The sequence below is a fragment of the Nocardia sp. NPDC051990 genome, from assembly GCF_040680755.1.
GTDB lineage: Bacteria > Actinomycetota > Actinomycetes > Mycobacteriales > Mycobacteriaceae > Nocardia.
Map to the genome: position 1 here is coordinate 492,210 of NZ_JBFAXH010000001.1, position 57,516 is coordinate 549,725.

The 57,516-nt window shown below is 66.1% G+C and carries 54 protein-coding genes and 1 tRNA gene (2 of these 55 running past the window's edge); 17 read left to right on the forward strand and 38 right to left on the reverse strand.

Annotated elements, in window-relative coordinates:
- Positions 1–442: the 3' end of a peptide chain release factor 3 gene (locus AB0L63_RS02345; RefSeq protein WP_364493388.1), read on the forward strand. It extends 1,202 nt beyond the left edge of the window; only the last 442 of its 1,644 coding nucleotides appear in the window; its start codon lies beyond the left edge, outside the window; its stop codon occupies positions 440–442.
- Positions 443–514: 72 nt separating this feature from the next.
- Here the strand turns inward: AB0L63_RS02345 and AB0L63_RS02350 are convergent, their stop codons facing one another.
- Both AB0L63_RS02350 and AB0L63_RS02355 read right to left on the reverse strand, forming a co-directional pair.
- Positions 515–1,072, reverse strand: a complete 558-nt coding sequence (locus AB0L63_RS02350; protein WP_364493390.1) for a nuclear transport factor 2 family protein — start codon at positions 1,070–1,072, stop codon at positions 515–517.
- Positions 1,073–1,171: 99 nt separating this feature from the next.
- Positions 1,172–2,050, reverse strand: a complete 879-nt coding sequence (locus tag AB0L63_RS02355; protein WP_364493392.1) for an Abi-alpha family protein — start codon at positions 2,048–2,050, stop codon at positions 1,172–1,174.
- A gap of 331 nt (positions 2,051–2,381) precedes the next feature.
- Between AB0L63_RS02355 and AB0L63_RS02360 the strand changes: the two genes are divergently transcribed.
- Both AB0L63_RS02360 and AB0L63_RS02365 read left to right on the forward strand, forming a co-directional pair.
- The gene (locus AB0L63_RS02360; protein ID WP_364493394.1) at positions 2,382–3,704 is read left to right on the forward strand and encodes a hypothetical protein; all 1,323 of its coding nucleotides are present in this window, start codon (positions 2,382–2,384) and stop codon (positions 3,702–3,704) included.
- Positions 3,695–4,630: an Abi-alpha family protein gene (locus AB0L63_RS02365; RefSeq protein ID WP_364493396.1), complete on the forward strand. Its 936-nt coding sequence runs from the start codon at positions 3,695–3,697 to the stop codon at positions 4,628–4,630. Before AB0L63_RS02360 ends, AB0L63_RS02365 begins: the two co-directional genes overlap by 10 nt.
- 16 nt (positions 4,631–4,646) lie before the next feature.
- Here the strand turns inward: AB0L63_RS02365 and AB0L63_RS02370 are convergent, their stop codons facing one another.
- On the reverse strand, positions 4,647–6,509 hold the full coding sequence (locus AB0L63_RS02370) for an ABC-F family ATP-binding cassette domain-containing protein (protein ID WP_364493398.1): 1,863 nt from the start codon (positions 6,507–6,509) through the stop codon (positions 4,647–4,649).
- Positions 6,510–6,874: 365 nt separating this feature from the next.
- Between AB0L63_RS02370 and AB0L63_RS02375 the strand changes: the two genes are divergently transcribed.
- Positions 6,875–7,723 (forward strand): LLM class flavin-dependent oxidoreductase, encoded by an 849-nt coding sequence (locus AB0L63_RS02375; protein ID WP_364493400.1) that lies wholly within the window; start codon positions 6,875–6,877, stop codon positions 7,721–7,723.
- A gap of 12 nt (positions 7,724–7,735) precedes the next feature.
- On the opposite strand, the gene AB0L63_RS02380 is transcribed toward AB0L63_RS02375, so the two are convergent.
- A complete protein-coding gene (locus AB0L63_RS02380) occupies positions 7,736–8,671 on the reverse strand; it encodes a 4-(cytidine 5'-diphospho)-2-C-methyl-D-erythritol kinase (protein WP_364493402.1) in 936 nt (311 codons plus the stop codon).
- A gap of 200 nt (positions 8,672–8,871) precedes the next feature.
- On the opposite strand from AB0L63_RS02380, the gene AB0L63_RS02385 reads away from it, so the two are divergent.
- Both AB0L63_RS02385 and AB0L63_RS02390 read left to right on the forward strand, forming a co-directional pair.
- Positions 8,872–9,366: a TetR family transcriptional regulator gene (locus AB0L63_RS02385; RefSeq protein WP_364493404.1), complete on the forward strand. Its 495-nt coding sequence runs from the start codon at positions 8,872–8,874 to the stop codon at positions 9,364–9,366.
- 129 nt (positions 9,367–9,495) lie between these two features.
- The gene (locus AB0L63_RS02390; RefSeq protein WP_364493406.1) at positions 9,496–9,702 is read left to right on the forward strand and encodes a copper ion binding protein; all 207 of its coding nucleotides are present in this window, start codon (positions 9,496–9,498) and stop codon (positions 9,700–9,702) included.
- A gap of 497 nt (positions 9,703–10,199) precedes the next feature.
- Here AB0L63_RS02390 and rsmA read toward each other — a convergent pair whose 3' ends face one another.
- The 3 genes from rsmA to AB0L63_RS02405 form a co-directional block, all read right to left on the reverse strand.
- Positions 10,200–11,081, reverse strand: a complete 882-nt coding sequence (gene rsmA, locus AB0L63_RS02395; RefSeq protein WP_364493994.1) for a 16S rRNA (adenine(1518)-N(6)/adenine(1519)-N(6))-dimethyltransferase RsmA — start codon at positions 11,079–11,081, stop codon at positions 10,200–10,202.
- Between the two features lie 58 nt (positions 11,082–11,139).
- Positions 11,140–12,267 carry a transglycosylase family protein gene (locus AB0L63_RS02400; RefSeq protein WP_364493408.1) on the reverse strand — a complete coding sequence of 376 codons (1,128 nt, stop codon included), beginning with the start codon at positions 12,265–12,267 and terminating at the stop codon, positions 11,140–11,142.
- 216 nt (positions 12,268–12,483) lie between these two features.
- Entirely contained in the window at positions 12,484–13,311 is an 828-nt protein-coding gene (locus AB0L63_RS02405) for a TatD family hydrolase (RefSeq protein WP_364493410.1), read from the reverse strand.
- A 152-nt stretch (positions 13,312–13,463) separates the two neighbouring features.
- Here AB0L63_RS02405 and metG point away from each other — a divergent pair, with 152 nt between their 5' ends.
- Positions 13,464–15,023, forward strand: coding sequence for a methionine--tRNA ligase (metG, locus tag AB0L63_RS02410; RefSeq protein WP_364493412.1), 1,560 nt, complete (start codon positions 13,464–13,466; stop codon positions 15,021–15,023).
- 56 nt (positions 15,024–15,079) lie between these two features.
- On the opposite strand, the gene AB0L63_RS02415 is transcribed toward metG, so the two are convergent.
- Entirely contained in the window at positions 15,080–15,832 is a 753-nt protein-coding gene (locus AB0L63_RS02415; RefSeq protein ID WP_364493414.1) for an isocitrate lyase/phosphoenolpyruvate mutase family protein, read from the reverse strand.
- Between the two features lie 87 nt (positions 15,833–15,919).
- Positions 15,920–16,777, reverse strand: coding sequence for a 16S rRNA (cytidine(1402)-2'-O)-methyltransferase (gene rsmI, locus AB0L63_RS02420; RefSeq protein WP_364493416.1), 858 nt, complete (start codon positions 16,775–16,777; stop codon positions 15,920–15,922).
- A 304-nt stretch (positions 16,778–17,081) separates the two neighbouring features.
- On the opposite strand from rsmI, the gene AB0L63_RS02425 reads away from it, so the two are divergent.
- Positions 17,082–18,683, forward strand: a complete 1,602-nt coding sequence (locus AB0L63_RS02425) for a phospholipid carrier-dependent glycosyltransferase (protein WP_364493418.1) — start codon at positions 17,082–17,084, stop codon at positions 18,681–18,683.
- Between the two features lie 18 nt (positions 18,684–18,701).
- On the opposite strand, the gene AB0L63_RS02430 is transcribed toward AB0L63_RS02425, so the two are convergent.
- Together AB0L63_RS02430 and arcA are read right to left on the reverse strand one after the other, a co-directional pair.
- Positions 18,702–19,061 carry a GntR family transcriptional regulator gene (locus AB0L63_RS02430; RefSeq protein WP_364493420.1) on the reverse strand — a complete coding sequence of 120 codons (360 nt, stop codon included), beginning with the start codon at positions 19,059–19,061 and terminating at the stop codon, positions 18,702–18,704.
- 7 nt (positions 19,062–19,068) lie between these two features.
- Positions 19,069–20,367, reverse strand: coding sequence for an arginine deiminase (arcA, locus tag AB0L63_RS02435; RefSeq protein ID WP_364493422.1), 1,299 nt, complete (start codon positions 20,365–20,367; stop codon positions 19,069–19,071).
- Between the two features lie 110 nt (positions 20,368–20,477).
- Here arcA and soxR point away from each other — a divergent pair, with 110 nt between their 5' ends.
- Entirely contained in the window at positions 20,478–20,963 is a 486-nt protein-coding gene (soxR, locus tag AB0L63_RS02440; protein WP_364493424.1) for a redox-sensitive transcriptional activator SoxR, read from the forward strand.
- Here soxR and AB0L63_RS02445 read toward each other — a convergent pair.
- From AB0L63_RS02445 to AB0L63_RS02480, 8 genes are all read right to left on the reverse strand, one after another.
- Positions 20,932–21,798 carry an SDR family oxidoreductase gene (locus AB0L63_RS02445; RefSeq protein ID WP_364493426.1) on the reverse strand — a complete coding sequence of 289 codons (867 nt, stop codon included), beginning with the start codon at positions 21,796–21,798 and terminating at the stop codon, positions 20,932–20,934. The two genes, soxR and AB0L63_RS02445, sit on opposite strands and share 32 nt — an antisense overlap.
- Positions 21,799–21,868: 70 nt before the next feature.
- Positions 21,869–23,041: a glycosyltransferase gene (locus tag AB0L63_RS02450; RefSeq protein WP_364493428.1), complete on the reverse strand. Its 1,173-nt coding sequence runs from the start codon at positions 23,039–23,041 to the stop codon at positions 21,869–21,871.
- Positions 23,042–23,276: 235 nt separating this feature from the next.
- A complete protein-coding gene (locus AB0L63_RS02455; RefSeq protein ID WP_364493996.1) occupies positions 23,277–25,118 on the reverse strand; it encodes a sensor domain-containing phosphodiesterase in 1,842 nt (613 codons plus the stop codon).
- 43 nt (positions 25,119–25,161) lie between these two features.
- Positions 25,162–27,309: an Rv1355c family protein gene (locus AB0L63_RS02460; protein WP_364493430.1), complete on the reverse strand. Its 2,148-nt coding sequence runs from the start codon at positions 27,307–27,309 to the stop codon at positions 25,162–25,164.
- Complete coding sequence (locus AB0L63_RS02465; protein WP_364493432.1) at positions 27,306–28,070, reverse strand: hypothetical protein; 765 nt, start codon at positions 28,068–28,070, stop codon at positions 27,306–27,308. Before AB0L63_RS02465 ends, AB0L63_RS02460 begins: the two co-directional genes overlap by 4 nt.
- Positions 28,071–28,323: 253 nt before the next feature.
- Positions 28,324–28,758, reverse strand: coding sequence for an effector binding domain-containing protein (locus AB0L63_RS02470; protein WP_364493434.1), 435 nt, complete (start codon positions 28,756–28,758; stop codon positions 28,324–28,326).
- Complete coding sequence (locus AB0L63_RS02475; protein ID WP_364493436.1) at positions 28,755–29,198, reverse strand: GyrI-like domain-containing protein; 444 nt, start codon at positions 29,196–29,198, stop codon at positions 28,755–28,757. The genes AB0L63_RS02470 and AB0L63_RS02475 overlap by 4 nt, the downstream gene beginning before the upstream one ends.
- Positions 29,199–29,386: 188 nt before the next feature.
- Positions 29,387–29,701, reverse strand: coding sequence for a hypothetical protein (locus tag AB0L63_RS02480; RefSeq protein ID WP_364493438.1), 315 nt, complete (start codon positions 29,699–29,701; stop codon positions 29,387–29,389).
- Between the two features lie 200 nt (positions 29,702–29,901).
- Here AB0L63_RS02480 and AB0L63_RS02485 point away from each other — a divergent pair, with 200 nt between their 5' ends.
- On the forward strand, positions 29,902–30,624 hold the full coding sequence (locus tag AB0L63_RS02485; RefSeq protein ID WP_364493440.1) for a uracil-DNA glycosylase: 723 nt from the start codon (positions 29,902–29,904) through the stop codon (positions 30,622–30,624).
- Positions 30,625–30,642: 18 nt separating this feature from the next.
- On the opposite strand, the gene AB0L63_RS02490 is transcribed toward AB0L63_RS02485, so the two are convergent.
- Positions 30,643–31,347 (reverse strand): hypothetical protein, encoded by a 705-nt coding sequence (locus tag AB0L63_RS02490; RefSeq protein ID WP_364493442.1) that lies wholly within the window; start codon positions 31,345–31,347, stop codon positions 30,643–30,645.
- A 457-nt stretch (positions 31,348–31,804) separates the two neighbouring features.
- On the opposite strand from AB0L63_RS02490, the gene AB0L63_RS02495 reads away from it, so the two are divergent.
- Positions 31,805–33,055 (forward strand): KasA/KasB family beta-ketoacyl-ACP synthase, encoded by a 1,251-nt coding sequence (locus AB0L63_RS02495; RefSeq protein WP_364493999.1) that lies wholly within the window; start codon positions 31,805–31,807, stop codon positions 33,053–33,055.
- Here the strand turns inward: AB0L63_RS02495 and AB0L63_RS02500 are convergent.
- A complete protein-coding gene (locus AB0L63_RS02500) occupies positions 33,052–33,903 on the reverse strand; it encodes a GNAT family N-acetyltransferase (protein ID WP_364493444.1) in 852 nt (283 codons plus the stop codon). The two genes, AB0L63_RS02495 and AB0L63_RS02500, sit on opposite strands and share 4 nt — an antisense overlap.
- Positions 33,904–34,062: 159 nt before the next feature.
- On the opposite strand from AB0L63_RS02500, the gene AB0L63_RS02505 reads away from it, so the two are divergent.
- Both AB0L63_RS02505 and AB0L63_RS02510 read left to right on the forward strand, forming a co-directional pair.
- Positions 34,063–34,953, forward strand: a complete 891-nt coding sequence (locus tag AB0L63_RS02505; RefSeq protein ID WP_364493446.1) for an alpha/beta hydrolase — start codon at positions 34,063–34,065, stop codon at positions 34,951–34,953.
- A gap of 786 nt (positions 34,954–35,739) precedes the next feature.
- The gene (locus AB0L63_RS02510; protein ID WP_364493447.1) at positions 35,740–36,363 is read left to right on the forward strand and encodes an antibiotic biosynthesis monooxygenase; all 624 of its coding nucleotides are present in this window, start codon (positions 35,740–35,742) and stop codon (positions 36,361–36,363) included.
- Positions 36,364–36,413: 50 nt separating this feature from the next.
- Here the strand turns inward: AB0L63_RS02510 and AB0L63_RS02515 are convergent, their stop codons facing one another.
- The 3 genes from AB0L63_RS02515 to AB0L63_RS02525 all read right to left on the reverse strand — a co-directional run bounded on the left by AB0L63_RS02515 (position 36,414) and on the right by AB0L63_RS02525 (position 38,566).
- Entirely contained in the window at positions 36,414–36,848 is a 435-nt protein-coding gene (locus AB0L63_RS02515; RefSeq protein WP_364493449.1) for a hypothetical protein, read from the reverse strand.
- Positions 36,849–37,056: 208 nt separating this feature from the next.
- Positions 37,057–37,311, reverse strand: coding sequence for a ferredoxin (locus AB0L63_RS02520; protein ID WP_364493451.1), 255 nt, complete (start codon positions 37,309–37,311; stop codon positions 37,057–37,059).
- Between the two features lie 28 nt (positions 37,312–37,339).
- Complete coding sequence (locus AB0L63_RS02525) at positions 37,340–38,566, reverse strand: cytochrome P450 (RefSeq protein ID WP_364493453.1); 1,227 nt, start codon at positions 38,564–38,566, stop codon at positions 37,340–37,342.
- Between the two features lie 186 nt (positions 38,567–38,752).
- On the opposite strand from AB0L63_RS02525, the gene AB0L63_RS02530 reads away from it, so the two are divergent.
- Positions 38,753–41,893 (forward strand): BTAD domain-containing putative transcriptional regulator, encoded by a 3,141-nt coding sequence (locus AB0L63_RS02530; protein WP_364493455.1) that lies wholly within the window; start codon positions 38,753–38,755, stop codon positions 41,891–41,893.
- On the opposite strand, the gene AB0L63_RS02535 is transcribed toward AB0L63_RS02530, so the two are convergent.
- A complete protein-coding gene (locus tag AB0L63_RS02535; protein WP_364493457.1) occupies positions 41,877–42,626 on the reverse strand; it encodes an ABC transporter permease in 750 nt (249 codons plus the stop codon). The two genes, AB0L63_RS02530 and AB0L63_RS02535, sit on opposite strands and share 17 nt — an antisense overlap.
- Complete coding sequence (locus tag AB0L63_RS02540; RefSeq protein ID WP_364493459.1) at positions 42,623–43,564, reverse strand: ATP-binding cassette domain-containing protein; 942 nt, start codon at positions 43,562–43,564, stop codon at positions 42,623–42,625. Before AB0L63_RS02540 ends, AB0L63_RS02535 begins: the two co-directional genes overlap by 4 nt.
- Before the next feature lie 125 nt (positions 43,565–43,689).
- Between AB0L63_RS02540 and AB0L63_RS02545 the strand changes: the two genes are divergently transcribed.
- Complete coding sequence (locus tag AB0L63_RS02545) at positions 43,690–44,175, forward strand: hypothetical protein (RefSeq protein WP_364493461.1); 486 nt, start codon at positions 43,690–43,692, stop codon at positions 44,173–44,175.
- Positions 44,176–44,311: 136 nt separating this feature from the next.
- Here AB0L63_RS02545 and AB0L63_RS02550 read toward each other — a convergent pair whose 3' ends face one another.
- From AB0L63_RS02550 to hutU, 8 genes are all read right to left on the reverse strand, one after another.
- On the reverse strand, positions 44,312–45,643 hold the full coding sequence (locus AB0L63_RS02550) for a DUF6596 domain-containing protein (protein WP_364493463.1): 1,332 nt from the start codon (positions 45,641–45,643) through the stop codon (positions 44,312–44,314).
- 12 nt (positions 45,644–45,655) lie between these two features.
- On the reverse strand, positions 45,656–46,075 hold the full coding sequence (locus tag AB0L63_RS02555; protein ID WP_364493465.1) for a YciI family protein: 420 nt from the start codon (positions 46,073–46,075) through the stop codon (positions 45,656–45,658).
- A 181-nt stretch (positions 46,076–46,256) separates the two neighbouring features.
- Positions 46,257–46,973 (reverse strand): class I SAM-dependent methyltransferase, encoded by a 717-nt coding sequence (locus AB0L63_RS02560; RefSeq protein ID WP_364493467.1) that lies wholly within the window; start codon positions 46,971–46,973, stop codon positions 46,257–46,259.
- A 303-nt stretch (positions 46,974–47,276) separates the two neighbouring features.
- The gene (gene hutH, locus AB0L63_RS02565; protein ID WP_364493469.1) at positions 47,277–48,869 is read right to left on the reverse strand and encodes a histidine ammonia-lyase; all 1,593 of its coding nucleotides are present in this window, start codon (positions 48,867–48,869) and stop codon (positions 47,277–47,279) included.
- A 54-nt stretch (positions 48,870–48,923) separates the two neighbouring features.
- Positions 48,924–50,318, reverse strand: a complete 1,395-nt coding sequence (locus AB0L63_RS02570; RefSeq protein WP_364493471.1) for an amino acid permease — start codon at positions 50,316–50,318, stop codon at positions 48,924–48,926.
- 119 nt (positions 50,319–50,437) lie between these two features.
- Positions 50,438–51,394: a formimidoylglutamase gene (gene hutG, locus AB0L63_RS02575; protein WP_364493473.1), complete on the reverse strand. Its 957-nt coding sequence runs from the start codon at positions 51,392–51,394 to the stop codon at positions 50,438–50,440.
- Entirely contained in the window at positions 51,391–52,578 is a 1,188-nt protein-coding gene (gene hutI, locus AB0L63_RS02580; RefSeq protein ID WP_364493475.1) for an imidazolonepropionase, read from the reverse strand. The genes hutG and hutI overlap by 4 nt, the downstream gene beginning before the upstream one ends.
- Positions 52,579–52,584: 6 nt before the next feature.
- Positions 52,585–54,255, reverse strand: coding sequence for a urocanate hydratase (gene hutU / locus AB0L63_RS02585; RefSeq protein ID WP_364493477.1), 1,671 nt, complete (start codon positions 54,253–54,255; stop codon positions 52,585–52,587).
- 190 nt (positions 54,256–54,445) lie between these two features.
- On the opposite strand from hutU, the gene hutC reads away from it, so the two are divergent.
- Positions 54,446–55,207, forward strand: a complete 762-nt coding sequence (gene hutC, locus AB0L63_RS02590; protein WP_364493479.1) for a histidine utilization repressor — start codon at positions 54,446–54,448, stop codon at positions 55,205–55,207.
- A gap of 3 nt (positions 55,208–55,210) precedes the next feature.
- Here hutC and AB0L63_RS02595 read toward each other — a convergent pair whose 3' ends face one another.
- Positions 55,211–55,390 (reverse strand): hypothetical protein, encoded by a 180-nt coding sequence (locus tag AB0L63_RS02595; protein ID WP_364493481.1) that lies wholly within the window; start codon positions 55,388–55,390, stop codon positions 55,211–55,213.
- A gap of 74 nt (positions 55,391–55,464) precedes the next feature.
- Positions 55,465–56,262, reverse strand: a complete 798-nt coding sequence (locus AB0L63_RS02600; protein ID WP_364493483.1) for an IclR family transcriptional regulator — start codon at positions 56,260–56,262, stop codon at positions 55,465–55,467.
- Between the two features lie 109 nt (positions 56,263–56,371).
- On the opposite strand from AB0L63_RS02600, the gene AB0L63_RS02605 reads away from it, so the two are divergent.
- Positions 56,372–56,578: a hypothetical protein gene (locus tag AB0L63_RS02605; protein ID WP_364493485.1), complete on the forward strand. Its 207-nt coding sequence runs from the start codon at positions 56,372–56,374 to the stop codon at positions 56,576–56,578.
- Positions 56,579–56,616: 38 nt separating this feature from the next.
- Here the strand turns inward: AB0L63_RS02605 and AB0L63_RS02610 are convergent.
- Together AB0L63_RS02610 and glpR are read right to left on the reverse strand one after the other, a co-directional pair.
- Positions 56,617–56,689, reverse strand: a tRNA-Ala gene (locus AB0L63_RS02610).
- 93 nt (positions 56,690–56,782) lie between these two features.
- Positions 56,783–57,516, reverse strand: partial view of a gephyrin-like molybdotransferase receptor GlpR gene (gene glpR, locus AB0L63_RS02615; RefSeq protein ID WP_364493487.1) — the 3' portion only. Its footprint extends 370 nt past the window's final position; the window shows 734 of its 1,104 coding nt (coding positions 371–1,104); the start codon falls outside the window, past its right edge; the stop codon is at positions 56,783–56,785.

Genomic DNA, 57,516 nt, shown 5'->3' on the forward strand with positions numbered 1-57,516 from the left:
GGTGGAGTTCCCGCCGATCCCGTCCTTCGCACCGGAGCACTTCGCAGTGCTGCGGGCGCAGAGTGCGGGTAAGTACAAGCAGTTCCGCAAGGCCATCGACCAGCTCGATTCCGAAGGCGTGGTGCAGGTGCTGCGCAATGACGCGCGCGGTGACGCGGCACCGGTGCTCGCGGCGGTCGGTCCGATGCAGTTCGAGGTCGTCACCGCGCGGATGCTCGCGGAGTTCAGCGTCGAGACGCATCTGGAGCACCTGCCCTACACGCTGGCCCGGCGCACCGATGCGGAGTCGATGGCCGAACTCGATCGGCAGCGCGGGGTCGAGGTGTTCACCCGCTCCGATGGGGCGCTATTGGCGCTGTTCAGCGATAAGTGGCGGTTGCAGTACATCGAGAAGGAGCATCCGAAGCTCACGCTCGAGCCGCTGGTCGCCACGGCGGACTAGGGATCAGCCGCAGCGACCGTTCGCGACCCGATCGGCGAGGGACGCGGAGTCGCGGCGCTCGGGCCACCGCGCTCACCCGGCCTCGGGTTCCGCCGCCTCCGGGGCGGGCTCGCGCCGCAGCGGGGTGGTGGGGCCGGGTTCGCGTTCGACCGCCGCCATGCCGTCCTCCCGCGTGATCAGCCCCCAGCGACTCGACGTCAGCCGCAGGCTCGGCAGATCGCTGAGCGAGAGCACGACCTCATAGGTTCGTTCATATCCGGTATGCGCGATGCGCCACTGACCGTCCGTGCAGCGGACGTAACGATCGGTGTAGAACGCCGCGCCACGCAACAGCATGTTGTGCGCCGGTATCAGCACCGTGTCGGCGAGATACCAAGTGCCGGTGGCAGTGTCGCCTTCGACATCTATCTCCGGATGATCGCATCGGTGCTCGGTGATGACGTGCGGACCGAGGGTGTTGCGCATGAACGCCAGGAACGCGTCCCGCGACTCGAACTGCAGGTATTCGCTGTAGGTGGCGGTCGCCTCCGGGATCATGGTATCCGCAAATTCATCCCACGACTTGGTGTCGAGGGTGCGCAGATACCTGAACTTCAGGCGACTGATCGCTGACACAGCATCCTGGTCCATATCTCAACAATCCCATTCGAAGTCGCGGTGCTACAGAGATTGGGAGATTTGTATCAGATTGCTATCACTTCGCGCCGAATCAGCGGTCAACCGTACGAGTCAGTTCCCGATAGTGAAGCAGGTGTTGCAGAAATCGCTGCCGAATTCGGTCAGCCGCAGACTCTTGCGCACAATCTTGGGCGCACGTCCGGCCTTCTTCAGCGCGGCCTCGACCACCGGCTGCACCTCGAGCACCATATAGCGGCTCAACACCACCGGATCATCGGAAACCTGGGTCAGGCCGAGGCGGTTGAGGTTGATCAGATAGGTGCGCGCGCGGTCCGGATAACGGACACCGGCCTGTTCCGGAACCGAAGTCAGAGCACCGGTCACCAGTTCCGAGCCGATGCCGAGCGGACGGTTGGTACGCACATCCACCGTCGGCTGCGGACCGTTCAACGCCATGAACCGCAGAATGCGCGCCTCATCCGGAGCCAACTCGTCGAGGATCCGGTCATAGGCCGGGTGCACGTCCTCGGTGAAGTAGACATCGGCGGAGCGCGCGAGCAGCGCATCGCCGCGGCGACGCAATTCCGCACTGCTGGCCGAGCGCATCGGCGCGCCGATACCGATCGGCGCCTGCTGCGGCGCACCGTTGGAAGTCGGTACGTAGCTGACGATTTCGCGCACCGACCCCTCGGTGACACCGAGCGCGCTACGGGCGATGGAGCGCAACGCATTACCGGTGCGCTCGGCGATATCCGCCGACGACTCACCATCGAGCGCGGCCTGGGTGATCTCCTTGGTCACCTCATAGGTCGTCTCGACGGCCCACTGACTACCGCGCACCATGGTGCCCGCCGCGAGCCCCGCCGCTCGGAACACACCGCGAATCAGCCGCGCCTCGTTGCTGATCTGCCGCTGTTCGACATCCGAGCTGCGCTCCACCGCGCGGGAACCGGCCGGGGCCATGTCCTGTCCGGTCCTGTCGTCTGTCACTTCTACTCCGATGTATTGCCAAGTGAACGAATACGCCCACAGATTATTGCCAGCCAGCCTTCCAGGTATGCCCTACCGTGAGCCGAGTCGGCCGGCAAACCCGCCGACCCCTGCTATCCGACGCGTGATGGCCGCCATTGTCTCCGGCGTTGGTTGACACTACGACATTGCGGACACACAGTGTGACTGATGTCTCAGACAATCGGCTGTGGGTCGAGACACTCGCAGTGGACCGGCTGCTCCACCTCACAGTAGGGTCCGTCTGCCGACTGGGTGCTAGTTTGGGTTGCCGGTGAGGCGGCGGTCACCGGTGTATCGGCAGGAGGGTGTCGTGTTGGAGAGCGTTTTCGGGGTGCACCCGACAGTCCTCCTGGAGTTAGTGACTATCCCCCTCTTCACCGGCATCATCGGTTACATCACCAACTGGACCGGCATCCTGATGTTGTTCAAGCCGGTCGCCTTTCACGGTATTCATCTACCCGGATTGCGCGCGCTGTTCCCCTTCCTGCCCAAGCGAATTCAGGTGCTGCCGCTGCTGAGCTACGACGGCCGAATCGGCTGGCAGGGCATCGTGCCGTCGCGCGCGGACAAAATGGCGAGCATCGCGGTCGACAAGGGCCTGGCGAAACTCGGCAGCGTCGCCGACTTCTATCGGGAACTGGAACCGGACAAGCTCGCCGAACACCTCGCCAGTATTGCCGACGCACAGATCAGGGACATCGTCGAAGAAATCCTGCGCCGCGAACATCCGCAACTCTGGTACAACCTGCCGACCGGTGTGCGCGAGATGATTCATGCGCGAGTCCGCCAGCAGCTGCCCGATATTCTGCGCGAGCTGACCAATGAATTGGGCGCCAATATCGATCAACTGCTGGACGTCAAGCAGATGGTCATCCGCTATTTCCAGGCGCGTCCGCATCTGCTCAACACCCTTTTCCAGGTGCTGGGCGCCAAAGAACTGCGCTTCATGCAGAACTTCGGTTTCTACTTCGGCGCGCCGATGGGTGTAGTGCTGGTCGTGGTGCTGCATCTGACCGGGTGGTCGACGCTGGTTGTGCTGCCGATCGGCGGCGTCATCATCGGCTGGGTGGTCAACTGGATCGGCCTGAACATGATCTTCGCGCCCGCATACCCGAAGTGGTGGTGCCCGTGGCGGCAGGGTCTGCTCATCAAGCGCCAGCTCGAAATCACCGACGGCTACGCGGAATTGGTCTCCAGTCAGGTGATTACCGTCGCGAATATCGGTGACGAGCTGCTGAACGGCCCGCGCTCGGACCGGACTATGCAGATGCTCGAGGACACGCTGCGCCCGGCCGCGGACCGGGCGCTCGGACCAGCGCGACCGGCGGTGAAGTTCGTGCTCGGCAGCCGAGAGTACGATTCGCTACAGTCGACGCTGACCACCGAGGCCATATCCATCGCTCCAATCGCCTTCGCCGATCCGGACTTCAACGTCCAGCAGGGTAGGCAGATCAACGACTACATCGCCAAACAGATGGCGGCGCTATCGCCCCCCGACTTCGTGGATATGCTGCGATCGGCCATCAAACAGGACGAATGGCTCCTTTTTCTGCATGGCGGCGTGTTGGGGCTCTTCGCCGGATACGCTCACATCCTGATCTTCGGAACGGGAGTGGCGACAACATGGCTGTGACTGAAGCTGGCGGCGACGATCCGCGAGCCGCCGGGCGGGGCTCCGAGCGAACGGCCCAGTCCGAAGTGGCCGAAACCGCAACAACTCCCGAGTCGGAATCGGGCCAATCGACGCAGATCGCACGGCTGCCGGTCGGCGCGATCGAATCGGCCGCGCCGAAGCGGGAGCCCGGCTCGCTGCGCAAGACCGTGCGGGCGACGACCGGGGTCGCCCGGGTCGCGGTGAGCGCGGCGGCCGGAGTGACCGCGTGGGGCATCGACACCGCCCTCGGCGTCGGGGCCACTGTGGTGCGCGGCAGTATCGCCGGAAGTCCACCGCGTGCGGTGCTGGCCGAGGCCGAGGCCGAGGTACGCGACGCGGTACGGCGCGCGTTGGGTCTGCCCGCCACGCCCGAACAGCCCACGCCCGACGCCGTTCCCACGCTGCGCGAGCAGGGCGCGGCGCTGCTGCGGCTTTCGGCGAGTACGCAGGGCGAGCCCCAGGAAACCCACCCGGCCTTCGCGCACATGCTCGAGGAGTTGACCCCCGATGAGGCGCGCATCCTGCGCTTCCTGCACCTCGACGGCCCGCAGCCCTCGATCGATATCCGCGCCGGACGGCCACGCGGCATCGGTGTCGAGCGAATCATCTCCGGGCTCAACCTGATCGGCGAACATGCGGGCCTGCGGTTTCCCAACCGCATCCAGCAATATCTGCCCAATCTGCGCCGCCTCGGCCTGATCGAATTCGTCAAGGAACCGGTGGGCAACCCGAACCGCTACCAGCTCCTCGAAGCCCAATCCCCGGTCCGAGAAGTGTTGAAGCGCTCCGGTTTCGGTACCAAGGTCTACTACCGCAGCGTCGCGCTCACCGGCTTCGGCGCGGACTTCGTCCAAACCTGCCTGCCGGTTGTCGTCCAGGACGGGCGCGTCTCCGGCACCAGCTAGACCAGCGCCGCTCGGATCAGGCGCCGTCGGCCAGTTCCAGCCAGCGCTCCTCCACGGATTCCTTCTCAGCCAGGACCTGTTTCAGCTCGGCGCCCAGGGTGCTGAGTTTGTCCGGATCGGTGGCGGCGTCAGCCAGGGCGGTGTGCAGGCGCTGCTCGCGCTCGGTGAGTTTGTCGATGGTGCGCTCCAGTTTGGCCAACTCCTTACGGGCGGCGCGGTAGGCGGCGGAGTCGGTGGCTGGGGTTACGGCGGGCTTGGGCTCGGCGGATCGCGTTGTGGCGGAGCTCGATGCGGCGCGCTTCTTCAGATATTCATCTATACCGCCGGGTAGGTTGGTGAGCTTTCCGTCGCCGAACAGGGCCCAGGTGGAGTCGCAGACGCGCTCGATCAGATAGCGGTCGTGACTGATCACAACCAGAGTGCCCGCCCAGTTGTCGAGCAGGTCTTCCAGTTGTTGCAGGGTGTCGATGTCCAGGTCGTTGGTCGGCTCGTCGAGCAGCAGAACATTCGGTTCGGACATCAGGATGCGGGTCAGTTGTAGCCTGCGACGCTCGCCACCGGATAGGTCGCCGACCGGGGTACGCTGGCGGGCCGGGGTGAAACCGAGACGCTCGGCCAGCTGACCAGCGGATATTTCCTTGTCCCCCAGCATGATTCGCTGCGCGATCTGCTGTACCGCTTCCAGGACGCGCAGCTCGGTGGGCAGGTCGTCGAGTTCCTGACGCAGCCAACCGATCTGGACTGTCTGCCCCTGAATGCGTTTGCCTGCAGCGGGTTCGATGGCACCGGCCAGCGTGCGTAGGAGCGTCGTCTTGCCGGAGCCGTTCACGCCTACCAGGCCGACTCGCTCCCCCGGTGCCAGGCGCCAGGTCAAGTCGCGCACCAGCTCTCGGCCGTCCGGAGTGGTGAGGGTGGCATCCTCTAATTCGATGACGACGCGGCCCAGGCGCTTTCGCGCGAATGCGGCCAGCGAGACGCTGTCGCGCGGTGGCGGCACATCGGCGATCAGCGCCTCGGCCACCTCCACCCGATAGCGCGGCTTGGAGGTGCGGGCCTTCGCACCGCGCCGCAACCAGGCCAACTCCTTGCGCGCCAGATTCGCGCGCCTGGCCTCGGCGGCATCGGCCTGCCGCGCCCGCTCGGCACGTGCGAAAATCCAGTCGCCGTAACCACCTTCATAGCTCTCGACCTTGCCGCCGACGACCTCCCAGGTGTCGGTGGCCACGGTGTCGAGGAACCAGCGATCGTGGGTCACCACCACCAGGGCGCTGCGGCGTTCGAGCAGATGTCGGGCCAGCCACTGCACGCCCTCGACATCGAGATGGTTGGTCGGCTCGTCGAGCACGAGCAGATCCAGATCGCGAACCAGCGCGGCGGCCAGTGCGACGCGGCGGCGCTCGCCACCGGACAGATTGTCGACCGAGGTGTCCAAACCGAGGCCCTCGATGCCGATGCCCGCCATGACCGCACGGATGCGCGGATTCGAAGCCCATTCGTGTTCGGCTACGCCGTAGCCATCTCGGCGCTCCAGGGGCCCTCCGTGGTCACGCAAGCTATCGCCTCCGTGCCCGTCGCTCGCGCCAGCCGGCCGCGCATCATCGGCCAGTCCGGCCAGCACGACGGATCCGACGGTCGCGCCAGCGGGCAGCACGCCACGCTGGGTCACCACCGCCATCCGCAGCCCGCCGACTCGGCTCACCCGGCCACTGTCGGGCGGTTCGAGACCGGTCAGCACCTCCAACAGGGTGGTCTTGCCGCCACCGTTCAGGCCGACGACACCGATCCGCTCGCCCGCGTGAATGCCGAGCGAAACGTTGTCCAGGAGCGGTTTGATACCGAAACTCTTGGAGACCTGTTCGAGGTTGATCAGGTTGGACATGGATCCTTCCGGGGATGACAGCCGGCGGGGTGGGTGGGCTCGGCCCGCCTCTGGCGCGTATTTTGCCGGCCGTGCGAGCCTACTCACCTTCCCTCGCGGGCCAACGGTCGCGGTCCGGGACCTGTTTTGGACGTACCCGACGACGAGTTATCAATGTCCTTGGCGAAATCAGTGATCACTTGCCGGAGTCCTCGGCCGTTTGCACAACGAACGCCGTTCGTTTACAGTGAATTCACGAACGTCGTTCGTTACGAACAATGTTAGCGATAGCGCTCCCGAGGACAGCCGCAGAATGGGAGCCCCATCTCGAGATCGAGATAATCGGGGGCGGCACGGTTTCGATTTCCGCTTATCTGGAGGCTCTCATGCACGTCGGACTTGGTCTGCCCATTTCCGATCCCGCCGCCCTGCTCGACTGGGCCCGCCGCGCCGATGCGGGTCCGTTCTCCACTCTCGGTCTGCTCGACCGACTCGTCTACGACAATCCCGAACCACTGGTCGCGCTCGGCATGATCGCCGGTGCCACCAGCCGGATCAAGGTACAGACCGAGGTGCTCATCGCGCCGCTGCGCGAGCCGACGCTGCTCGCCAAACAGGCCGCCACCCTCGATCGCATGTCCGGTGGCCGGTTGGTGCTCGGCCTCGGCGTCGGCGGTCGCGCGGATGATCACATCGCCTCCGGCACCGAGCTGCGCTCCCGCGGCCGCCGCCTGGACAAACAGCTCGAGATCATGCGCCGCCTGTGGTCCGGCCGGCCGTACAACGCCGACTGCGGACCGATCGGTCCGGCACCGCTGCGTCCCGAGGGACCCGAGCTGCTCTTCGGCGGCTTCCAGCCCGCCGCCATCGATCGCGTCGGCCGTTGGGGCGGTGGCTTTCTCGCCGCCGCCGCACCGTCGTGGGCCGGTGGTCTGTTCGACACCGCCCGCCGCTCATGGAGCGAACACGGCCGCGACGGTGTGCCCCGCATTGTCGCTCAAGTCAATATCGCGCTGGGCGCACCCGGCGTCGTCGAAGACGCCCGCGCGTCGATGGGGGCCTATTACGAATTCAGCGGTCGTGCCGATTTCATGCTGGCCGGAATGCTCACCACGCCCGCCGAGATCCGCACGACCATCGGCCAATTCGAGGATCTCGGCGCCGATGAGGTCATGCTCTATTGCTACGGTCGCGACGCCGACCAAGTGGACCGCCTCGCCGACGTGATCGCATAACCCGGCGAAACGTCAGCGCTTGCCGGGTGCCTCACTGCTGATGACCCGCGCACCGGGTACCGGTCCGCTCGCGGTGCGCACGCTGCGGCACACACCCGCACCCGCGAGCTCGGCCGCGACCGCCACCGCGGCCTCCTCGCTGTCACAGAGAAATGCGCAGGTCGGGCCGGAGCCGGAAACCAGCCCGGCCAGCGCACCCGCACCGACGCCCGCGCGCAATGTCCGCCGCAACTCCGGCTGCAGCGACAGGGCCGCTGCCTGCAGATCGTTACCCAACAGGGGCGCAAGCTGTTTCGGATCACCGGAGGCCAGCGCCTGCATCAATTCCTGCGGCCCACCTAGCCGGGGCGGGTTGCCGATTTCGCGTAGCCGGTCTAGTTCGGCGAAGACGGCGGGGGTGGACAATCCGCCCTTGGCGAGCGCGAGCACCCAGTGAAAGGTATTGCGGGACAACACCGGAAGCAGCCGCTCGCCCCGACCGGTGCCGAGCGCCGTTCCGCCGTGCAGCGCGAACGGCACATCGCTGCCGAGTTCGGCTGCGACCGCGAATAATTCGTCGCGAATCAGCCCGACATCCCAGAGTTCGTTCAAACCGACCAGCGCCGCGGCGGCATCCGCACTGCCGCCCGCCATCCCGCCCGCCACCGGAATGCCCTTATTGATGGCGATTTCCACCAGCGGGGCGCGGCCGGCCAGATGTGCGATGCGTACGGCGGCCTTCCACACCAGATTGGTTCGATCGGTCGGCACATCGTCGGCGCCCTCGCCGCTGACCCGTACCGTCAACGAAGCGGCGGGGGCCAGTTCCAGATCATCGCTGAGCGAGAGGGCCTGGAACACCGTGGTCAGCTCGTGGTAGCCGTCCGCGCGCACATCACCGACGCCTAGGTGGAGGTTCACCTTGGACGGCGCGCGCACGACGACGGGACTTGGCACAACTGACAACACGGTGCTCAAGCCTATCCCGTGGGTACGACAGGTGCTCAGCTCGAGACGAGACATTCACCGCCCATGTGCCGGACGGTTACCGCAGGGCCCCGCCGGTGGCATCGATCCACTGCCCGTGACCCACCGCGAATCGTCGGAGGCGAGGAATGCGGTGATATCCCCGATAACACCGGATGTGGTCACACGTGCACCGACCGGGGATGCCCCCGTTCGTTCGATCCGGATGCCGCACTGGAAAGGCGCTGCGACTGTTCTGGGCACGCGGCTGCGAGGCGACTTCGATCGGCGATCCGACCGCGGCGATGGGAATCGGTACGCCGAGCCGGTATGCCGCATTCGGCGACAAGGCGACCTTGTTCAATGAGGTCGTGCAGGCCGTCGACGCGCGCTACGGCAGCTTCATCGCGCGCGCTCGCCGAGGAGCCGACCGCCGAGGCGACGGTGCGCCGCATTCTTTTGCCGCACGGCTGCGTGGTGATCAGCGCCGGACTCAACACCACCAGCCCGAGATCGCCGACCTGGCCCGCGCAACCGATGCGGCCATGGGCATGTCGCAGGCGGCCCGGGATGGCGCGAGTCTCGATCAACTGAAGCGGGTGGCCGAAATGGCGATGCACGGCTGGCCTTCCGCTACTGGAGGCTGGATCAGCAGACAAATTCGGCTGGGCGATCGGGAACTATCCGAACCTACGTAGCGACTAGTCGACGAACCCCTGGAACGACAGAGCGACTCGCACTTGCATTCAATACCCTCCGGGGGTATGTTCATTGGCGTCGGGGATACCCCCGCACCGTATGATCGAATGTGAGCGAAGGAGTCGGAGATGGCCACGAGCACCTACACCGTCACGGGGATGACCTGCGGACATTGCGTCAACTCGGTCAAAACGGAGATCGGCAAGATCGATGGAGTGACCAGCGTGGACGTCGACCTCGCCAGCGGTGCGGTCCGGGTGGACAGCACCGCACCGCTCACCAACGCCGACATCGTCGCCGCCGTGGACGAGGCGGGATACGAGGTCGCCGTCTGACGCAGGCCCGGCCGAGATTCGCCGCGGCCGGCGGCGGTCTCGTCGCACTGTTCGGTGTCGAGCCCGGTATCGGCGCTCTGATGGGCGATCCGACCAGCACGGCACCGAACTGGGGCGTAGGGGCATCCGGTTGTCTTGCGCGCCAGCAACCTTGCCTATCCGCACAGCCATCCGCAGGGCGAAATCGGCCGCATGCCAGCAGGTCCGGAGGTCGGCTTTCATGCCCGACCTCGAGTGCGGGCGCATTTCGGCGGTATCCAGACTTCTCCACGGCGATGTCGTGCATACCGCCGAGTTCACCGCGCGCGTCGAATCATTCACAGCGCCGTTCCCGGTGCGTGATGCCGGCGTGACGACCAACGAGGCAAAAGTTGGTTGTCCACAATCTCTTTCACCATGGCGACGCCTCAGCAAGCCAACCGCGTGGATGACGCGGTACGCGATCCCGCCTCGATCACAACAGAAACCGACCGGCCCGACGTACGCGCCATTGCCACTCACGCCTGGGCGGCGAGGCGGACGAAGGCTGCGGTGTCCAGGGTTTCGCCACGGGCGGTCGGGTCGATACCGGCCCCGACCAAGCGGCGTTCGGCTTCGGCCGGCGTACCGGCCCAGCTGCCGAGGGCGGCGCGGAGGGTTTTGCGGCGCTGCGCGAAGGCGGCGTCCACGACCTCGAAGACGCGCCGGCGGTGGGCCTCGTCCATCGACCACGGCGGTTCGGCATAGCGTTCGATGCGGACCAGGCCGGAGTCCACGCGTGGCACCGGCCAGAACACCTGGGTGCCCACCGCGCCCGCGCGGCGCACGGTGCCGAAGAAGCCCGCCTTGACGCTCGGCACACCGTAGATGCGACTGCCGGGTTCGGCGGCGAGGCGGTCCGCAACCTCAGCCTGCACCATCACCAATGAGGTTGCGATGCTGGGCAATTCGGCGAGCAGGTGCAGCAGTACCGGCACGGCGACGTTATAGGGCAGATTCGCCACCAGCGCCGACGGTACCGCGGGCAGGTTGTCCGCGCGGACGCGCAGCGCATCGGCTGCCACGACGGTCAAATTCCCGGCCAGCTCCGGCGCGCGATCGGCGACGGTCACCGGAAGGTGCTTCGCCAGTACGGGATCGATCTCGATGGCGATGACCGAATCCACCACATCGAGCAGCGCCAATGTCAACGAACCGAGCCCAGGCCCCACCTCGAGCACCGTATCTCCGCGACCCACCCCGGCCGCCGCGACAATCCGCCGCACCGTATTGGCATCGTGCACGAAATTCTGTCCGAGCTGCTTGGTCGGCCGCACGCCGAGTCGCTCGGCCAGCGCCCGCACCTCGGCGGGTCCGAGCAGCGCAGCACTCCCACGCGCGGAAATATCGGGTTCGGACACGTCCGACAAGGTATCAACCCAACCTGTCCGTGCCCGAGTGGCACAGTTGAATCGGCGATCAGCCGATACTCGAGCCGCCGATGCAGCCGGGCCAGGCGCCCCACCCCTGGAGGGCGCGGGTGACTTCGGCGATCGCGATCTGTTCTTCGCGGGTGGCCAGGTCGGGGCGCGGTGCGTATTTGAGACCGCCCTGGCGTTCCCAGGTGCCCTGGTCGAATTGGATGCCGCCGTAGTAGCCGTTGCCGGTGTTGATCGCCCAGTTACCGGTGGATTCGCAGCGGGCGAGCGCATCCCAGATATCGCCGTCACGCACCGGCGGCACCTCGGTGCCGGGCTTGGCGCCCTTGCGGACGGTCTTCGGCTGCGCCGTCACCAACACATTCGAGGCGATCGGCCGCCGACCGACCTCCTGGCCATTGACCATGGTGACCGCGAACGTCACGTCCTGTACACCGGGCTCACCCGGGCTCTCCACCACGGTCCGGCTCATATTCAGGGTCGGATCCTCGATCACATTCTCCGACGGATCCAGCGGCACCGTCTCGACCTTGTTCTCGATGCGTTTGCGGGTCACCACGATCCGCTGCCCGTCGGTGAGCGGCGTCGTTGCCGCGGGCTCGACGGTGTCCTCCTCGATCAGCGGAATGCCGGCGACGGCAAGAAATTCACCGACGGTCGGCGCGGCCAGTCGAACATCGACCGGATTGCCGATGCCGTCGAGCAGCGATACCGAACGCGGGCTGGCGATCTGCAGCGCGGCGCCCTCCAGCGGCAACTTCTCATTGCGGGCCGGGGAAACGAATACCTCGCCGGACAGGTGCAGTTGGTCGACCACATCACCCGCGGTCAGACCGGTCGACCACACCTTCTCGGCCTTGCCATCCAGCGATACCGCGACCTCACGCGCCCGGATGTAGGTGATGGTCGCGCCATCGGTAATCGTCGCGGCCAGCGCGGGCCGGACCTGGTCGCGGTCGTTCACAGAGAAACCCGCGGCCTTCAACACTCCGCTGACATTGCGCGACATGGTGGTCTGCGTCATCCGTTCGCCATCCACGACGACCGTCACCGTCTTGCGGTTCACGATCGCCATCGCGGCACCGACGATCAGCGTCACCAGCAGCGCCGCGACCGCTACGTACAGCAGCGGCGAGCGGGACTGGTTGATCCTCGTGAATGGAGACATGGTCACAGTACGATAACGAAGGGGTCGGGCGTCGACAACCGCAGACTTACCAGCGGCAGGTTTCAATATCACAAATCAATATCGACACCGCAGCTGAATCACAAAATGTACCGAGCGAAGTGACCTAGAACACATCAGCCATACAAGGTCGGGGAACCGACTTCTCGAGCAATGCCGCCAGAACTCCCGATGAGCTTGAACAGAAATGCAATCGGTTCAGATGCCGTAAATGCGGCGGGCGTTCGCGGTGGTTATTTCCGCGAGCGCCAACGGATCCTGTTCACGCAATTCCGCAAGGGCGCGCACAGTGAACGGCAGGCAATACGGTTCATTGGGCGCACCGCGGAACGGATGCGGAGTCAGATACGGCGCATCGGTCTCCACCAGAATCTGGCTGTCGGGCACCACCTTGGCGGCCTCCCGCAATTCATGGGCGTTCTTGAAACTCACCGTGCCGGAGAAGCTGAGGATGTACCCCTCGGCCACACACGACATCGCCATATTGGCGTCCGAGGAAAAGCAATGGAAGATCACGGTTTCCGGCGCGCCCTCGTCCAGCAGTACCGTCAGCAGATCGTGGTCGGCCTCGCGGTTGTGGATCATCAGCGGTTTGCGCAAGCGTTTGGCCAGGTCGATATGCCAGCGGAAGCCCTCGATCTGATCCTCGATATCGGCGCAGCCCTCGAGCTTGCCCGGCCAGTAGTAATCGAGTCCGGTCTCGCCGATCGCGACAACACGCGGATCGGCGGCCAACCGCTCCAGCTCGACCTTGGTCGAGTCATCCAGCACATTCGCCCGCGTCGGATGCAGCGCTACCGCGGCGAACACCCGGCGGTCCCAATTCGCGGCCCGCACGGCCCACTGCGCTGCGGCCAGATCATCGGCAACGGTGACCACGTGGCCGACCCCGACCGAGGCCGCGCGGTCCACGATCACCGCGGTCGACTCCGCGTCGGTAGCGCCGCAGGCATCCAGATGCGTATGCGCGTCCACCAGCGGCGCGAGCGGTTCCGGCAGCTCGGGCGCGGGCCGTTTGGCGCTCACGACTCCGCCTCGCCCGCCAGGCGCTGTAACATCGTTGCCTCGCTCATCGGCGAACTCCGGCAGACCAGAACGCGGGGCACGGGACGGCGGCCATCGCCGCGGGGGATATTCACGTGAGCGTCGGAATCCACGCGCATTAGAGTAGATGCACCATGAGCGAAGCTGACCGCCCCGCCTTCTACATCACAACGGCCATCGCATACCCGAACGGTGCGCCGCATATCGGGCATGCGTACGAGTACATCTCGGCCGACGCCCTCGCCCGCTTCAAGCGGCTCGACGGTTATGACGTCTTCTTCATGACCGGTACCGATGAGCACGGGCAGAAGATGCAGCAGACCGCGGTCGCCGAGGGCGTGCCGGTGGCCGAGCTCGCGGCGCGCAATTCGAATGTGTTCGAGGCGATGGACAAGACGCTCGACATCTCCTATGACCGCTTCATCCGCACCACCGATGACGACCACCAGGTGGCCAGCGTCGCGATCTGGGAGCGGATGCTCGCCAATGGCGATATCTACCTGGACAACTACTCGGGCTGGTACTCGGTGCGCGACGAAGCGTTCTATACCGAGGAAGAAACGACGCTGCTCGAGGACGGCACCCGGATCTCCACCGAAACGAGGACGCCCGTCACCTGGACCGAGGAGTCGAACTACTTCTTCCGGCTGTCCAACTACCAGGACAAGCTGCTCGCGCTCTATGACGAGCATCCCGAATTCATCGCGCCCGCAACGGCCCGCAATGAGATGGTGAGTTATGTGAAGGCGGGTCTGAAGGACCTGTCCATCTCGCGCACCACCTTCGACTGGGGTGTGCCGGTGCCCGGACATCCCGATCACGTGATGTACGTGTGGGTGGACGCGCTGACCAACTACATCACCGGCGTCGGCTTTCCGGATACCGAATCCGTTGCGTTCCAGCGGTTCTGGCCCGCCGACGTACACATCATCGGTAAGGACATCACCCGGTTCCACACCGTGTACTGGCCCGCGTTCCTGATGTCGGCCGGGATCGAATTGCCGAAACGAGTTTTCGTGCACGGGTTCCTGTACAACAAGGGCGAGAAGATGTCGAAGTCGGTCGGCAATGTGGTCGACCCGCTCGCGCTGGTCGACGAATACGGCGTCGACCCGGTGCGCTTCTTCCTGCTGCGCGAGATCTCCTACGGTCAGGATGGCAGCTACAGCCACGAGGCGATTGTCGGGCGGATCAATACCGATCTGGCCAATGAATTCGGAAATCTGGTGCAGCGCAGCCTGAAGCTGGTCGCCCGCGACTGCGGGGGCGTGGTGCCGACACCGGGCGAGCTCACCGAGGCCGATCGTGCACTGCTCGACCGCGCCAACGGTCTGCTGGAGCGCTGCCGCGCCGAATTCGAGGTGCAGCAAATGCATTTGGCGCTGGAGGCGATCTGGCTGACGCTCGGCGAGGCCAACCGCTACTTCTCCGCGGAGGCGCCGTGGGCGTTGGCAAAGACCGGCACCGAAGAGTCCCTGGCCCGCGAGGCGACCGTGCTGTACGTGACCATCGAACTGCTGCGCATCGTCGCGATTCTGGTGCAGCCGGTGCTGCCGGAATCCGCGAGCAAGATCCTGGATCTGCTCGCCCAGCAGAACCGTTCGTTCGCCGATATCGCGACCCCGCTGGTCCCCGGAACCGCACTGCCGGAGCCGGAAGCGGTATACCCGCGCTACGTGGAGCCGAAGAAGTAAACTCGAGCGCTACCGCCGGCGAGCGGTAGCGCTTCAGTGTGTTCGGCTCCAGCCCACTACTTCCAGCGATTCAGCAGCCTGTTGGCTTCCTCGGTCAGGGCCCACTGCAGGAATCGGCCGAAGGTGATGCGGGCGACGCCCTGATCGGCCAGTACCGCCTTCTCGGATACGCCAGGCTGCGCGACAGTGCTGATCGGCAGTGGCAATTCGCTGGTGAGACGGCGCATATCGGCGTCGGCATGCTGTCCGACCGGGAACAGCGAGTCGGCCCCCGCCGCGGCGGCCAACTTCAGGCGCTCGATGGCGCGGTCGACGCGATCACTGTCGTCACCGTCCTTGCGCTTGAACAGATCGGTGCGGGCATTGATGACCACATGCACACCGGCGGCATCAGCGAACTGACGCAGGCCGTGCACCAGATCGGCGTGCTCCTGGGCACCGCGCAACCGGCCGCCCTCGCTGTGCACCGTGTCCTCGATATTGAGGCCGATCGCGCCCGCCTCCAGCAGCCCCTCGATCAACTGCGCGGGCTCGAGTCCATAACCGGATTCGATATCGACGGAGACCGGAACATCGACCACATCGGTGATCTGCCGGACGCGAGTCAACAGTTCCGCGAATGTCATCCCCTCCTTATCGCTGCGTCCGACCGAATCGGCAACCGGATGACTACCCAGGGTCAGCGCCGAAAACCCGGCCGAGACAGCGATATTCGCCGACCACGCATCCCACACCGTCGGAAAGACACCGGGATCGCCCGGGACATGCAATTGGAGAAACGCCTTCGCCTTGCTTTCCAAAGAGGTCATGACACCGATCATCGTCTCGCTCGTGATCGATGGCACTATGACACTCCCCATCCGGGCGCCCGGGAGTGTCGGCGATGGCGAGTCGCGCTATGAACTGGCACCGCCATTGCGGCGCGCGGTCAGCACCGCGTCGTACAGTTCACGGCGAGAAACGCCGGTCTCGGCGGCCACCTGAGCACACGCGTCCTTGAGGCGAACACCTTCGGCGGTCAGCGATTCGACCTCGTCGACCATGTCGGCGGGATCGGTCGCGACGGGTCGGGCGCCCTCGACGACGACGGTGATTTCACCACGCGCCCCATCGACCGCCCAGGCGGCGAGTTCACCGAGATTGCCGCGCACGACCTCCTCGTAGGTCTTGGTCAGTTCCCGGCAGACCGCCGCCCGCCGGTCGGGCCCGAGCACCTCGACCGCATCAGCGAGGCAGTCGGCGAGCCGGTGTGGCGCCTCGAAGAACACGCAGGCGCGCGGCTCGGTAATCAGGGTGCGCAACCACTCTCGACGCTGGCCGGATTTGCGCGGCGCGAAGCCATCGAAGCAGAAGCGTTCCACCGGGAGCGCGGACAGTGCCAGGGCAGTGGTCACCGCCGACGGTCCCGGCAGGCAGGTGACCGGCAGCTGACGCTCGACACAGGCCACCACCATGCGATAGCCCGGATCGCTCACCGACGGCATACCGGCGTCGGTCACCAGCAGCACCGTGCTGCCGCGCTCGATCTCATCGAGCAGTGCCGGGATCTTCGCGGACTCCACGTGATCGTCGAACCGCAGGACCCGCCCGGTGATCTCCAGGTCCAGGGCCCTGGCGAGGGCGCGGGTACGCCGGGTGTCCTCGGCCGCGACGATATCGGCGGATCCGAGCGCCTGGCGTAGCCGCTGTGAGGCATCGCCGATCTCACCCATCGGCGTCGCCGCGAGCACCAATCGCCCCACGTTGTCCGCCACGCTCCTCCGCCTCCCCGGGCCTTTTGCCGGTCGTCAGTAGCTCGAGACTTGGTCACCGGACCGGCGGTCAGGCGCGCGACGAGTTCTGGGCATCCCCGGTGAGTTACCCAGGTCGGCGCGAAATCAGTCGCTACTTTGCTGGACGAAGATTCTCTCACCATAGGAAAACGAATCCCGCGCTGGGTGATCACGCCGACTCCGATACGCGGCAGACGCCGCCCGAACCGCTGCTCAGGGTGTGATTCATCCGGCGGCTCGCTCACCGGTGCAGGTCTCGGTGGCGCGCACAGCATACGATCGGGGCGTGACCCAGGTGACCGACCAGCGCGCGACCGTAGCCAGGGCCGTGCCCTCTTGGTCGAGCCCCGCGCCCCTGCGTCCATCGCCCGACTTCGGGCCGCTCGACACAATGCAGGGGTGGGTGGTCACCGCGGTACTCACCGCGATCGCGGCGTTGACGCGGTTCATCATGCTGGACTATCCGACCGACGCGTACACCCCGGTCTTCGACGAGAAGCATTACGCGCCACAAGCCTGGCAGATTCTCACCAGCGGCGGCATCGAGGACAATCCCGCCTACGGGCTGGTGGTGCATCCCCCGATCGGCAAACAGCTGATCGCGGTGGGCGAGTGGATGTTCGGCTACAACGGCTGGGGCTGGCGGTTCAGCGCGGCGCTGGCGGGCACGATCCTGGTGCTGCTGGTCATCCGGATCGTCCGCCGGATGGCGCGCTCCACCATGGTCGGCGCGATCGCGGGCATTCTGCTGATCGCCGACGGACTCACCTTCGTCTCCTCGCGCATCGGCATGCTCGATATCTTCATGGCGGTGCTGGTCACCGCCGCATTCGGCTGTCTGATCGTGGATCGCGACGAGGTCAGGGCCCGAATCGCCAAGGTCGGCTACGAGGGTCGAATCGATGCGAGCGAATGGGGTCCGCGGCTAGGAGTGCGCTGGTGGCGGTTCGGCGCCGGGGTGCTGCTCGGACTGTCTTGCGGTACAAAGTGGTCCGGCATGTACTTCATCCTCGCGTTCGGGATCATGAGCGTCTGTTTCGACGTCTCGGCGCGGCGCGCCTACGGTGTGCGGCGGCCCTGGGTCGGCGCGGCGGTGCGCGATGTCGGGCCCGCGCTGTATGCGCTGGTACTGATTCCGCTTGGGGTGTATCTGGCCAGCTATTGGGCCTGGTTCGCCAGCGAGAACGGCATCTTCCGCTATGCGGTCGGCAATCAGGTCGGCCGGGATGGGCCGTGGTCGTTCCTGCCGAATGCGCTGCGCTCGCTGTGGTACTACAGTGGCGAAACGCTGCGCTTCCACGAGGGTCTGACCAATTCGGCCGGTAACCATCACCCCTGGGAATCCAAGCCGTGGACCTGGCCGATGGGGCTGCGGCCGATGCTCTACTACTACGCCGACACCGGTGTCACCGGCTGCGGTCAGACCCAGTGCGTGAAGGCCGTGATGCTGATCGGCACTCCGGCGATCTGGTGGATCGCCTTCCCGGTGCTGGGCTGGATGCTGTGGCGCACGGTGGTCCGTCGCGACTGGCGCTACGCTGCGGTGCTCACCGGATACGGCGCCGGACTCATTCCCTGGTTCTTCACCCTCGATCGGCAGATGTACTACTTCTACGCCGTTCCACTGGCCCCGTTCCTGGTGATGGGGATCGCGCTGGTGTGCGGCGATGTGCTGGGCCCGGCCCGATCGGTCCGAATACCGCGAAGTCCGGCGGGCACCTATCTGCCCGCGGTGCCCAGCGAACGGCGCAGCCTCGGACTGCTTGCGGTCTGCATCTACCTCGGGCTGGTGATCGCCAATTTCATCTGGCTCTGGCCGATTCTGACCGCGCTACCGATTACCCCCGGCAACTGGCACGACCATCTGTGGCTGCCCAGCTGGCGCTGACGTCGAGGCCCGCGCGGACTAGCTCTCCAGAGCCAACCTGACGTACCGCAGGGCCGCCTCGTCATCGAGACCGAGCCGTCGAATGGTGCCGACGTAATCGGTCGCGGCGCGCCCCGCCAGATCCTTGGTCGGGTCACCGGAGGACGCGATGAAAGATCCTTGCCTGCCCCGGGTTTCGACCACTCCATCGGCCTCGAGTTCCCGATAGGCCCGAGCGACGGTATTCGGCGCGAGCCCGAGCTGCGCGGCCAGTGCACGCACCGTCGGGATCTTCGTACCGGCCGCCAACTCTCCTGAGCGCACCTGCGCGATGACACCGAGCCGCAGCTGCTCGTAGGGCGGAATCGCCGAATCGTGGGTCACGGTAATGGTGAACATCGCACGCTCACAAGTCATCTCGGGACAGCGGGCAGGACATGCACCGCGGTCCGCCGCGGCCGGAACCCAATTCGGAGCCCGGGATGCGTAGCACCTCGATGTCGGCATTCTCGAGCCGCGTATTGGTCATATCGTTGCGCTCATAGGCAACGACCACGCCGGGCGCGAGCGCCAGGGTGTTATTGCCGTCGTCCCACTGCTCGCGTTCGGCGGTGACCACATCGAGCCCCGTATCGATGACCCGCAGCTTGCCGATGCCCATCGCGTCGGCGGCCGCGGGCAGGAACGGATCGGGGCCGCGCACACTCACCCGGCCCTGGTCGTCGCGCCCGCCGTAGTCGTCTTCGCGATGAATCGTGAACGCGCACAGCGAATCCCGGACCGCCGGATACATCACGACGGCATCGGTGTCGACCATGGTGCAGACGGTATCCAGGTGCATGGTCGCGCGCATCTGGGCGATCGGGACGACCAGCACGGTGTGGGCAAGATCGTCGTCGAACAGACTGCGCGCCAACGCTTCCGCGCCCGCGGGTGAGGTGCGGTCACCGACGCCTACCGCGACCACGCCCGGCGCGAGCAACAGCACATCACCGCCCTCGATCGGCGCGGTATGCGATTCGTAGGCCCGCCGCACGCCGAGGAAGCGCGGATGAAATGCGTAGATGAGATCGGTCAGCGAGGTCTCGCGCATCCGTGCGGGCAGTGCGAGCGAGGTGATCGCCACCCTCGGGCCGACCCAGAAGGAGGAATCCCTGGTGAACAGCAGATTCGGCAGCGGGTCGATGACGAAATCCGCACCGTGGTGCATGCGCCGCACCAGCGAGGTGTTGTCGCCGTCGAAGGGCAGTTCGTCGAAGGTCATCCCGGCCATGAGGATATCGGCCAGATCCTTGGCCCGGACGCCGCGCAGAAAGGCCGCGAGCTCGTCGGCCAGCGTATGTCCGAGTTTGCGCGCGTCGACGGCGCCAGAGATGCCCTGGATACGGGCCGCACCGCTGACCGACAGGGTTTCGGCGAGCAGATCGGCGAGCAGCAGCACCTCGACGCCGCGTTCGCGCAGCACACCGGAGAAGGTGTCGTGCTCCTGCTGGGCCCGCTCGACCCACGGAATGCTGTCGAAAAGCAGTTGATCGTTATTGCGCGGGGTCAACCGCCGCAATTCGTCACCGGGCCGGTGCAGCAGCACTGTGCGCAGGGTCCCGACCTCGGAGGTGACCGCCAGTCGACCACCCGGATCGCCGACACCAGCCAACCCGTCGTCCGCACCGTCATCGTGCCCGGCCCGCACCGCGTTTGCTCCCATGATCCGACCGTAGTTCGCCGAGGGCGTAAGAGCACGCAATTGGGTGTCTTGCGATTCCGACCCCAGCACACCCTAACCTGAAGTATTGTTCAGGTGAATGGAGGAGCGTGATGTCGACAACCGATTGGCGAGCGAAGGAGCTGACCCCCGGGCAGCTTTCCGAGCGTAGCGGAGTTGCAGTCTCCGCGTTGCACTTCTACGAACGCGAAGGTCTCATTTCGAGTCGTCGCACCAGTGGAAATCAACGCAGATACGCGCGCGAAACGCTGCGCCGCGTCGCCTTCATCCGCATCTCGCAGCGGGTCGGCATTCCGTTGAGCGAAATCCGCGCCGCACTGGACAAACTTCCCGAGGGTCGCACCCCCACCCGCCGCGACTGGGAGACTCTGTCCACCGCGTGGCGGGCCGACCTCGACGATCGCATCACCCAGCTCACTCGCCTGCGCGACAACCTGACGGGCTGCATCGGCTGCGGCTGCCTGTCGCTCGGCAGTTGCCGACTGGTCAATGAACACGACCGCCTCGGCGAACAGGGGCCGGGCGCCCGCGTGCTCGATGTGACGCTCAACTGCCCATCGAAGCCTGGAGCCTGCTGAACCGATCGCTGATGCGACGAATGACGAATTCGTAGGGGTAGGCGAATTTGCGGGCCCACCAATAGCCGAAGCGGATATCGAATGAGGTGTAGACGAGGAACCGATTGCGCTCGATACCGCGAAGGATCGCCGCCGCAACATCTTCCGGCGCTGCGGCATGTTTGGTGAACGCCTTGGTGAGTCGCTTGATCCTCGGATCGTCCTTGTCCACGCCGACCAGGTCGACGCTCTGCACCAGCGGTGTGTTCACCGCGCCGGGCACCACCAGATGCACCGAAATGTCGTGGCGCCGCAAGTCGAATCGCAACACCTCGGAGACACCGCGGATGCCGAATTTGCCCGCGCTGTAGGCGGCATGCCATGGCAGTGCGAGGATTCCGGCCGCCGAGGAGACATTGACCAGTGCCCCACCGCGTTTGGCCCGGACCATCGGCGGCACGAAGTTCTCGATCACATGGATGGGACCCATCAGGTTGACGTCCACCATCTTGCGCCAGTGGCGGTGCTCGAGATTCTCGACGGTGCCCCAGGTGGAGGTGCCCGCAATATTCATGACGATATCGAGGCTGCCGAGTTCTGCGTGCACGTCGGTGGCGAATGCGGTGACCGCGTCGTAGTCGGTGATATCCAGGGCGCGCGCGGCGAGCACGGTGCCGCCGGCCTCCCCGATGGTGCGGACCGTATCCGCCAAGCCCTCGGCATTGATATCGGTCAGCACCAGTTCGGCCCCGGCGGATGCGGACGCCAAGGCCGTCGCCCGGCCTATTCCGCTCGCTGCCCCGGTGACGAGCACCTTCGCGCCGCGCACTGTCTTCCCGCGCCCAAAACCAAGCACACCGGATCCCATCTCGAATAGCCCGAATCGGTTGCACGCAGGGTACGCGGCAACTGTGCCGTTGCGAGATTCATATGGTCGAAGCGGGGCGAGAAGTTCCGATCGGGACGGCGGATTGCCGCCCTAGCACTGCCAGCATTCCCGCGACCGCACGCGGCCAGGTGAACTGCTCCGCCCGACTTCGCGCCGCACGCCGACGACCGGCGGTCGGCATTGCGAGCACATCGGTGACGGCCTGGGCGAAGGCGGACGGGCGATCGGCGGCGACCGCACCGCATTCGGTGGTGACGATATCGGCGAGCGCCGAAGACCGGCTGACAACCACCGGCGTACCAGCGGCCAGAGCCTCGAGCGCGGCAAGGCCGAAGGTCTCATGCGGACCGGGAGCCAGCGAAACATCTGCGGTGGCAAGCAGTTTCGCTACCATCGCCCGGTCGGTGATGAATCCGGTGAAGTGCACCGCAGGCCGCCCTCCGGTCAGTGGCGGCAAGGATCGGGCCCGACGCTCCAGGGCCTCCCGCCGTGGCCCCTCCCCCGCCACGACCAGCCGGGCCTCGATGCCCGCCCTGTACAGCGCGCCGATGGCCTCGATGCTGCGATCCACCTGCTTCTCCACCGACAATCTGCCGCAGTGCACCAGCAGTGGATGCCCCGGCACGCCGAGGTCGGCGCGCAGGCGGTAGTCGCGGCGACGCGGGCTGAACAGCTCCAGATCCACGCCGAGCGGCACCAGTTCGATATTGGGCGCGTCGATGCGCAAGAACTCGGCACGGGCGAATTCCGTTGTGCAGACCACTATGTCGTAGTCGTCCGCGGTGCGCCGATTGGCGATATCGGCGCACCTGCGGGCCAGCGGGCCCGGCATGGCCTGGCCGAGCAGTCGGTCCAGGCGCTCGTGCGAGATCATGACGCTCGCCACGTCGCGGGCGCGCGCCCAGCGTCCGAACCCCCGCAGCGTCAGCCGATCCGACACCTCGAGCACGTCCGGGCGCAACCCGACCAGCACATCGGCAACCCGGTGCGGATCCGCTGCCCGATAGCCGCCGGTCCACGGTATCGCCAGCGCGGGCAGAGTGATCCGCACCGCACCGGTCGGCAGGATCTCCTCGGTCCGCCGCGGTCCCGGCACGATCAGCACCACCTCGTGCCCGGCGGCCACATACCCCTCGCCCAGGTGGTGCAATGCGGTGCGCAGCCCACCCGACCGCGGACCGTAGAAGTTCGCCAGTTGCACGATGCGCACATCGCCGATCGTGCAGCGAATCGGGTTCCCCGCGGAACCGGTGCGCCCAACACCGCATGAACACCCGTGAAAGACCCTGCTAACGGGTGCCGGGCTCACACCACACCCGGACGCTTCGGTGACTCGTCCGCCCGCCGCCAGCTCGACCCGCGCCGAACCCCGGGTGCGAGCACCATCGGCGACCAGCGTCGGCTCCCGGTCATCGCCGAGCGTTTCGATCAGCAACCAGGACCGGTCACGCCCGCGTGGTACCCCGGTCCGCCCGCGGCAGATCTAGATCCAACGGGATGCGCCCGACGGCCAGATGCGCCTCCACCTCATCGGCGGGCATCGGCCGCGCGATCAGAAATCCTTGCGCCCGATAGCAACCCAGTCCGACCAAGGTCCGCGCGGCAACCGACGTTTCGACGCCCTCCCCCACCACACCGAGCCCGAAGGACCCGGCCAACCCGATAATGGATTTCACGATCGCCAGATCGTCGGTGCTCGCCCCGAGGCGCTGCACGAAGCCGCGGTCGATCTTCACCGCGTCCACCGGAAGCGCCTTCAGATGTGACAGCGAGCTGTATCCGGTGCCGAAATCGTCGATGGCGATCTGCACGCCCATCCGCTTGAGTCCGCGCAGCGTGACCTGGGTGCGCGCCAGATCCTGGACAACCACGTGTTCGGTGATCTCCAGGCAGACCGAGCTGCCATCGATGCCGAACAGCCGCAGAATATCCTCGATCCGCTCCACGAAATCCAGGCTGACCAGCTGAACCGGCGAAACATTTATCCGTATCACCACATTCGCCGCCAGCCCCCGCCTGCGCCATTCGGCGAATTGCGCACAGGCCGATCGAATTACCCAGCGCCCCAGCTCACCCGCGAGGTTGGTGGCTTCGGCGACCGTGACGAACGCACCGGGCGGCAGCAACCCCCTGGTCGGATGCAACCAGCGCACCAGTGCCTCCAGCGCCACGACCCGGCCGGTGCGCAGATCGACCTCGGGCTGATAGTGCAGCAGCAGCGAGCCGTCGGAGACCGCGCCGCGCAGATTCAGCTCCACATCGTCCTGGAGTTCGAACTGCGCGCGCATGGCGTCGGTGAAGACCGCGACGCCATTGCCGCCACCGGATTTCGCCGACAACAGCGCGTGATCGGCTCGACGCAGCACATCCGCGACCGTGGTCTCCCCCGGAATACCCACCGCGACACCGACGCTGGCACCGCGACTGACCGATTCCCCGCCGACGGTGACCCGTCGTCCGATGAGCTGCTGGATCCGCGTTGCCTCCAACTCGGCGGCCACCGCGTCCATCGGTTTGGCGGGCACGATGACGAATTCGTCGCCGCCGAGTCGGGCGATCATGTCATTGGGATCGAGGTTCTCGCGCAATCGCGAGGAGAGCGTGCGAATGAAGTTGTCCCCCGCGGTATGTCCGAGAAAGTCGTTGAGCGCTTTGAGCCGGTCGAGATCGAGGAAGAAGGCGGCCACCGGGCCGGGACTGCCCTGTCTGAGTCGATCCTCCATATGTTCGAGCAGTGCCCGCCGGTTCGCCAAACCGGTCAGATCGTCGTGCAAGGCGATATAGCGCAATCGCTCCTCGGCCACCACACGTGCCTGCAACTGGGCGAACAGTGCGGCGATCGCCTTGAGCACATTCAGTTCCCGAGTACTCCAGTCGCGATCGCCCTGTTTGATGAATCCCAATACGCCGGTCGATTCGCCGCGCGATAACAGCGGCACCGCCGCCATGGCGACCTGCGGAATGCCCGACGAACGCCGGATCGTCTCCTGGTAGTCGGCGGATTGCTGGGACGGCCGCACGATAATCGGCTCGGTGGCGTGTTCCAATTCCCGGAACACCGAGTCGGCGTGCTCGAAATACACGATCTTCAGCGGGTCCGGATCCGGTATCTCAGCACGGTGCGGCCACTCCGCGATGAGCACGGTTGCCCGCTGCTCTCTATCGGTATGGCGTAGGTAGCTGAAATCGACATCGAAATGCTCGACCAATCGGGCCAGCACGCGTTCACTCGCCGCCACCATGGTCGTGGCGTCGACGCCCATCAACTCGGTGGCGACCTGAGTCACCAATGAGTCGAGCGTTCGCCGAGGCACCCTATCTCCGATCGCGCTAGCTGCGGTTACCCGCGCCCGGCACTGGAAGCCGCCTACTGCGGACCGTGGCCGCTGCCGCATAGCTCAGGCGAAGCACCAATGCCATGATCTCATGTTCAGGCACTCCCAGTAGGTCCAGGAAACGGCCCTGAAGTGACGCTAGTGTATCCGCGAAATCCGGGGAAATCCCTGTCAGCTCGTCGGGGTGCCGCGCATACAGAAATAACGGTGAGACCGGTTGCACCGCAAGACCGAGCCGTTGCGCCGCGATCCAGACCCGCTGCACAGCCGCGCCGCCGCGCGCGTAGTCGGCAAGTGATATCGACTCTGCGCCGGATCGACGCGGAAAAGTTACTGCGACCAACGCCGAACTCGACCGCACGCGGTCGCGGCTGTACTCGCCGAGCGCGGTACCGCCGGACCATTCGCGCAGTCGATCCATGACATCCGAGCGCTCGCCGATCCGGAGTTTGGCCTGTTCGTCTGCCGCCAATTCCATACTCCGGATATCGATCCCGGTGCGCGGATCCTCGCCGGGCCAGCGCAGTTCGCCGAACATCTCCTGGTGCAGGCGCGGGGTGAGGTAGCGGATGCGATCGGATTCGCCGAGCAGTTCGGCCGCGGCGCGGAGCTCGTCGGATCGGGTAATGGCATGAACCGCCGCATCGGTCGCGGCCGCATCCAGTGCGGGCAAGACGTGATCCGCCAGCGGTGTGCCCGCGCCGAGGTGTCGGTTCGTCTCGCGGGTCAGCGTGTCCGGATAGTCGCTCGCCAGTGCGGCATCGGTGCGGTTGCCGAGATGTAGCACCGCGGCGAATGCGGTCGAGTTGTCCTCGATGAATTCATGCGCGCCGAGTATGCCGTGCGCGGCGGCTGCGGCGCGGGCGTTGTAGAGCGCGGCGCCGATCGATACCGCGCTGGCTCGATGGCCGATATCCAGTGCCGACGAGCGGGTTCGGACGAGATCGATGCGTAGCTCATTGCCGTCGACCCGCAGGTACCACGGCTGGGTATTGCCGCCCGATGGCGCCCGCTGCGCGGCTTCGAGCACCTTATCGAGCGCGGACCCGGCCGGATCCGACGCACCTGATTCGGGCACCGGAAATTCGTCGGACACCTTCTCGCACCCGGGCTCCGGTTCGGCCAGTTCATCGAGACCACGCTCCAGATCGAAGCGGGTCCGGCCCGAGGACAGTTTCTGTCCGAGCCCGATCCGGCGCACCGCCGCCGCCACGATGGCCGCACCCAGTTGGACGTCACCGCCGAGTTGCGGCCAGGTCGTGACGGTTTCGTCGATCTCGACCAGACTCGCCGCCATCCGGGTGGAGAGCTCCCTGGGATCCAGAATCCGCATGACATGCGGTGCCTTGTCCTTGGTGGACAACCCACGCAGATCCGCGCCGACGGTCGCGCCGAGTAGACCGTGGAACGGCGGACGGTCCGGCTCCAGGTCATAGCGTTCGACATCGAGCAGGCCACGATCGCTGGTATCCATCACCAGCGGAATGCGCTGTCGGCGTGCGCCTTCCCGTACGGCGAACTTGATATCGAGGGAATCGCATTCCTCGACGACCAGCGACAATCCGTGCAGGAATGCGTCGACGGTGTTCTCGTCGACGCCCGCGGTGGCGACCTCGACCGGCAGATACGGATCGAGTTCGGCGATCCGGCGCGCGGTCACGACGGACTTGTTCACACCGATATCGAAGATCCCACCGGGTACCCGATTCAGATTCGACAGCTCGATATCGTCGAAATCGGCCAGGCGCAGCAGGCCGCAGGTGCTCTCCAGAGCCAGCGTGTAAGCGACCGCGTGCCCGACGCTCTGTCCGACCACCCCGACCGCGAGACCGGCGCAACGTTCCTGTTCGGCGCGAGTGAGCTTGTTCTGGTTGCGATCCAAACGAATTGCCCGAAACGTCTTTTCACCGGGCAACCCAACGAGTGTGCGCCGCCACGGGTAATAGACCCATCGGTCCGTCTCCGGCCCACCGAGATCTGACGGCGGCCGACGCATTTTGGCGAGTTCGGCGCGCAGCACATCACGCAGGTCGAGAATGCGGACCTGCGGCGATTTCCGTAATTGCCCGAGGATCCGCGCGTCGTCTGTGGCATTTTCGTCGAGAATCAGCGGGCGGTGGTCCGCGGTGAGGTCGCCGTTCATGCCTGCGCCAGTCCTCCGAGCCCAGGTTCACCCGAGAGAGCTCGACCATGCGGCGACAGCCAGGCATCGAGCGCCGCATGCTCGAGCACTGTCAACGAACTCTGCAACTTTGTGGCCAATGACCGATACGTCCGAACGTCCCACCACATCGGAATGGTCCGATAGCGGTCGTCCGGGTAGGGAACCGACGGTATCCGGTCAGCGACGTACCCACCACTCGACCGGTACAGACCGATATTTCCGGTGGCTGTGGTGACGAAACCGAACCTGGCATCGAGCAGTCGGACGGCGTGTACGACACAGCGGGAGACCGCAGCGGCCAGGGCGGCGCGATGCTCGGCCGCTCGTTCGACCCATACCGCCTTCACCTCGACCACACCTTCCGGTATCCGATCAGCAACCATCGCGCGCAACTCGGCGGCACCAGGTTGACCCGCCCAAGCGCGCAGTGCGTGCACTTCGCCGGCCTGGCGGTATGGACCCTGTGCCCGCAATCCCGCAACGAGCGCGCCGGACGGATCTACGGCGGCGAAGAACAAGGAAGTCGAGCGGCCGTCGGCAACGCTGTCGTACTCCAATGCGTGATCAACGCCGTAGTGCCGGTAAACCTGCAGCGCGCCACGCAGATAACGACGCCACAGATCGGGATGAGCCTGCGGAGTAGCGACATGGAAGACATATCCGGAATGCATGTCACGAAACCGCAACACCTCGGCATCGCGCGTGCCCCCCGGGCCGACTGCGATTGTTTCGACAGTCATGTTTCCTACTCCGTTTGCTACCGCACATCCGTACGGCGATCGAGCCGGCCTGACCGACTCGCCAGACGACTCGCCGATCGGATGAGATTGCCTAGGGCAGTATCCGTCATCCGACCAGAATTGACCAGATATCTGGTTAATCTTCCGAAAACTGATCGGGCACTCCGCAATTACCGCAGGTCAGAAGGATCGAACCAGCCATCTAACAAAATGTAGAGACCGGTCGGTACCGACACAGCAAACAAATGGCAATCTAAACAAGGATGGAGATGAACAGTTCGACCGACTCCGGCCCACGCCAGATCTCGATCTCCTCCCGGTAGGCTCGGGTGATCTCGGCGGAGGCCGTGGCATCGTCGACCTGGGCCCACACATCCTCGACCGGATCGTGGTAATCCCCGTTCGGCTCGAACCGCGCGTAGACACCCTTGGGCACCTTGACCAGCACGTCACCGACCGGAACCGCACTCGGATCCGGATACTCGAAACACACGATGGCGTTGTAGTTTCCGGCCGGATCCGGTACGTACACCGTGTACATCGGCTGGTCCGCGCCCACGCGGTCACGCAGCCGATCCTTGAGGAATTCGATCAGGTCGCTATTGCTGACCTTGAAGCTCGGACGGACCCGCGGCACCACCAGACCGCCGTAGATGGCCTCGCGGCGCACCACGATCGCGTATGTCATCGCGCATCGACCGCCAGGTAGAGATCGATCTTGTAGGCGTGCGGATAACACTCGAAATCACCGGTATAGGTGCGTTTGATCTGGTTGTGCTCCTCGGCGTAGGCGATCTGCGTCCACAGGTCGGTCATCACCTGGGGAAAGTTACCGACCGAGGAGAATCTGGCATAGCTGCCGCGCGGTAGTCGCGCCACCAGGTGACCGCGGGTGACCTCGTCGAAGGACGCGCACTCATAGCCGACGATCTGGGTGTTGTAGGTGCCGAGTTCACCGGAGTAGTCGGTGTAGGCGCTGGCCAGCTGACCACCGAGTTCCTGATGCAATACCGCCGCCCACGCGGCCTCGAGGTCGTGGTCACGCAGCTTTCCGAGCGCACGTTTCGGGCTGCGCACCGGCAGCCCGGCAACCCACGTTTCGTCTCGCTCGACGATTTCAAACTGCATGAAAAGACTCTTTCGAGGTGAACCCGGGGGTTGCCCGCATCCGGTCGGCCAGAAAGGCCATGCTATCAACTCACCCACGTGGTCCGGCTCACATGTCCGGGTCGTTACCCACGGCGCACCGTCGTCTCGAACTGGTCGTTCGACCTGTACGCAAACGGGTAGTTATCGATGCATAGTGGACATGACCGCTATCGCCGATCATGTGGCATCCCGACACGAACGGAGTTCAGATGACCACAGGCCCGATCCATGACGAATTGGATAGACACGCGGTGCAAGTCGCCGATCGGGTCATCCAGTGGCGACACCATCTGCACCGGCACCCCGAGTTGTGCAACCGGGAGTCGAATACGGCCGCATTCGTCGCCGATCATCTGCGCGCACGGAACCTGGACGAGGTGCGCACCGGTATCGCCGGACACGGCATCGTCGCCGTCCTGGGCGGCGACCGGACGATCGCATTGCGCGCCGAAATCGACGCACTGCCCGTGCACCGTCAGCATCGGTCACATCGAGGATGTGGGCCGGTTCGATATCATCGGGCAGACCGTGACAGGGGGTCGCGGGATGGCGATGAACCACAGTCCGCACTTCTATGCCGACGACGGACCGCTGGTCACCGGTGTGCGGTTGCACGCGCATGTCGCCTACGACCACCTGACCGGCCTGCTGACGCCGAAATGACCTGCGGCACCATGTGATCGTGTGCGGGAACATCACCGAACTCGATGCCGCGGTCGCGGATTGTTTCGCCTGCCCGCGGCTGGTCGCCTGGCGAGAGCGGGCGGCCAGGGAGAAGCGGGCCGCGTACCGTGACGAAACCTATTGGGGCCGGGCGGTTCCCGGCTACGGTCCGGATGACGCACGGCTGCTTGTCGTCGGTCTCGCCCCAGCCGCCCACGGCGGCAATAGGACCGGGCGCATGTTCACCGGCGACCGCAGTGGGGATTTCCTCTATGCCGCCATGTACAAGGTCGGACTGACCAATCAACCCACGGCGGTGCACCGCGACGACGGACTGCGGCTGATCGGCGCGCGTGTGACCGCACCGGTGCACTGCGCGCCGCCCAACAATAAGCCGACGCCCGACGAACGGGATCGCTGCAGCCACTGGCTGCGAACCGAATTGGGTCTGCTCACACCGACATTGCGCGCGGTGGTGGTACTCGGCGCGTTCGGCTGGCAGGCGCTGCTTCCGGTGCTCGCCGCATCGGGCTGGACGGTGCCGCGTCCGCGTCCCGAATTCGGGCACGGCGCCCACGTTGTGCTGACACGGACGGCCGATGATCGAGCGCCACTGCACCTGTTCGGCTGCTATCACGTCAGTCAGCAGAACACCTTCACCGGTCGGCTCACTCCGGAAATGCTCGAAGCGGTGCTGGCTGCCGCGGCGACCGCTGCGGGCCTTCCCCACAGTCGGAGCTGATCAATTCGGTTAGGCGTATCAGGACGGCGCGGTGATCTTGGCAATGACGGTGATGCCCTCGTGCGGTGCGAGGGTGACGAACTGTCGGTAGGTACGTACTGTCGCATCTGTTCGGAACTCCGTGATGACGACGTCGAAGCGACCGTCGAGCATCGGGGTGATCATGATGCAGTGCTGGGTGCCGAGCGGAATCGATGCGATGCCCGCATCGATCACCGCGACCGAGGACACCGCCGCATCCGGTGTAGTCAATGCGCGGGCGTCCGAGCCCGAGCGGGTTACGTAGTAGGCGTATTGGAAGGCCAGGATCACATCCGGGCCGGATTTGGTCGACCCGGTTCCGTTGCCGCGCACCAGCTGTTCGGTGCGCGTCGGCTCGCAGTTCGGGCCGCCGCCGAGCACCGGATCGCTGATCGTGGCCGTCGACTGCCGGGTATTGCTCGCCTCGGCCGTGTACACCAGCACCAACGCCACCGCCGCCAGCGTCACGAAGAACGCGGCACTGCCGACCAGCCAGGGCCGACGCGGCGGGCGTCGCTTCCGGCGATGTGGGCGCGTCGGGGGGAGGACACGTGGTGCGGGTCCGGGCGGGAGCATGCCCGGCCACAGCGGATCAGCGGCGCGGCTCCCGCGCATCCGGACATGCCGGGGGATGGCGGCCGGCGGGGTGGGTGAACTGAACGCGGCAGTATTGCCGCCGGACTCGGCTGTGTTCGACGACACCATGATCTCGCCACACCCCTTCACCGGTGCCGCTGGGGCGACCCCTTCAATACCGTTGTGCAATAACAAGATTGCATATCTGCCTCGGCAATGGCGACCGAATGGGCCGGAGAGAACCGGTCAGTGGGCCAGCACACTACGCCCGAATCGCCCACGGACGGGTTCGGTTCCAGCGACTTTGGAGGTTTTCCACAACCGCCGGGCCGAAGGTTCGTAACGACGGGCATACCGTGATCAATCCGCGCCGGTATGCTCTTCCGGAGACGATGTCCAGCGGAAATACCTGTTTAGCAATGCATTTCGGTGCATTCGGCGGCACAGTAGAACGCCTGCGACGATGCCGCGTGACAACGACGTCCGGCCGCCGTAGTCCATCGAACGCCTGTCCAGTTCAGATAAGGCATTCGCCAGGACACCGAGAACCGCGTTATCGGATAGAAAACCAGGAGTGACTCTCGTGCGAAACCTCTTTGCCGCCAATGGGCGATTCCCGAATGTCGTCGTGACGAGTCTGGCGGCGACCACCTCGATCGCGGGTGATGTCGACGCGACCTGGAAGGGACTCCTCAACGGCGAGAGCGGAATCGACGTGCTGGAGGACCCCTTCGTCGAGGAGTACGACCTCCCGGTCCGTATCGGTGGTCACCTGAAGGTTCGGCCCGAGACCCTGCTGACGCGAGTCGAACAGCGCCGGATGGCCTATGTCGAACAGCTCGCGATGGTTCTCGGGCGCGAGGTGTGGCGCAATGCGGGCAGTCCGGAGGTGGATCCCGAGCGGCTCGGTGTGGCGATCGGCACCGGAATCGGTGGCGCCGATGCGATCACCGATGCGAATATCAAGCTGAAAAGCGGTGGTTACCGCAAGATTTCGCCACTGGCCGTGCAGATGATCATGCCGAACGGCCCGTCGGCGGTCGTGGGTCTCGAATTGCAGGCCAAGGCCGGGGTGATCACGCCGGTCTCGGCCTGCTCGTCCGGGTCCGAGGCAATTGTCAACGCGTGGCGCATGATCGCGATGGGTGATGCCGATATGGTCGTCACCGGCGGCGTCGAGGGATACATCGATGTCCTCCCGATCGCGGCCTTCACCATGATGCGCGCGATGAGCACCCGCAACGACGATCCGAAGGGCGCCTCGCGTCCGTTCGACTCCGATCGCGACGGTTTCGTCTTCGGTGAGGCCGGTGCGCTGATGGTCCTCGAGACCGAGGAACATGCCAAGGCGCGCGGCGCGACGATCCACGCGCGCCTGCTCGGTGCCGGAATCACTTCCGACGGTTACCATTTGGTCGCTCCCGACCCCGACGGCGCCGGCGCGGCACGCGCGATGACCAAGGCCATCCAGATCGCGGGTCTGACCCCGAAGGACATCACCCACATCAACGCCCACGCGACCGCGACCCCGGTCGGCGACAGCGCAGAGGCGAACGCGATCAACAAAGCCGTCGGTAACCACGCCTCGGTCTATGCGCCGAAATCCGCACTCGGACATTCGATCGGCGCGGTGGGCGCGCTGGAATCGATTCTGACCGTGCTCAGCATCCGCGACGGCGTCGTGCCTCCGACGCTGAACCTGGACAACCAGGATCCCGACATTGATCTGGATGTGGTGCACGGCGAGGTGCGCAACCAGGAGATCGAGTACGCGATCAACAACTCGTTCGGTTTCGGCGGGCACAATGTCGCGCTCGCCTTCGGGCGGTACTAACGGACGAGAATGGCGCGCGGGTAGAGCAGCTGGAAACCGAGCTTCTGGACATTCTGCTGCGACTTCGAACCCGGCAGTGTGGTAACCACCGCGAGGTCACACCCCGCGGCCGCCGCGGCGGCGAGGCGCATCGATAGCAGTGCGCCCTGCACGCCGCGGCGGCGGAATTCGGGAAGGGTTGCCGCACCGCATAGTTGAGCGACACCGGCACTGAGGCGCAGGCTCGCGCCGCCAGCAGGCTTACCGTCGATCAGGGCGAGCGAGGCGACGAAACCGCTCGTCGCGGTGAGGTCCCGCTCGGCGTGTTCGATGGCCTCGCGCGCGAATTCCTCGTGCGAGGCGACGCCCTGGGTGTCCGGGGCGGCGAAACCGTCGACGACGACATTCACCCAGGTCTCGAATTCGTCGTGCCCGACATCATGGATCTCGATGCCCTCGGTCAACTGCGCCTGCCGCCCCGGCTCGAGCCGCAGGCCAAGCACATTCTCGAATCCGAACAGCACATAGCCGCGCCGCGTCAGGCGTTCGACCACGGCCGGATCGGCCAGTGTGGAGACCTCGAACTGAATCGGCGCTTCGCGCTCGGCGAAGGCTTGTTCGACCGCGTCCAGCTCGGCGTCGTCGAAGGCAGCATCATTCATGCCGACGCCGACCACCTTGTCGAGCGGGGAACCCGGGCCCGCCCACACCGCGAGGCCACTGCCGATGGGGCGCAACAGCACTCGCTGCTGTGGGTCCCGGCGCGCGGCAGCGCGAGCGCCTTCCTCGATCAGGGTGCGTTCGGCGTGCTCGACCCGCGCGGCAAGGTCCTGTCCGGCGAACAAGGCAGGGGCGAATTCAGTCGGCATATGACATTACTACCTTGTCGGTAGCACCGGATTCATCTGGTTTAACCGACAGCTATTCCAGATTCCAGTTCTGCCCCTCCGACTACAGACGGCGCTGCGCATCCGACCCCGGAAGGAGGTTCGGTGGACGTTTGGCGAACTATCGTGGGGATTATGCCTGTGACCGCCGGTACCGCTGCCGCCGAACCGCCAGCTATCCCCGGTGCGCGCCGGTCATTCGTGACAGCCCGCGATATCCGGTTCCACGTCACCGAATCCGGGCCGGCGGACGGTCGCCCGGTCGTGCTGCTGCACGGGTGGCCGCAGCACCATTACGCCTACCGGGATCTCCTCGCCGACCCGCCGGAAGGACTCCGGATCATCGCTCCCGACCTGCCCGGATACGGCTGGTCCGGTCCGCCGCCGCACCGATGGTCGAAGGAAGATGTCGCCGCCGATGTGCTTGCTCTCCTCGATGAGTTGGGCCTGGAACGCGTGCTGCTGGTCGGCCACGACTGGGGCGGTTATATCGGCTACCGCATGGTGCTGCGCGAACCCGACCGCTTCGACGGCTACCTGGTGCTGAATATGGCCCATCCATGGGTACCGCCGACGACGGTCATGCGACAGATTTGGCGCTTCCTCACCTATCAGCCGCTGGTCGCCACCGTGGGCGTACCACTGCAACAGCGCACCCGATTCGTCGAGTTGGTCATCAGAAGGGCGATTACCGATCGCAGCACAGTCGCCCCCGAGGTGATCCGCATCTTCGCCGACCGCTTCCGCGATCCGGTCTGCGCCCGCGCCGCCACCGACACCTACCGCACCTTCTGGCTGCGCGAAATTGCCGACGCCGCACGACATCCCGAACGCCGCCGCGCCACCATCCCGATCCGCGCCCTGTTCGGCATGAACGACCCCGCCGTCCACCCCTCGCTGGCCGCCGCCGAAACCGCCCGCACCGACGACTACAGCTTCGAACCGGTAACCGGCTGTGGCCATTTCGTCGTCGACGAACGCCCCGAACTGGTCCGCGCCCGTCTGATCGAACTGGCCGCAGACACGAAGTAGCCTGTGCCAGGGGCCTGCGGACTGTCTCGGTGCTCGCCCACGGCTCGTTTCGAACAACTGCCGCGTGCTCTCCGCCGATGCCGACGGGGGCGGTAGCCCGCAAACACCGAGCAGCGGCACGAAGCAAGTGAGTCGTCGGCCTGCTGCCACGGCGGAGCCGGATCGGCGACAGCGGCCGGATCAGCGAAAGTATGACACCGACATAGCTGGCTATATGCTGTTGAATCCAACCGAGTATCGCTCATCTGTGCCGAGGTGCGCCCGGACCTACCCTCGGTAGCATCGAAGTCGCCGCGATTACGGCCGGACCGGCGTCACCGATGATGCGGTCGAGGTCGTCGATGATTTCGCTGATCGCATCTCACGTCCGATCTGCCAGCGCGGATGTGGCCGGCTCCCTATCGAATTCGATACCGATCTTGTTCAGTTGCCGTATCGAGCAGATTTCGAACCAGGTTATCTGCGATCTCAGCGAGAGCGACTGTGCCGCTGTTTCATTCGTTACTCTCGGATTTTCGATGCAACGAACTGCTTGTCCCACAGGATAATTCCTCTCGCGGGACAGGGGTTCACTGTCACGGCCGCCGATCGCCCGGTATTCCTTCAGCACCCGAAGCACCCCTCTCCGGCTACCGCAAACTCTGCAGCCGCAGGGGTGGCGTCCAGCACTGAACATGCGTTGCGCGGAGTGTGCTGAGTTCCTATTGCCATGAGCGCCGCGGCAGAGCAATGTGAAGATACCGGTGGCGCCACCGGGGCGCTGCCCTGAACACCGAGGGAGAGATCGTGTTCGCACGTTCGACCACCATTCAGGCGCAACCCTCCGCGATCGACGCCGGGATTGCGCACGTACGCGACAAGGTAATGCCGGCCCTGGAGGATATACCCGGCTGCGTCGGGCTGTCATTGCTGGTCGATCGCCGGTCCGGCCGATGTATCGTCACGTCCTCATGGGAAACCGAGGATGCGATGCACGCCAGCATGGACCGGGTTCGCCCCATCAGAGATCAGGCAGCCGAAATATTCGGCGGTGGCCGTACCAAGGTCGAGCAGTGGGATATCGCCGTCCTACATCGAGACCACCGCGTACGGGAGGGTGCCTGCGCCCGCGCAATCTGGAGCAAGACTGACCCGAAGCGCCAGGACGCGGCAATCGAGACCTACAAATCCCAAGCCCTACCCGCCATGGAAGCCCTCGAGGGTTTCTGCAGCGCGAGCCTCTTGGTCGACCGCGCATCCGGTCGTGGCGTTTCCTGCGCCACTTTCGACACCGCCGAAGCCATGGAACACAACCGCGATGAGTCGACGGCCATGCGCGAGCGGATCACCCGCCAATCCGGTATGGAGGTGGTCGACATCTGCGAGTTCGAGTTGGCCCTGGCCCACCTCCGCGTCCCCGAATTGGTGTAAACCGCGTGGACCGGCTCCCGACCTGCTGCTCGGTCAGGAGCCGTTTCCCGTCAGTCGGCCGAAAGGCTGCTGAACAGCCCACCGATGCCGGCTCCGCTCGCGCCATCCACAGCGCAGCTTGCGCCTTCGGGCGCTTGATCGACTACATCCACCGCCGTCGGACCGATGGTGATGGCGGAGCCGTTCGAAATACCCCGCATCCAGAGCTTGTGCGTCCCGCTGGTCGTCGGCGTCCAGGTCGCAGTGGCGTCCTGACCGGCCTGGAGCGGCTGCTCGTTCCCGATCTGCGTGGCATTGCTCAGCGACGCGCCGTCCAGGAAGTAGTACGACGTAGTACCCGTTTGAATCTTCTCCCGCGGCACCGTGAGCGTGTACGCATTGTCGACACAGTGCACGGTCCCCGATACCGTCAGAAACGGCTCGTCGGCCGCCGCGAGCGACGCCATCGAAACCGACGACACGGCCAGCACCGCAATCGCGGCCACACAAGAACTCACACGGGCCACCTGCAAACGCTTCAAGCTCCACTCCTCGTCACTGAATTGTTGTGGCGGACGGCAATATCGGAGCCACAAGCTACACCGTTTCCCAGCGATCAAGCTCCGTATAGCGCCCGGAGGTCGCGTTTGTGCACTTTGCCGGATTCGTCGCGCGGCAGTGCTGTGACCCCACGTGGAGGTTCGACATCGGTGCTCAGTGCGCTGACAGATCGCGGTCGTCCTCCGTCACCGCCGTCGAGCGGACCGGTCGATCATCGAGCGCGAGTGCCCCGGACGGGCAAGCCTCCACGGCCTCCCGCGCTGCGGCGTGACTGTGCTGCGGTTGCGCGGCGAGCAACCGCACCCTGCCGTCGTCCTCGTCCTGATCGAAGACCTCCGACGCGGTAAGGGCGCACATGCCCGAGCTGATACAGCGCTCCCGATCCGCGGTGATACGCATTTTCGTCATCTCCTTTCGTGACGCTCGCCAGACGGTTCTACTGGGCCGATTCCGTCCAGGTGACCGGCAGTTCGTGGACGCCGTAGATGTTCATATCGGTCCGGAGTCTCACCTCGCCGGCGGGGATAGCCAGTTCGAGGGTCGGGAAGCGGCGCAGCAGTCCAGCGAAACCGGCGCGCATCTCGATGCGGGCCAGCTGCTGGCCGAGGCATTGGTGGATGCCGTGGCCGAAGGACAGGTGACCGCGGGCCTTGCGGTGGACGTCCAGAGCGTCTGGATTGTCGAAGCGCTGGGGGTCGCGGTTGGCGGCCAGCAGTGAGACGACGACGGTCGAGCCCTCGCGGATCGTTTCACCGCCGAGCTCGATGTCCTCCGTTGCGTAGCGATAGAAGATATCGGCGACGGACAGGTAGCGCATGAGTTCCTCGACGGCGTCGGGGAACAGATCCGGGTCGGCGCGCAGTAGCGCCAACTGCTCCGGATGCTCCAAGAGCGCGAAGGTGCCCAGGGCCAGCATGTTGGCGGTGGTCTCGTGCCCCGCCAGGAGCAGCAGGAACGCGATGCCCACCAGCTCCTCGATGCTGAGGTCGTCATCGCGGGCCAGGTCGGACAGCAGGTCGTCACCGGGCTCGGCGCGTTTGCGCGCGACCAGTTCGGCCAGGTACGTGGTCATCGCGCCGTACGCGGCCATCTTCTCGTCCAGCGATTGGTCCCTGACCAGGAACTGGGCCGAGTTGACCTGAAAGTTCTCCCGGTCCGGGTAGGGGACACCGAGCAGCTCGCAGATCACCAGCGAGGGCACCGGCAGCGCGAATTCCTTGACCAGGTCCACCGGTGGGGTCAGACATGCCAGGTGTTCCAGTTGCCGCTCGGCGATGTCGATGATGTGCTCTTCGAGCTGCTTCATGCGTCTGACGGTGAAGGCGCCGGTGAGCTTGCGTCGCAGCCGGGTGTGGTCCCGCGGGTCCATGGCGACGAACAAACCCGGCACCTGCGGGGAAGGTTCGGTGGGGACGGGCATGCCGGGAGTTTCGTATGCCGCGTGCACAATGCCGATGTCCTGGCGGGAGCTGAACCGGGTGTCGGCCATGAGCTTTCGGACCGCGTCGTAGCCGGTGACAAGCCAGCCTTCGTGCCCATCGGGGAAGACCATCGGACTGACCGGGCGAGCCGCGCGCAGCCGGGTGATGTCACGGGGCGGGTCGAAGGGGCCCGCATCGCGCTCCAAGGGGAGGCCGTGCGGGATGGGAGCCGTCTGACTCATCGGATTTCCTTTCCGTGGCGGTTGTTGCGACCACATTCGCCGACGGACCTGACATGCGGCTGTCACGGCGCTGTCACCGGCCGTGCCGGAGCCATGGTCTGTGACAGCGCCGGATGACGACGAAAGCCAGTACCGCGGCAACTTGCCGCGCCGCACCGCCAGATTGCCCGTGGCAAGATCGGCCGGGTGCAGATCGGGATACTTGGACCATTCGAGATTCGCTCGGGCGACGGTGTTTTCGCCGATGTGCCGGGCGCGCGGCTGCGCGGGCTGTTGATCGCCCTCGCACTCGAACCGGGTCACGCGGTCCCGAAGGCGACGCTCATCGACTGGATCTGGGGTGAACACCCGCCCGCCGACGCGGCGAATGCCTTGCAACGGTTGGTTTCCCGACTGCGGAAGGTGCTGCCGGAAGGATCGATCGAGGGGCAGACGGACGGCTACCGGTTGCGGGTGCAACCCGACGATGTCGACGCCGTGCGGTTCGAACGCCTCGTCGCCCAGGCACACAATGCCGAGGATCTACGAGGGGTACAGCGGCTGCGCGAGGCCCTCGCATTGTGGCGCGGTGCGGCCATGCAGGACGTCGGTCTGCAGGAGAGTGCGGCGTTCGACGCGGCGGTCACCCGGCTCGAAGGGCTACGCCTGACTGCCATGGAGGATCGGTTCGATACCGAGATCAGTCTCGGCCACGGTGCGGAGCTGGTCACGGAACTGACCGACTTGGTGGCCGCACATCCGGTGCGCGAACGGCTTGTCGCCGCGTTGATGCGTGCCCTCGTCGCAACCGGTCGCGATACCGAGGCGCTGCGCGTGTACGAGCGCACGAGACAGACCCTGGCCGACGAGTTGGGCGTCGACCCCTCAGCGGAGCTGTCCGCAGTGCACGTCGCGCTGCTGCGCGGCGAGTTGGGACGGCGGGAGGAGAACCGGAAGACCAACTTGCGTGCCGAGCTGACCAGTTTCATCGGCAAGGACTCCGATGTCGCCGCGGTCGGCGAACTCAACGCCGAACATCGGCTCACCACCCTGATCGGACCTGGCGGCTCGGGGAAGACCAGACTGGCCACGGAAACCGCGCGCACGCTGCTCGGCGACCTGCCGGACGGCGCCTGGCTGGTCGAACTCGCGGCCATCGCCGCCGACGGTGACGTCGCACAAGCGACGCTCGCCGCGCTCGGACTGCGGGATGCGCTGCTCGGCGAGGCATCGGACGCGGAGCCGACGGATCGGGTCATCGCCGCGATCCGCGAGCGGGCGATATTGCTGATTCTGGACAACTGCGAGCACCTGATCGAGCCCGCGGCGACATTCGCCCATCGGGTGCTCGGAGAGTGCCCGCGGCTGCGGATCCTCGCGACGAGCAGGGAGCCCCTCGGCATCACCGGCGAGGCGCTATGGCCGGTCGTGCCGCTGGCCTTGCCGCAGGGGGACGCCGACCCCGGCGAGATCGCGTCGTCTCCAGCTGTCCGACTGCTGCGGGACCGAGCCGGCGCGGTGCGCAAGGACCTCGCGACCGACGCCCACACATTGGCCACTTTGGCACGCGTCTGCCGGGCGCTGGACGGGATGCCACTGGCAATCGAACTCGCCGCGGCCAGGTTGCGCACGATGTCCCTCGATCAGCTCGCCAATCGGCTCGACGACCGGTTCCGCCTGCTGACCGGCGGCAGCCGTACCGCACTGCCGCGGCACCGGACGCTGCGCGCGGTGATCGACTGGAGCTGGGAGCTGCTCACCGACGCCGAACGGATGGTGCTGCGCAGGCTCTCGGTGTTCTCCGGTGGTGCGAGCCAAGAAGCGGCCGAACGAGTCTGCGCGGGTAATCAGGTCGAGGCGTGGGAGGTGCTCGAGTTGCTGACCGCGCTGACCGAGAAATCGCTCGTGGTCACCGCGGGCGACGGGGCGCCGCGCTACCGGATGCTCGGCACGATCAAGGAGTACGCCGAGCAGCGTCTCGCGGAGGCCGGGGAATCGGATCCGGCGCGGCGCGCGCATCTCGCGTACTTCACCGAACTCGCCGAAACCGCGGATCCGCATCTACGCCGGGCCGAGCAATTGGAATGGCTCGCCACGCTCGAGGCCGAGCACGACAATATCGCCGCCGCGATGCGCGGCGCGCTCGCGGCCGGCGAGGCGGACGGGGCGATGCGGCTCGCCGCTGCCGCTGGCTGGTACTGGTGGTTCGGCGGGCACAAGGCCGAGGGCAACGAGCTGATCATGGCGGCCACTGCCCTGCCCGGTGCGGTGGCCGACGAGATCCGGGGCGTGGTGTACGCATACGTCGTGCAGTTCGTGACCTCCGGGCCGCAGAGTGACCAGTACCAGGCGCAGGAGTGGATCCAGAAGGCTTACGAAATCAGCCAGCGCGTGCCGAGCCGGCACTGGGCGCTGAGGTTGGTCGCCCCGCTGGAGCGCATGTTGCACGGGCCGGAGGCGATCCTGCCGGCGTGGGAATCACTGCTGGTCGACGAGGAACCCTGGATACGCGCCCTGGGCCGGCTGCAGCTCGGCAAATTACGGATCCAGCTCGGCCACGACGGCCGGGATGCGGATACCTATCTCGAGACGGCGCTCACCGAGTTTCGCGCGCTCGGCGAACGGTGGGGGATCTCGTTCGCCCGGACCGAGCTGGCGAATCGAATCGCCGTGCGCGGCGAATTCGCCGCTGCGTGCGAGCACTACGAACAGGCGATCGCGGTCGTCACCGAGATCGGTGCCATCGACGACGTCGTGCCGCTGCGGTCGCGGCAGGCCCAGTTGTACTGGCTGATGGGCGATGCGGAGTCGAGCGCGGCGGCGATGACCGAGGCGCAGCGGTCCGCGGAACGGGTCGCCTGGCCGAGTGTGCTGGCCGAGCTGGCGCTGACGAAGGCGGAGCTCGCGCGCTGGAGTGGCAATGCCGAGCAGGCACGCCGGCAACTCGACGTCGCGACAGCGCTGCTGGGCGATGACGCCGAACGGGCAATCGGCCGCGCAGTGAAACAGAATCTGCTCGGCTATCTTGCCGAGGATCTCGACGAGGCCCGCGCACACCGCGTCGCGGCCCTGCAAGCGGCGTCCGAGGCGGGGCATGCACCCTTGATCGCCGAGGTGCTGGTCGGGACCGCGGATCTGGCGCTGCGTGCGAAACAGTACGAGCAAGCCGCGCGGCTGCTCGCGGCGAGCACCGGCGTGCTCGGTCTGCCCGATCGTGCCCAACCGGATGTGGCCAGGATCGAGCAGGCCACGCGAAGTCGCCTCGGTGAAGCGCGGTTCACCGAGGCGACGCGGGAGGGGGCACAGGCGAGCTGGCACGAGTTGGCCGCGGTCACGCTCGCTTGCTGAACGTGGCACGCGCCCACAGGTACCCGACGACAGCGATCCCGGCGCACCAGGCGATGGCGACGATCGCATCGCCGGTGTTCGGTGCGCCGTTGAGCAACCCGCGCAGGGTTTCGATGATCGGCGTGAAGGGCTGGTACTGCGCGAACTGCCGCAGGCCCGGCCCCATCTTCTCCGCCGGTACGATCGCGCTGCTGAAGAAGGGCAGCATGACCAGCGGTACGGAGGCCAGAGCCGCCGTTTCCGGAGACTTCGCGGCCAATCCCAGGGCGACCGTGAGCCAGCTGGCGGCGAAACCGAGCAGTACGACGATGCCGGCCACGCCGAGCCAGTCGAGGAAACTCGCCGACGGACTGAATCCCAGCAGGAATGCCACCCCGATGAGGGCCGCGATAGCGATCAGATTGGTCAGCACAGTGGCAATGACATGACCGCTCAGCACCGCGCCACGGGAGACGTCCATAACCTTGAACCGGTTGATGATCCCCTTCGTCATGTCGGAGTTCACCGACGTCGCGGTGGCCCCCAGCCCATAGCAGACCGCGAGCAGAATCAGTCCTGGCGTCGCGTAATCGATGTAGTCGACACCGACGTTGAAAGCGTCGCCGAACATGTACACGAACATCAACATGATGATGATCGGCATCAGCACCGCATTGAACACCGAGGTCGGGTTGCGGGCGATGTGTGTGAAGTTGCGGCGCAACATCACCATCGAATGGGATTTGGTGCTCATTTCGCTTCCACCTCCGTGGCGTGGCCCGTCAGGGCGAGGAAAACGTCGTCGAGATCGGGTGTGTGCACGGAGAACTCTTCGGCGCTGAGTGCATATTCATCGAGCCGATCCAGCAGAGCCCGCAGCGATGTCGTTCCGCCATCGCTTGGCACCCGCAGGGTCAGTGCCTCGTAGTCCGGCGTGGAGTCGGCGAAGAGACGCGCGGCCGCGTCGAGTCGGGCGACGTCGATGAACCGGAGCCGTACATGCGTCCCGGGGATCTGGCGCTTGAGCTCGTCGGGAGTGCCCTTGGCGACCAGGCGCCCCTGATCGAGCACCGCGATCCGGTCGGCGAGCTGATCGGCTTCCTCGAGGTACTGGGTGGTCAGGAAGATGGTCACGCCGTCGGCCACCAGGTCACGGATGATCGACCACATCATGCGACGGCTGCGCGGGTCCAGACCCGTGGTCGGCTCGTCCAGGAAGATGATCTGCGGATTTCCGACGAGCGTCATTGCCAGGTCGAGCTTCCGACGCATACCGCCGGAGTAGGTCGACGCGGGTTTGTGCGCCGCCTCGACCAGATCGAAGCGATCCAGCAGCTCGGTGACGGTCCGCTTGCCGTCTTTGCCGGAGACCCCATTGAGGTCCACCATCAGCTGCAGGTTCTCCTGCCCCGTCAGCAGCTCGTCCACCGCCGCGAACTGGCCGGTGACCCCGATCGCGGCACGCACCGCCTTGGCCTCGGTCGCGACGTCATGGCCGGCAACGCGTACCGACCCGCCGTCGGCTTTTATCAACGTGCTCAGCACATTTACCGTCGTCGTCTTGCCCGCTCCATTCGGACCGAGCAGGGAAAAGATCGTGCCCGCAGGAACATCCAGATCGATGCCGTCGAGCACAACCTTGTCCCCGTATGTCTTCCGCAGCCCTGACACCGCGATAGCCGAATTACTCATGCGACCACCATCGGCACCCGGCCTGTCACCCACCTGTCACGCCGCTGACACCGTGTTTCACCTGGTCGTTGCGGCATCAGGCTGGTGACAGGGTGATGTCAGGCCAGACGCCGAGAGTGGTTGCCATGGCGAACAACACGATGCCGACGACCCACCATCCATCCATTCAATTGCATTCCACCACAACAGATTCCAAGGAGCACACCACCGTGTCCATCGCCCTCACCGACCAGGACAAGACCACCCTGCGCACCGCCGCCTACGGCGCCATCTCACTGCTGACCGCCACCGGCTCGCCCCACAAGGCGGCCTCCGAAGGCACCATCGCCCTGTGCTCGGCGACCGGCCTGGTCGGGCATGTGCTCGCCTCCGCCAAGTCCAGGGATATCAAACTGAAGGGGAAGTCCGTAGCCGAACTCGCCGACCAGGTCCTGCCAGCCCTGACGGAAGCCATGAAGCTGCTCGACAAGCACGACGCGGCGGAAGCCGTCAACTTCCGCACCACCATCAACGTCGCCATCGAAGCAGCGACCCGCGCCCACAAAGGCGAACCCAGCCCCACCACAGCCGAGATGACCCGCAAAATCACCCAAGCCCTCGACGCCGCCTGATCGGAGGAATATAAGGCACAAATGATCCCCAGGTCGTTGACCTGGGGATTTTTCGTCGGACCGGTCGAGGTTGTCGTCGGCCTGCATTACTGTGCTTCCTCGCCCGCACCGGGATCTTCTCGGACTCCCGAACTGATCAACCATCCGGCTGTGCCGCAGGTAGGGCCGCACCGAAGATGACTCCCCCATAGGATGTCGCGCCTAGTTTCCTCGCCAGCAGGACGCGTTCACGTTCGTTGCCACACAGTCGCATCGCGAGTTCGAATTCGGCTCGCGCCTCGCCGCCGCGGCCGAGGCGGGTGAGCAGTTCGCCGCGAACGCTCGGCAATAGATGCGAATTCGCCAGGGCTGCTGAAGTTTTGAGTTCGTCGACTATGCGCAGGGCGGCAGCCGGTCCCTGTGCCATGGATACCGCGACCGCACGATTGAGCTCGACGACAGGGGATGGGGCGAGTCTGCCGAGGGCCTCATAGAGGAGCACGATGCGATCCCAGTCGGTGGTGTCCACGGATGAGGCGACGGCATGGCATTCGGCGATCGCGGCCTGCAGGCCGTAGGCGCCGAGGCCCCGGCCCGCCCGGGTGGCCTGGTCCAGGGCGGCGCGCCCACGGCGAATCGCCGAGCGGTCCCAGCGGTGGCGATTCTGGTGCTCGAGCAGAATCGGCTGCCCGTCGGCGTCGGTGCGGGCGGGGAAGCGTGCGGCGGTGAGCTCGAGCAGCGCCAGCAGCCCGTGTACCTCGGGTTCGGTCGAAATCAGCCGGGCCAGTACCCGGGCCAGCCGCTGCGCCTCACCGGCCAGATCGAATCGGATCAGATCGTCACCCGAGGTGGCCGACGATCCTTCGGTGAAGATCACATAGATGACGCTGAGCACCGAACCGAGGCGTTCACTGCGCTCCTGCGCGGACGGCACGGCGAACGGTACGCGAGCTGCCGCAAGGGTCTTCTTCGCCCGCGTGATCCGGGCCTGCACGGTGGCCGTTGGCGCTAGAAACGCCTTGGCGATCTCGTCGCTGGACAGGCCGCCGGCCACCCGCAGCGTGAGCGCGATCCGAGCCTCGCGCGACAGCAGCGGATGGCACGCGATGAAGATGAGCGCGAGCGTATCGTCGTCGATCTGATCGGGGTCCCACAGCGTCTCCGCACTCGCGGATTCCGCGGGCGGGCCACCGGCGGCGACCCCGCCCTCGCCCAGATCGCGGGCGAGGGCGGAGTACCGGTCATCGAGCGCGGCACGCCGGCGGAACGCGTCGATGGCCCGCCGCCGCCCGACGGTGAGCAGCCACCCGGCCGGATTGCGCGGCACACCATCCCGCGGCCAGTTCACCAGCGCCTCGGCCAATGCCTCCTGAGCGAGGTCCTCGGCCAGCGCGAAATCGCCGGTATAACGCGCGAGCGCCCCGACAATCCGCGCGGACTCGATCCGCCACACGGCGGCAACGGCCTCACGGCGAGTGGAATCGGCCATTCGCTCAGCGACTCACAGTTGTCCGGTGGCTTGGCGCCATGCCCGTTCCTTCTGAATCCATTCGTTGTCCTGCGGGAATTCGTCGATCGTGGTGACCCGCCGAATCTCGGTCTTGGATCCCGGCCCGAACGACGGGGCGCGCCTGGCCCATTCGATGGCCTCCTCCTTGGAGGCCACATTCAGAATGTAGAACCCGCCGAAGAGCTCCTTGGTCTCGCCGTAAGGCCCATCCGTGACCACCGGCGGCTCCGACGAATAGTCCACCACCACACCCTCTTCGGGCCCGGCCAGCCCTTCGGCCGCGACCAGCACGCCGGCCCGGATCATCTCGTCGTTGTACCGCCCGATGGTCTCGAGCACCTTCTCGAAGTCGACCTCCGCCATGGCCGCATTGCCCTCGTCGGTGGCCCGCCAGATCAGCATGTACTTCACAGTCATCCTCCTAGTTCCGGGTCGCCTTCCGACCCTCTCACCTGGAGGTCGAACGGAGAACACGACAGATCGACACGGCCCCGAAAAATGCCGTACCACCACACCGCGGATAGATGTCATCAATCGCCCACACCGCCTGCCATGCGGCACGCATTTGATCGCGCCGCCGGCAGCTCGGCGCTCAAACGTAACGTCCTTGCCCGCATCGGCGAGGTCCCAGATCTGCTCGGTTGCCGTCGTCCGCCCGCGAGGTTCGGGGTGGCAAGGCCTGGGTGACGCGCCACAGGCGGCGGGGCAGTTCGCCCTCTTCGAACGAGTGGACCTCGGTCAGATCCCATCCGTCGGCGACGGCATCGACCAGCGCGCGCGAAAAGAAGTGGACCGCGAACCCACCCTGTTCGTAGATGTCGTCACCGTGAAAGACGCCCGTCTGGTAATGCGCGTCGCCGACATGACGGACGGTGTAGATGAAGACGCCGCCGGGTCGTAGCACCCGCTTGATGTCGCCCGCCAAGGCGAGGATCTGCTCAGTGGACAGCGCCATGCACAACAGCATGTGCGCGAAAACGCCATCGAATGCGCTGTCGGGCAGCGGGATCGGCGTGCGCGCATCGTGTTCGAGTGTCCGCACCCGGTCATCGATACCCGCGATTGCGGCGGCGTGCCGAAGCTGGGCCAAGCCGACCGCGCTGAAGTCGGTGGCGGTGACCTGAAAGCCGGATCGGGCCAGATACAAGGCGTCACGTCCGTGGCCCGCGCCGAGTTCGAGGACATCGCGCACGGCAGCGGCGCGGAAACACTCGGCGGCATACACCGCAGCTCGGGAAGGCCGCTCACCGTACATGCCGGGCTGGGAGCGGTAGGTCTGTTCCCAGTGCTGGTGCTGATCGTGCCCCATCAGGACATACTCCATCACGGCGGGCAATCGGCGGCTTGTCGGGGTCAGGAGCGAAGCATCGAGATGGGCCGCCGCGAGGACGGCGGCCCGGTCAGGCCGCCGTCCAGGGCATCGCCGATCGACACTCCTAGCCCTGCCTAGCTCGCCAACGGCCCGCTCCCGCAGGCGCGACGGTCGGTGTGAACCAGCGTCTGCACCGATACGGGGCCCGTTCGGGGGTCACATCGAACGGTGGCTGCCATCGAATCCCACAGTGCACCATGAGGATTCAGGATGTCACTCGGCCGCGCGACCGACGTCGGCCTAGGCAAGGGGGCCTACCACGGATTCGGCGCTGGCCAGCAGTTCGCCGGAGGCGGCGAGCTGGACGACGGCCTCGATCTCCGGGGCCAGGTAACGGTCGGTGCCGGGGCCCTCGACCGACTCGCGGATGCGATCGCGGACGGCGGCAGTGGCCGCGGCGGGTTCCAAGGGGGCACGCAGGTCCAGCGCCCGGGCGGCGGTGAGGGCTTCGATGGCGAGGACGCGGGTCAGGCCGTCGATCGCGCGGCGCAGTTTGCGGGCCCCGGACCAGCCCATCGACACGTGGTCCTCCTGCATGGCCGAAGAGGGGATGGAATCCACGCTCGCGGGGGCGGCCAGGCGCTTGAGCTCGGAGACGATCGCGGCCTGCGTGTACTGCGCGATCATGTGGCCGCTGTCCACGCCCGGGTCGTCGGCCAGGAAGGGCGGCAGGCCGTGGTTGCGGGCCCGGTCCAGGAACCGGTCGGTGCGGCGTTCGCTGATGCTCGCCACGTCGGCGACCACGATGGCCAGGAAGTCCAGGACGTATGCGACGGGTGCACCGTGGAAGTTGCCGTTCGACTCCACCCGGCCGTCGAGGGTGACGGCGGGATTGTCGACGGCGCTGGCCAGCTCGTAGGACGCGATTCGCTCGGCATGGTCGAGGGTGTCGCGCGCTCCGCCCGCGACCTGCGGAGCACAACGCAGCGAGTAGGCGTCCTGCACGACCGTACAGTCGGGGGTCGCGTGGCTGGCGACAATGCCCGAACCGCCAAGCAGGCGAGTCATATTCGCGGCGGCCAGCGCTTGACCCGGCTGCGGGCGCAAGGCCTGCAGGTCCGCGGCGAACACCTTGTCGGTGCCGAGCAGACCCTCGACGCTCATGGACGCGGTCACATCGGCCAGCCGCAGCAGCCGCAGCAGGTCGTGGCAGGCCAGCACCAGCATGCCGAGCATGCCATCGGTGCCGTTGATCAGCGCCAGCCCCTCCTTCTCGGCGAGCACGACCGGCTCGATGCCAGCCTCGGCGAGCGCCTGCGCGGCCGGCATCAGGGTGCCGTGCGCGTCGCGGACCGAACCCTCACCCATCACCGCGAGCGCGACATGCGCCAGCGGCGCCAGGTCACCGGAACAGCCGAGGCTGCCGTATTCGTGCACCACGGGTGTGATGCCGGCCGAGAGCAGTGCGGCGTACGCCTGCGCGACCTCGGCCCGAACACCGGTCCGTCCGGTCGCAAGGGTGGACAGGCGCAGCAGCATGAGCGCACGAATCACCTCGCGCTCGACCTCGGGTCCCGAACCCGCCGCATGCGAGCGAACGAGACTGCGCTGCAACTGGGTTCGCAATTCCAGCGGAATGTGGCGGGTGGCCAGCGCGCCAAAACCGGTCGAGACTCCGTACACCGGCTTCGGGTCTGCCGCGAGCGCCTCGATCCGGGCGCGGCTCGCGGAGATCACGGTGAGCGCGTCCTCCGACAGCCGCACCGCGGCGCCGCCGCGCGCGACCCGCACCACGTCCTCCGGCGTGACGGCGCCGACTCCGACGACCACTTCGTTGTCGGTTCCTGCCGCATCGGCGTGCTGTTCGGACAGTCGGATGGTGTTCGAGCTCATCGTGTTGTGTTCCATTCCAATCGAGTGCCGGCGCCACGGCCGGGATTTCTGTGTTTATTCGGCGATCGCCGCGGCGGCGGCCGGGGTCGGCTCGGTGACGGCGCCACACCACCGCCGGAAAGCAGCGGCGAGCAGGACCAGCCAGACCGCCCCGACGATCAATGCCACGCGGGTGTCGGCGTCGAAGGCGAGCAGTACGATCACGAACACCAAGCCGGTGATGGCCGCGATCGGCAGATAGGGAAACATCGGGACCGGAAACTTCAGCGCGGCTACTTCCGCGGCGCTCATCCGTTTCCGGGCCGCTAACTGGGAGGCCAGGATCATCACCCAGACGAAGATCGTGGCGAAGGTGGCGATCGACGCGATGACCAGGAAGACCCGGTCGGGCATCAGGTAATTCAGCACCACGCCGACCAGCAGGGCCGACACCATGATGACGACGGTCATCCACGGGACGCCATTGCGAGAGACCTGCCGCATGATCGCGGGCGCCTGCCCGCGCTGCGCCAACCCGTACATCATGCGGCCCGCGCCGAAGATATTGCTGTTGATCGCCGACAGCGCAGCGGTGATGACCACGACGTTCAGTACCGTCGCCGCCGAGCTCAGGCCCAGGCCGTCGAAGATCTGCACGAACGGGCTGCCTTGATCACCGATGGAGTCCCACGGGGTCACGGCCATGATCACGGCCAGGGTGAGGACGTAGAACAGGATGATACGCACGGGGACGGTGTTGATCGCCCGCGGAATCGTCCGCTCGGGCTTCTCCGCCTCGCCCGCGGTGACGCCGATGATCTCGGTGCCGCCGAAGGCGAACATCACGATCGCGAAGCAGCTGAGGAAGCCACCGAATCCGGTCGCGAAGAATCCGCCGTCACCGTGCAGGTTGGCCAGGCCGGTGCTGGTGTCGTGCAGGCCGAAACCCCAGATCAGAACCGCGATTCCGCCCACAATCATGGCCACGATCGCGAGCACCTTGACGAGGCTGAACCAGAACTCGAGTTCACCGAACACCTTGACGCTGAGCAGGTTGATCGCGCCGATGAAGAAGATCACCGACAGCACCCAGATCCACCGTGGGACGTCCGGGAACCAGAAGCCCATGTAGACGCCGAACGCGGTGACGTCGGCGAGCAGGACGATGATCATCTCGAAGATGTAGGTCCACCCGGTCATGAAGCCGGCGAGCGGGCCGAGGTGTTCGCTCGCGTATTCACCGAACGAACCGGACACGGGGGCGCGGACCGCCATCTCGCCGAGTGCGCGCAGCACGATGAAGATCACGGCGCCGCCGATCAGGTAGGCCAGCAGCACCGACGGCCCGGCCCGCTTGATCGCATCGGCCGACCCGTAGAACAGGCCAGTCCCGATGGCCGAGCCGAGGGCGATGAAGCGGATGTGCCGTGCGGTGAGACCCCGGGTCAGGGTCGAGGTGATGTCGTTCACGGATCGTGACTTCCCGGTGTAGTCGAAAACAACAACCCGACAGGGATTGTGCATGGGCTCACATATGTATAGGGCTGTCTATACAACGTGTCAAGGGGTGTGCAGTTACACAGCGGCAACTACTGTAGTTCCCGACGTTGTGCCACGATTCGATGGATCAGCCGCGCGGCCGTCCGCGCGGTCCGGTTGTCGACATCCAAGTCCGGATTCAGCTCGGCCACATCCAGCACCGCGAGCTTGCCGCTGCTCGCCACCTCGTCACAGACCCGCTGAATCACCTCGACCGGCACGCCGAACGCGGCCGGAGCACTGACCCCCGGCGCGACCGCCGCGGGCAGCACATCCAGATCGATCGTCAAGTAGACGACATCGACCGCCGCCAGGAAATCCGCCACGAACTCTCGCACGCCGGCCAGATCCGCGATCGTGCAATCCTCATCGAGCCGGTAGCGAACACCCAGCGTCGCAGCGGTTTCGAACAAGGCCACGGTATTGCTGGGCTGCGAGATGCCGAGCACCGAATAGTTCAGCACCCGACCCGCCGCGGCCTCACCCTCGGCCATCTGCCGGAACGGTGTTCCGGAGCTGGGTATCTCGTCCCCGCGAAGATCGAAATGGGCATCCAGGTTGAGCACGCCCCAGCGCGCCCCGGCCCGGACCGCGGCCGACCGCGAGACACCGAGATAGCTGCCGTAGGCCACCTCGTGCCCGCCGCCGAGCACGGTCACCATATGGCCACGGTCCAGCAATGCGGTCACCGTCCGGCCGAGACGCTCCTGGCCGGACTCGAGGTCGCCGTCCTCGACTGCCATGTCACCGGCGTCCATGATCCGGGTCGGACCGGGTAACGCAAGCGACGCCAATGCCTGGCGCAAGGTGGCCGGACCCCGGGCAGCGCCGGTCCGCCCCTTGTTGCGGCGGACCCCCTCATCGCTGCGGAATCCGACCAGAACGCTTGCCCCGGGCGGGCTTTCGCGGACAAACGGCGTAATCGCGTTGTGCCAGCGCAGATGTGCCGCGCCCGGACCGTCGTCGCGTCCCGACCAGCCGGTCGGCGGATGGTCGACAGCAGTCATCGTCGGACACCGTCCTTCCAGATCTCGCGCACCAGCGCGACTCCCGGCCGATACGCCAGGTACAGGTGCGAGGGTGCGTCGAGTCCGATCAGGTCGGCACGCGCACCGACCCGGATATGCCCGATATCGTCGCGCTGCAATGCCTTGGCGCCGCCCGCCGTCGCCGACCACACCGCTTCGTCGGGACTCATGTGCATCTCGCGGACCGCCAGGGCGATACAGAACGGAATGCTCGTCGTGTAGCAGGTACCCGGGTTGCAGTCCGCGGCCAGCGCCACGGTCACACCGGAATCGATCAGGCCCCGCGCGTCGGGGTACTTGTTGCGCGTGGAGAAGTCGGCTCCCGGCAGGAGTGTCGCGACCGTTTCGCTCGCCGCGAGCGCCTCGATGTCCGCACGGGTCGTATAGGTGACATGGTCGACCGAGGCGGCGTTCAGTTCGGCGGCCAGCCGGACACCCTCGCCGTAGGTCAACTGGTTTCCGTGGACGCGCGGCGTGAGCCCCGCGCGGATACCGGCCTCGAGGACGGCACGCGACTGGTCGGCGTCGAATGCGCCCTCCTCGCAGAAGACGTCGATCCACTTGGCCCGCGACGCACAGGCCGGGATCATCTCGTCGACGACCAGCCGCACGTAGTCGTCGGTACGCCCGGCGAACTCCGGCGGCGTGACGTGGGCGGCCAGCAAGGTCGTTTCCGGCGTGTGCTCTGCCGCGACGTCGAGGCTGCGGCGCTCGTCGGCCACCGTCTGCCCGTAGCCGGACTTGGTCTCGATCGTCGTGGTCCCGGTGCGCAGCGCTTCGGCGACCAGTCGCGCGGTATTGGCGCTCAGCGCGGCGTCGGTCGCGGCCCGGGTCGCGGCGACGGTCGTGCGGATGCCGCCCGCGCTGTAGGCCGCGCCCGTCATGCGGGCCGCGAACTCCTCCGAGCGCTCGCCGCCGAACACCAGATGCGCGTGACTGTCGACAAATCCGGGCATGGCGGCGCGGCCCCCGAGGTCCACCCGTGTGCCCGCGCTCCCCTCCGGCACGCGCGTTCGCGGACCGACCCACTGCACGATTCCGTCGCCGATCACCACCGCGGCATCGCGAATCAGCCCGAGCTTCCCGTCACCGACCGCGGGGTCGTTGGTCACGAGAACGCCGATATTGTCGACGAGCGTCCACTGCCCGACCTCATTGTTCATCCGAATTCAGTTCTCCTGCATCGGGATTCGCACACCTCGGGTGGCGGCGACATCGGTTGCGTGCTGGTATCCGGCATCGACGTGGCGGATCACGCCCATAGCGGGATCGTTGGTCAGCACGCGTTCGAGCTTGCGCGCGGCCAGTTCGGTGCCGTCGGCGATACACACCTGCCCCGCGTGGATGGAACGGCCCATACCCACACCGCCACCGTGGTGAATCGACACCCACGACGCGCCGGACGCGGTGTTGACCAGGGCATTGAGCAACGGCCAGTCCGCGATGGCGTCGGAGCCGTCGGCCATCGCCTCGGTCTCACGGTATGGGGAGGCGACCGAACCGGAATCCAGGTGGTCGCGGCCGATCGCCACCGGAGCCGACAGCTCACCGGAGGCGACCATCTCGTTGAACTTCAGGCCCGCCTTGTGCCGTTCGCCGTAGCCGAGCCAGCAAATGCGAGCGGGCAGACCCTCGAAGTGCACCTTCTCACCGGCCATGGTAATCCACCGCTTCAGGTGTTCGTTCTCCGGAAACAGTTCCAGAATGGCCCGATCGGTAGCTTCGATGTCCTTCGGATCACCCGACAGCGCGGCCCAGCGGAACGGGCCAAGTCCCTCCTCGAAGAGCGGCCGAATGTAGGCGGGCACGAAACCCGGGAAGTCGAAGGCCCGGTCGTAGCCGCCTTTTCGGGCCTCGTCGCGTATCGAGTTGCCGTAGTCGAAAACCTCGGCGCCGGCGTCCAGGAAGCCGACCATCGCCTCGACATGCGCCGCCATCGACTTGCGGGCCTCGACGGTGAACCACTCCGGGTCCGCTTCGGCCCGACTCTGCCAGTCCGCGACATCGACGCCGAGCGGCAGGTAGGACAGCGGATCGTGCGCCGAGGTCTGGTCGGTCACGATGTCGATCGGCGCGCCCATCGCGAGCAGGCGCGGGAAGATCTCCGCGGCATTGCCGACCACGCCGATCGACAGCGGTTCGCGCGCGTCCCGCTTCTGCACGGCCAGTTCCAGGGCGGCCTCCAGGGTGTCGGCCTTGGTGTCGAGGTAGCCATGCGCGATGCGACGATCGATGCGGGTGACGTCGACATCGACGCAGAGCGCGACGCCGTCGTTCATGGTGACCGCCAGCGGCTGCGCGCCACCCATGCCGCCCACGCCGGCGGTCAGGGTGATGGTGCCGGCCAGGGTGCCGCCGAACCGCTTGCGGGCCACCGCACCGAAGGTCTCGTAGGTGCCCTGCAGGATGCCCTGGCTGCCGATGTAGATCCACGAGCCGGCGGTCATCTGGCCGTACATCATGAGGCCCTCGGCCTCCAGCTTGCGGAACTGCTCCCAGTTCGCCCAGTCGCCGACCAGGTTGGAGTTGGCCAGCAGCACCCGCGGCGCCCATTCGCTGGTGCGCATGACACCAACCGGCTTGCCGGACTGAACCAGCAGCGTCTCATCGTCTTTCAGCGTCTCGAGGGTCCGCACGATGGCGTCGTACGCCGCCCAGCTGCGGGCTGCGCGACCGGTTCCGCCGTAGACGACCAGGTCGTCGGGGCGCTCGGCGACCTCCGGGTCGAGGTTGTTCATCAGCATGCGCAGCGCGCCCTCCTGCTGCCAGCCGAGGCAGTTCAGTTCGGTGCCGCGTGGGGCGCGGACCGGGCGCGGGCCGGCATGGGAATCAGTCGTCATCGGAACTCCTGTCGACATACGGGACGTGACGCCAATGACACCCCGGATTAAAAGCCTGGACCAGCACAGGCGGGCAGAAATCTCGGATCTCGGACACTTGACGGTGTCTGCGCGGACCTGGAGCGCCGATACACTTGGTCGCGATCGGTGGGTTTGCACCAATGGGCAAGATCTGGAGCAGGTGACGAGTGTGGCGATTGACGAGGTCGATATCAGGTCGCTGTTCCGTGCCCGGGGCCAGGGATCGGGTCCCGCGTACCAGCGCATCAAGGATCTGATCTCCGAGCAGATCGTCTCGGGGCGGTGGCGCGAAGGCGAGCTGCTGCCGTCGGAGAATCAGCTGGTCAGCGCGCTGGGATTGTCACGAATGACGGTCAACCGGGCGCTGCGTGAGTTGAGTACCGACGGCCTGGTGGTCCGGATCATCGGTGTCGGCACCTTCGTGGCCGAAAGAAAGGTCAGCTCAGCGCTATTCGAGGTGCGCAATATCGCCGACGAGATCGAGCGGCGCGGCCACCGGCATCGCGCCGAGGTCATCTCGTTGTGCGAGCAGTCGGCCGATTCGGTGACCGCGCAGGAGCTCGAGCTGCCGGAGGACAGTCCCGTATTCCATTCGCGGCTGGTACATTTCGAGAACGATCTCGCCATTCAGCTCGAGGATCGGTTCGTGAATCCGGAGTTCGCGCCGCGGTATCTGGACCAGGATTTCACCGCAACGACGCCTAATACCTACCTGGTATCGGTCGCGCCGCTCGGCCGCGGCGAGCACGTGGTCGAAGCCGTGCTCCCCACCGCCGACGAGTGCGGGCTGCTCGGGCTCATCGAGTCCGAGCCCTGTCTGCTGATCCGCCGGCGCACCTGGTCCGAGGACCGGCTGGTCAGCTCCGCACGATTGTTACATCCGGGTTCCCGCTACCGGCTCGCGGGAACCTTCGACGCCCAGACCCAGTGAAGGTCACACCGCATCGACCAGGCTGCGGATCTGACGCATCGCGGCGACACCGGCTGGGGTCTCCAGAATCTCGGTGAGGGTCGAGCAGGCCCGCGAAATCCTTGTCGCATCGCGGGTTTCCCACCGCATGAGGGTCGCGGCAGGGTCCTCGGCACGCTCGGCCAGCAGGTCGAGGCACAGCACACGCAGCGATCCTTACAGGTCGTCGCGTAAAGCGAGGCGCGCCAACGAGCGATTGACTCACACGGCCGGGCCGCTCACGCCCGCGGCGGCGCATGACCCGCGATTCGCGAGGTCAACCGGTCCGCACCCCACCGCAACGCCTGCTCCACCACCTCCGGCTCGGGAAAGGTCAAGATGCGCCACGTCGTACTCAAGGCCGCGACCGGCCGACTGTTGTGATCGAACACCGCCGCCCCGACCGACCGCAGCCCCGGCGTCACCAACTCCACCTCATCGGCCCAGCCACGGACCCGGACTTCCTCCAACGCGCGCCGCAACTCGGTCAACGTGCGAGGTCCGCGCCCGGTTCTGGTGATGAAGTCCGAACGGCGCGAATACAATGCCTTCACCTGCGCATCCGGCAGCGTGGCGAGAATGGCGCGACCGTTCGCGGTCAAGTGCGCCGGCAACCGCACCCCGATATCGGTGATCAGCGAAACCTCGGCGGCCGGACCCGAACTCGGGCGTTCCTTGAGCAGATAGACCGTCTCGTTGCCATGCAGAATCCCCAGGTGCACGGCCTGCCCGAGCTGCCTGGCCAACTGGTGCAGGATCGGCTGCGCCAGCCGCTCGAGCGGTTCGTGACGCAGGAACGCCGACCCGATCTCGAACGAGGTCACACCGAGCCCATACGCCTGCTCACCCGGCACATACACCACGAATCCGCGGTCCACCAGCACCGCCAGAATGTGATACACCGACGACCGTGGCAACCCCAGATCCCGGGCCAGCACCGCGGCCCGCACCGGCCCCGGGCCCTCGGCCAGGCGAACCAGAATATCCAGCGCACGCCCAACCGCCGGAGACGCACTCGAACGCGACGACTGGTCCATTCGAGTCAACCTACAAAACCCTCCGGTCCAAACCCCGAACCGGGGCGAACCGCGCCGAGATCTCCGGGCCCGCATCGATCGCCACAATCGAGAAGGGAGAACTGGACCGATGAGCCACGCACGCTGGAAAAACCTCCGAGAACGCAAGCTGACCGAGGGCTACACCGAACCCGCCGATGTCACCAAGGCCCGCCGCGAAATCCGGCTCTCCATGGCACTGGCCCAAGCCGTCTACGACCGCCACACCGAACTCGGACTCACCCAAATCGACCTCGCCGAACGCGCTGGCCTGACCCAACTGGTCCCTCGGGCATGAAAAACCCCTCACCTGGCATGCAAGTGAGGGGCCTCTAGTGGAGCTAAGGGGAATCGAACCCCTGACCTTCTCGATGCGAACGAGACGCGCTACCAACTGCGCTATAGCCCCGTGCGGCTCCAGGGAACCGCGCTGTGACACTGTATCAGGCAGTGTGGGCAGACTCCGAATCGCGTGGTTGACCTGGGCGAATGCGGGCTCGGGTCAGGCGCCGGCGGCGCGGCGCATATCGCTGGTGCCGCGGCGGAGGGCGCGGGCGGTGGCGGGGTCGAAGTTTTCCAGGTGCTCGAACATGGGGTCTTCGTCGTCCACCTCGATGAGGGAGGAGCGGCGGCGGAGAGCACGGGCGGTGTCGCGGTCCATGACGCGCTGTTTGGCGCGCTGCTCGGCCTCGCGTTCGGCCTCGACGTGCTCGCCACGACTGCGGGCTAGGCGGGCGAGGCGACGGCGGCGGATTTCCTCCTCCATGCGGACCTGCTTGCGCAGGTACGCCAGGTAGGCCACCAGGACGAGCGCGGAGCCGCCGCAGCCCCACCAGAGCATGGGGCTCAGCGCCACCGAGAGTCCGCCGAAGGCGAAGGCGGCCAGCATGAGGCCGAGCACCGCGCGCTGCCGGAAGGTGTAGCGTGCCGCGCGCGCGATGGCGTCGGCCTCCGGATCGAATCCGCCGCGACCACGCCGGGTCGGCACGAAATCCGAGTCGTCGGAGTCGGATTCGTCGAAGCGAGCGGGCGCCGCCGTCCGGGCCTGGGGGATCCGGGCACCAGCCGGTTCGGTGTGCTCTACCGCCACCCGGTCATCATTGACGGTCGCACGTTGCTTCGCATCCGTTCGGGCCGTGGTGATTTCGGCATCGTCGGAATCGGCATCGCCGAGCTCGCCGACGGTGTCATCGAATTCGCCATCCGCGGTGGCGAATTCGTCGTCCGCATCGTCGA

What these genes read in the sequence shown, in the direction of transcription:
- AB0L63_RS02605 (WP_364493485.1), top strand. Translation starts at nt 56,372, where the DNA reads ATGAGCCACGCACGCTGGAAAAACCTCCGAGAACGCAAGCTGACCGAG.
- AB0L63_RS02375 (WP_364493400.1), top strand. Translation starts at nt 6,875, where the DNA reads ATGCACGTCGGACTTGGTCTGCCCATTTCCGATCCCGCCGCCCTGCTC.
- AB0L63_RS02535 (WP_364493457.1), bottom strand. Translation starts at nt 42,626, where the DNA reads ATGAGCACCAAATCCCATTCGATGGTGATGTTGCGCCGCAACTTCACA.
- AB0L63_RS02550 (WP_364493463.1), bottom strand. Translation starts at nt 45,643, where the DNA reads ATGGCCGATTCCACTCGCCGTGAGGCCGTTGCCGCCGTGTGGCGGATC.
- arcA (WP_364493422.1), bottom strand. Translation starts at nt 20,367, where the DNA reads ATGGGAGCAAACGCGGTGCGGGCCGGGCACGATGACGGTGCGGACGAC.
- hutU (WP_364493477.1), bottom strand. Translation starts at nt 54,255, where the DNA reads ATGACGACTGATTCCCATGCCGGCCCGCGCCCGGTCCGCGCCCCACGC.
- AB0L63_RS02390 (WP_364493406.1), top strand. Translation starts at nt 9,496, where the DNA reads ATGGCCACGAGCACCTACACCGTCACGGGGATGACCTGCGGACATTGC.
- AB0L63_RS02460 (WP_364493430.1), bottom strand. Translation starts at nt 27,309, where the DNA reads ATGAACGGCGACCTCACCGCGGACCACCGCCCGCTGATTCTCGACGAA.
- AB0L63_RS02415 (WP_364493414.1), bottom strand. Translation starts at nt 15,832, where the DNA reads ATGACCTCTTTGGAAAGCAAGGCGAAGGCGTTTCTCCAATTGCATGTC.
- AB0L63_RS02470 (WP_364493434.1), bottom strand. Translation starts at nt 28,758, where the DNA reads ATGACATACGCGATCGTGGTGCGCCGCGAGGCCATCTACGGCGGTCTG.
- AB0L63_RS02520 (WP_364493451.1), bottom strand. Translation starts at nt 37,311, where the DNA reads ATGACGAAAATGCGTATCACCGCGGATCGGGAGCGCTGTATCAGCTCG.
- AB0L63_RS02600 (WP_364493483.1), bottom strand. Translation starts at nt 56,262, where the DNA reads ATGGACCAGTCGTCGCGTTCGAGTGCGTCTCCGGCGGTTGGGCGTGCG.
- hutG (WP_364493473.1), bottom strand. Translation starts at nt 51,394, where the DNA reads ATGACTGCTGTCGACCATCCGCCGACCGGCTGGTCGGGACGCGACGAC.
- AB0L63_RS02430 (WP_364493420.1), bottom strand. Translation starts at nt 19,061, where the DNA reads ATGTTCACCATTACCGTGACCCACGATTCGGCGATTCCGCCCTACGAG.
- AB0L63_RS02560 (WP_364493467.1), bottom strand. Translation starts at nt 46,973, where the DNA reads ATGGGGCACGATCAGCACCAGCACTGGGAACAGACCTACCGCTCCCAG.
- AB0L63_RS02540 (WP_364493459.1), bottom strand. Translation starts at nt 43,564, where the DNA reads ATGAGTAATTCGGCTATCGCGGTGTCAGGGCTGCGGAAGACATACGGG.
- AB0L63_RS02480 (WP_364493438.1), bottom strand. Translation starts at nt 29,701, where the DNA reads ATGCTGACGGTGCACGGGCAGTGCGTCGATTTCGGCGCGCAATGCGAT.
- metG (WP_364493412.1), top strand. Translation starts at nt 13,464, where the DNA reads ATGAGCGAAGCTGACCGCCCCGCCTTCTACATCACAACGGCCATCGCA.
- AB0L63_RS02465 (WP_364493432.1), bottom strand. Translation starts at nt 28,070, where the DNA reads ATGACTGTCGAAACAATCGCAGTCGGCCCGGGGGGCACGCGCGATGCC.
- AB0L63_RS02500 (WP_364493444.1), bottom strand. Translation starts at nt 33,903, where the DNA reads ATGCCGACTGAATTCGCCCCTGCCTTGTTCGCCGGACAGGACCTTGCC.
- AB0L63_RS02385 (WP_364493404.1), top strand. Translation starts at nt 8,872, where the DNA reads ATGCCCCCGTTCGTTCGATCCGGATGCCGCACTGGAAAGGCGCTGCGA.
- AB0L63_RS02365 (WP_364493396.1), top strand. Translation starts at nt 3,695, where the DNA reads ATGGCTGTGACTGAAGCTGGCGGCGACGATCCGCGAGCCGCCGGGCGG.
- hutI (WP_364493475.1), bottom strand. Translation starts at nt 52,578, where the DNA reads ATGAACAATGAGGTCGGGCAGTGGACGCTCGTCGACAATATCGGCGTT.
- hutH (WP_364493469.1), bottom strand. Translation starts at nt 48,869, where the DNA reads ATGAGCTCGAACACCATCCGACTGTCCGAACAGCACGCCGATGCGGCA.
- AB0L63_RS02400 (WP_364493408.1), bottom strand. Translation starts at nt 12,267, where the DNA reads ATGTCTCCATTCACGAGGATCAACCAGTCCCGCTCGCCGCTGCTGTAC.
- AB0L63_RS02545 (WP_364493461.1), top strand. Translation starts at nt 43,690, where the DNA reads ATGGCGAACAACACGATGCCGACGACCCACCATCCATCCATTCAATTG.
- soxR (WP_364493424.1), top strand. Translation starts at nt 20,478, where the DNA reads ATGTCGACAACCGATTGGCGAGCGAAGGAGCTGACCCCCGGGCAGCTT.
- AB0L63_RS02525 (WP_364493453.1), bottom strand. Translation starts at nt 38,566, where the DNA reads ATGAGTCAGACGGCTCCCATCCCGCACGGCCTCCCCTTGGAGCGCGAT.
- AB0L63_RS02475 (WP_364493436.1), bottom strand. Translation starts at nt 29,198, where the DNA reads ATGCAGTTTGAAATCGTCGAGCGAGACGAAACGTGGGTTGCCGGGCTG.
- AB0L63_RS02350 (WP_364493390.1), bottom strand. Translation starts at nt 1,072, where the DNA reads ATGGACCAGGATGCTGTGTCAGCGATCAGTCGCCTGAAGTTCAGGTAT.
- AB0L63_RS02370 (WP_364493398.1), bottom strand. Translation starts at nt 6,509, where the DNA reads ATGTCCAACCTGATCAACCTCGAACAGGTCTCCAAGAGTTTCGGTATC.